The following is a 57671-nucleotide window of genomic DNA, read 5'->3' on the forward strand; positions in this document are numbered from 1 at the left end:
GACGTTCCGCTGGTGTCCCGCTACACCGCCAGTGGCGGCGTGACTTGGAACATCTGGCAAAATTATCTGGTTGCGGACGCCACGGTGCGCGGCTGGAGCGAGCGCTACATGGACAACGACCAGAAAAATACCCAGCGACGCATCCCGGCCGATGCCACCATCGACTTCAAGCTGAGCGGGGCCTATCAGCACTTCTTCTGGTCGGTGAGCGTCAACAACGTGCTCAACGCGCTATACTACGACTATGCGATCGCAAGCTCGTTCACCGACGGCCGCTTCAGCGCCTATCCGCTGCCGGGCCGGACCTACATGGTGAAGGCCGGCGCGACGTTCTGAGCCCGGACGCCGGTCCGGGGCCCGCTCCGGACCGGCTTGTCCTGACCTGACAAGCCAGTATTCTCTTTGGCCCCGAGGGTTAAGGGAATGCTGGTTGATGCCTGATGTTTCCGCCGTCGCGGCGACCGATCTGTTGCAGCGGGAAATCGCCGATCCCGACACGCAATGGAGCCTCGGCACGTTCGGCGCCATCGCCGAATTCGCACGCGACCGCGACGAGCCGGTGCGGTTGACGCAATCGATCGAGGCCGTTGCAGCCGTGACGCCGCGCGGCGGCATTGCGCTGAAACCGGGCGGCAACAGCCGGCCGTTCGCCTCCGAGAGCATCACCAAGTCAGGCTGGAGCCATCGGATCGCGCTGTGCCTGCCGTCAGGCAATTGTGCGATGAACGGCCGCAACGCGCTGACGGAAATCGGCGCCGATCACGAGGCGCTGCGGCCGGAGGACCGAGAGTCCTTCCTGTTCGATCTCGGTCTCGGTGCGCTGCAGGCGGATTTCTGCGTGCGCATCGGTGACCCCAATCTCGCCGCGCGACTGCGCCAACTCTGCGGCCGCGCCATCTTCGAACACGACAATCCCGCGATGGGGATGATTCTTGGCGCGAACCCGCATCGCGTCTTCATCAGCCGGCTCGGCCGCATCGAGGTCTATCAGCCGATCCCGCCGCCCTCGGGCAAGAGCCCGGAAGGGCCCCACACGCACGTGCTGCCAAGACTGCTGAAAAGCGGCCGGACCCATGCAGCCACCGAGCCGGTTCCCGAAGGCTGGATCCCCTGCGCGCACATCTATCCGCCGCATCCGTTGCGTGACGGAATGGGCGAAGCCCGGCCGTTCGACCGGGCACATCACCAGCGTTTTCAACGTATCTTGGCGGCGTGCGGCGATCCCGAAACGCTGGCGATCAAGCTGCGCGTCGTCGATGCGGTGCTGGCGGGGGAACCGCCGGTGGCGATCGCCGGCGACCGTCACGGCCGCGCCGGCATCCGCATCGCGCTGCGCCAGGTCAAAGCCGAAGGTCAGGCGTCAACGACATTGGCAGCCTGGCTGGCCAGTTTCGACCAGAGCGGTCCTGAAGACGGCGATGACCCCACCGCCCTTCACCATCAGGGCTGAATCAACGCGATAACGGGGCGTTTTCGACCCAAATTCGCCCCCTCAGCGGCGCAATCCATGGTATTACCGCCGAAACACCGCCCGACGGCATGCGTCGCGGTTCCAGAGGTATATGATGAACGACGAACCGAAGAGTCCGGCCGAAATGAAAGAGATTCGGCTGCACCGCAAGCGTACCCAGGAGGTCGAGGGCATCAAGGCGATGGCCGAGATCGCGGCCTCCGACATCGCGATTCGCAAGCGGACTGAAAAGCTGCGCGCGCTGCGGCTGGCCAAGGAAGCTGAAGACCTTGCCAATCCGCCCGAACCGAAGGCCAAGCCTAAAGCGAAAGCCAAAGTGGCGAAGAAGGCTAACGTAAAATGACGAAAGATGATCGCGACCGCGCCCAAGCGCGTCTGGATAAAACCACCCGCGCAGCCCAGGACGCGCGGTCCGGCAAGGCCGACCGCGATGCGGCCTCGAGGGCCATGCTCGACAATATGGCGAAGCTGAAGGCGTTGCGGCTAGCCCGCGAGGCCGCCGCACCTCCGGCTCCCGTCAAGGCAAAGAAGGCAGCGGCCAAATCGAAGAAGCCGGGCGAGAAGCGCCCGACCCCCGCGTTGGGCGATTGGCTGGCGAGCCAGCAAAGCGGCGGACGACGGACTTAACATCGAAGACCTTGAGCTGAGCTCCTTGAGCTCAGCTTTGAAGTCCAGTCTTGAAGTTCAGTCTAAAAATTCGGTCTTGCAGCGTTACGCCGGTGGCCAATGGATCATCGAGCGCGTCTTGGTCTCGGCGTCATAGACCTGCACTTGCAGCATCTGGAATTTGTTCTTGAGCGCCGTGCCCGCCTCTTCGGCGGCTTCGACCGTGTCGTGGTGCGATTTGAAGTGACCATCCACGACAAGCGAATATCCATTGGTCGGCGCCTTGTCGGCGCGAATGATCTTGCGCGGCTGCTGTTCTTCGGTCTCGATGCGAGGCTTCTTCATTTTGGCTCCGTGTGATTGCCCCGTTTGAAGCAATATCGGCAAAAAGGGCAAGGAAAATTCGTGTTGCTGCCGCTAGTATAATGCGCAAAGTCGGTCGTATTACGGTGAATGCGTCAATTCGTCCGGATAAAGCCGGTTGAGCCGGCAAGAAGGCGCGATATGGGCGGAAACGGCAAAAAGAGCGAGCCTCCTAGGCAGGACAACGACAAGCCCGTGAAGCCGAAAGGCCTGCCTGTCGAGGACGACGATTACGAGGATGGCGACATCGCCACGCCCAAGCACGACCGCCACGGCACTGACGACGAGCCGTTGTGAATTCCATGTCGTCCCGGCGGGGACCCATACGCCGCGGCCGTTGTGATACGGCAAGCGGCTAGAGACTCCTAAACAACAAACGTCGGTGGGTCCCCCGATGCGCAATTGCGCATCTGAGCTCAAGGCCGGGACGACGCGAGATCTAACCAAACCCATCGCTTTCGATCTTCCGGATACTCCCGACATCGAGCAGATGCGCGCCAAAACCGCCGCGCGCCAGTTTGATCGCTGACGACGGCGAGGCCAGCAGAAATGCAGCGGTCATCGCCAACGGCACGGCGCTGAACCAGTCCAGCCGTACCGGCGTGAGTTCTTCGCGGCTGCCGGCATAGGGGCCGCTGGCGGTAAACACCCGGCCGCATTCCCGGATAATATCGCCCCGCGTGCCGCCGCGCGATGCGCAACCGAGCAGCGCCTGCATCGCCAGATGCGTGAGCACGCCCTCGCGGCTTTCCGGCAGCGGCTCCGGCGTCTCGCCTTGCGAGACACGCAGCAGCAACCCAACGAGATCAATGCCGGCGCGGTAGGCGTTGACCGGCTCGACCAGCCGCGGGTTGCAATCGATCAGGAGCGGCGCCGTACCATCGTCGGGCATGATAAAATCGACCGACAACGCACCGTGCCAGCCGAGTTGCCCGCCGATCGTCTCGAGATAGGCGCGCACTATCGGCCGGCCCACGCTTTGCTTGATCGCCTCGCCGCCACCGACGCCGGCAGCGACTTGCCGATAGGCATGAAAGCCGACCAGCCGTCCCCGGCAAAACACCGACTGCGCCTTCTCGGTGGTGCCCGTGATGAGGTCCTGCGCCAGCACCTCGCCCGCGAACGCATCGCCGGCGTCGAGATCACACAGTGCTATTTCCAGATCATCCGTATTGCGCACGAACCAGACGCCGCGGCTTGCGGTGCCGATCGAGGTCTTGACCACGGCTGGAAAACCGATGGCGTCGCGCAGCGCCCGTGCAGATTTGACGATCCGCGTCGGCGGCTGCGGCAGCTTCCATTGATCGAGCAACCGGCTGAATCCGGCCTTGCTGTGCGCGGTGCGATAGCTCTCGAATGAAGGCAACGCAACACCGGTACGGCCTTCCAATCGCGCGCGCATCCGCGCAAACAGAAAACCCTGCTCATGCGTCGGCAGCAGCACGTCGAAACGTTCGCGCGCCAGCAATTGTTCGACAAACGCCAGAAATCCGGCGGGGTCTGTGCGCAGGCCCGGGCAGCGGTGAAATTTGCGGACGAAGCGTGAGAACCGCGCCAGGCAATGGGCGGAGGGATCGCAAACCTCGACATGATGGCCCGACAGGCCCAGTATCGTGATGGCCTCGCGGGCTGAGGTACTGGAACCTTCTGACACCAGCACCCGGAGCGGCTTCCCCGGATCGATCATGCCGGATCATTGCCGCGCCAGCCGACTTTGTCCCTGAACTTATTGACGCATTTGGCCCCTTCCGCGCCCTGCGGGGGCAGCCATGCAGCGGTATTCATGGACAAATAACGGCTAACCACTATTTTCGGCGGGCATTTTCAAAAGCCAGCCTTTGCCGGGCCGTATATCGAGACGGGGTTTGACGCTGATATGGTCGATGTTCTGACCGCACCGCAGCACGTGAAAGCGGACAGTTCTCTGCGCACGCTGGCGGGAATTTCGGTGGCCCATTGGGTCAGCCATTTCCATATCTTCGTGCTGCCGATGCTGTTTCCTTACCTCAAGGCACAACTCGGCGTCGGCTACATCGAGCTCGGCTTCGCCCTGACCGTGTTCGGGCTGGTGTCTGGTCTCACCCAGGCGCCGATCGGCTATCTCGCCGACCATATCGGCGCGCGCAAGGTGCTGTTGATCGGCCTTTGTGTCGGCGGTCTCGCGCTGATCATGCTCGGCATGCATCTGAGCTACACGTCGCTGATCGTCTGCGCTGCGCTGCTCGGGCTCGCCAACAGCGTCTATCACCCCTGCGACTACGCCATCCTCTCGGCGCATATGGATGTAAGGCGGATGGGTCGCGCGTTTTCGATCCACACTTTTGCGGGCTTCCTCGGCGGCGCGGTGGCGCCCGCGATCATGGCAGCACTGGTGGCGTGGCTTGGCGGCCTCGGCGCGCTGATCGTGGCCGGCGCCGTCGGCCCTGTGGTGGCGCTGCTGTTGATCGTGGTCGGCATTCCCGATGCGAGCTCGGCCGACCGCAAAGTGGATGGCGCGACACCCCACAGGCAAAGCGTCATCACGCCGGCGATCATCATGCTGACGTTCTTCTTCATGCTGCTGGGTCTCTCCAACGCCGGCATCAGCAATTTCGGCGTGGTCGCGCTGATGAGCGGCTATGGCGTGACATTCTCGGCCGCCAATATCGCGCTGACGGCGTTTCTCGGCGCCAGTGCGGCGGGCGTGCTGGCCGGCGGCTATCTCGCCGACCGCACCACGCGCCACGGACAGGTCGCGGCCGGCTGCTTTGGCATCAACGCACTCATCATGCTGGTGATTGCTACGACCACCTTGCCGTCGGTGGTGCTGACCGCGGCGATGGGAATTGCCGGGTTCCTCGGCGGCGTGATCGCGCCCTCCCGCGACATGCTGGTGCGCAACGCCGCCCCTCCGGGTGCGGCCGGCCGTGCGTTCGGCATCGTCTCCACCGGCTTCAACTTCAGCGGCATTCTGAGCCCGCTATTGTTCGGCTGGATCATGGACCAGCACCTGCCGCATTGGGTGTTCGGCGCCTCCGTCGCCTTCATGGTCCTAACGGTACTGCTCGCATTGATCACCGACCGCAAACCGAAAACGCGGTCGGAGGGCCCGGTCACAAGCGTGATGCATTCCTGAACCTCAATCCCGGCGGTTGACTGCATCAGGGGATATCAGATGATGCAGTCAACAAAATTTCAAACCCGGGATGAATCGCCATGACCAGTTCCCATGATCTCGTGATCCGTGGCGGCAATATTGCCGATGGCAAGGGCGGCGACCTCAATGAAGCCGATATCGCCATCTCGGGCGGCCGCATCACCGAGGTCGGCAAGGTTTCCGGGAAAGGCAAGGAAGAGATCGACGCCCGGGGCAAACTGGTCACACCCGGCTTCGTCGACGTCCACACCCATTATGACGGCCAGGTCACCTGGAGCCAGGAGATTACGCCGTCGTCGCAGAACGGCGTCACCACAGCGATCATGGGCAATTGCGGCGTCGGCTTCGCGCCGTGCCGGCCGAGCGACCATGTCCGCCTGATCCAGCTGATGGAAGGCGTCGAGGATATTCCGGAGCCGGTGTTGAGCGCCGGCATTCCCTGGGCCTGGGAAAGCTTTCCGGATTACATGGAGTGGCTGTCGAAAAGGAATTTCGACATGGATGTCGGCGCGCAGCTGCCGCACGCGGCCTTGCGCGTCTATGTGATGGGCGACCGCGGCGCGCGCCGCGATCCCTCCACGCCTGACGACAACAAGGCGATGGCGGCGCTCGCCGCCGACGCCGTGCGCGCGGGCGCACTCGGTTTCTCGACCTCGCGCACCCTCAACCACCGCACATCGACCGGCGACTACACGCCGACCTTGAAGGCCGGCGAGGACGAGCTGACCGCGATTGCCGCCGCGATGCACGGCCAGGGCCGCAGCGTGCTGCAATTCGTGCTCGATCTCTCCACCCTCAACGAAGATCTGCCGATGATGCTGCGGGTGGCCGAGAACACCAAAATCCCGGTGTCGTTCTCGATCACGCAAAACGACAAGGCGCCGCAGCGCTGGCGCCAGACGCTCGACACCATCGCGGAGGCTTCCGCGCGCGGCCTGTCGATCACCGCGCAGATCGCCGCCCGCCCGGTCGGGCTGATGCTGGGCCTCGAATTGTCGCGCAACCCGTTCCAGACCCATCCGAGCTATCAGGCGATCGCGAAACTGCCGTTGAAGGAGCGGCTGGCACGTTTGCACCAGGCGGAAGTGCGCGCCGCGATCCTGAGCGAACACGCGACCGCGACCGATGACCCGCTGTTCTTCCGGCCGAACTACGACAAGATGTATCTGCTCGGCAATCCCCCTGATTACGAACAGCCGCCGGAAAATACGTTGGGCGCGCAGGCCCGCCGCTTGGGCAAGCAGGCGGAAGAGCTGGCCTACGACGCGATGCTCACCGACGACGGCCGCGGCATGCTCTACGTGCCGTTCCTCAATTATGCCGACGGCAATCTCGATGCGACGCGCGAGATGCTGCGCGACCCGAACGCGGTGCCGGGCCTTTCCGACGGCGGCGCGCATTGCGGCATCATCTGCGATGCAAGCTTCCCGACCTACCTTCTGACGCACTGGACCCGCGACCGCAGCCGCGGCGAAAAACTCTCGATCCCGTTCGTGGTCGCGGCGCAGTCGCGCAAGACCGCGCTCTCGGTCGGCCTCTACGATCGCGGCGTGATCGCGCCGGGCTTCAAGGCCGACGTCAACGTGATCGACTACGACAAATTGCATCTGCATCCACCGAAGGTACATTACGATTTGCCGGTCGGCGGCCGCCGGCTGATGCAGCAGGTCGACGGCTATGACGCCACCATCGTCTCCGGCGTGGTGACGCAGCGCGGCGGCAAGGCCACCGGCGCACGCCCCGGCAAACTGGTGCGCGGCGCGCAGGGTATCCAGCCGAAGTTTGGCGCGGCGGCGAGCTGACGCAGGTTCGGCTTAGCCGCAATCGAGGTCGATCGCGTTACCGCGCTTCGACACCCAACGTCGCAACGCTCGTTCCAGCTCGCCGCGGATCAGGCGCCGCCAAACTTGGACGGATCATTGTAGCTCGGGGTCTGGTCCTGCAGCACGGGCGGGAAGCGCGGGTCCACAGGCTGGACGGGACGGACAATGACATGTCGCGGCTTGGCGTGATGCACCTTCTTTGCGGCGCTGGCAGAAGCACTAAAGGCGATCAAAACACCTAGGGCCAACACAAAACGCATCGCAAATATCCTTTAATCAGCTACCCCGTTTGATCAGCTACCCCGCTTCCCATGTGTAGGGCGGAACGCAGCGCCGCAATCTGTGACGGCATCAGGATCGCTCAAATCGGGGTGATCGCAAGGCACAGGCGCACGCCCGGGCAAACCGCTGCGCGGGGGCGCAGGGGTGTCACAACCGAAGTTTGGCGCCTCGGCGCGTCAGGCCTTGGTCGCAGCCTCAGTCACGAACTGATGACCGACCCACCATACGGATTGGCGGGGATTCAATGCCTCATGCAGCATGGCGTATCCGCAGGCCTTGAACACGATTTCGCTCAGCGCCGCCGTGAGAAGCTTGCGGCCGTCCTTGTGCATGTCGATAATTGCTTTCGACGTGGCGTGCATCAATTCCATCTGCTCGGGACCATTGTGCTGCGGCCATTGTTCGAACTTCGTCCAGCGCTGAATAATGTCTGACCGGAAATAATTGTCGGTGAGCTCGATCAGTGCCTCAAGGCTGTGCTCGGGCTTCAGCAGGTCAGAACACTCGGCCAGAAGTTTTTTGGTAACCGGATGATCGGGCGCCTCTTTTTTGAAGGCGGCGAGAAGCGGATAGAGCGCCACTTCAACACCCAGAAATATCGAGCTTGAATTGGTCAGTATCTCCGGCGCATTGAAGACACTCGCTTTCACGCCATCCGCGGTCGCGCGCCGCGCGATATTCTCGAGTTCGATTTTCGCGAAACCCTGCAGGTAGGGTGAGTAGCTCTGCCAGTGATACTCGCCGGCAATAAGGATCTCGGTGCCATGATAGCCGTAGGCCACGTAAGAAACCTGACCGCCGTTCTTGGCGACGCTGTCGCGCAGCCCGGAACTCAGTTCGATCAGATCCGAAAGGCTATTCGCGCTCACATCCATAAAGCTCATTTCGCAGAGCCGGCCGAGGTCGCCTTCCCAAAATTCCTTGGAAGAGGTCGCGGTCCCTTTGAAGACCCGGTTCATCACGGGCATCATGATCTTCGCGCGCGGAACTCCGCCGGCCATGGTGTGAGCGATCAGGACCTTGGCGCCATCGGGAATTTGCTTTTGCAACTCGACCAGATATTGCTGCACGCGCACGCGAAAATTTTCGCGGCCGGCTTTGCGCGACTCTTCCACCTGCGCAAGATCAACCGTGGCCTTGTCCCACTCGCTGAGTTTTAAACCCTTGAGCTGGTCGCATGGGCTGAGACCCTTGCTCGATTTTGCCAGATCGAATCCGCATTCCAAGGGAACGTTGACCAGCGGCTGGTCTTTCTCGGCCAACTCTTCCGCTGTCAAAGGCCGCAGCTGCTCATTTTCATCGCGGCGTCCGACCGTGCCATAGATGACTGTCATCCCGGCCTTCTTGGCTTCATCGATCAGGCCGTTGACGTAACCTCGGGCAAAGACCTCGCCGAAAATGACCAGAACGTCGTTTTTGCCGTAGCCTGACACGGGGTTGACCTGACGAAGCGGCTCGAACTTTTGCACGCGGATATCCTTGGCTGGAGAGGTTCTTCGAATACTAACAAATTGACCGGTACCAAGTACATCGGTTCCATCCTGAACCCAAGCATGAACCCAAGTATCGATACGCTGTCGATACGCGCCGTGCTGGCATTCCCCATACCCGGAGGGTATGATTTGAGGGAATTTGGCGATGGTACGAATGTCGATTTTTACAGGCAGATTAGGTCTCGCGCTCGTCCTGGCGGCGCTCTGTCTGGGCGGGCGGACGGCCCATGCCCAGGCCGCCCCCGTGCCATATTGGAGCCCGAGTTGGCCCCTCGGCTTTGGCGGGACCCTGCCCTCCGACCAGGACTCCCCGACGCGCTACAATTTCCAGAACGGCATGTTTATCAGCGGCACCAGCATTCCTGCGGGAATGAACTGGAACGGCATCAACCAGGCTGGAGCGTTCGGCAATTTCGGCTCGCTCCGTTACGAGGGTATGCAGGCCGGCTACAATTTCGGAAGCCCGGGCGGGTTACCCGTTTCGCTCTATGCCGGGTTCGAAACCTTGAAATACGATAGCGGCATCGGCGGTCCGTTTGCGGCGTTCGACAAGAAGTCCGGCACATTGCCGGGCTATCGCGCGAATGCCGGCATCGAATTTCAGCCGGCGCCGAATCTTAGCCTGTCACTCGGATTCGGCTACACCCAGCGGTCCGGGAGCATCCCCATCGACAGCGAAATCAATTCGCTGCCCGGCGCTTCGATTATCCCCAGCGCTCCCCGCTGACGCAGGGCTTCCGGCCAAGTCCGGTCGTCGCCATCAGAGCGGACCGAGGATGCCCCATCGACGATCGCAATATTCCTTGATGGCCGCGGCGACACCGCTGCTGATGATGTCCCGGCGTTCGGCTGAGTCCATCTGGAGCTCTTCGTCCCGGTTGATGATCGAGCCCGCCTCCAGCAGCACGGCAGCCATCCTGGTCTTTTTCAGCACGATGAGCTTGTCATAGCTGTAGACACCGGTTTCCTTGTTCAGCAGCGGATGCTGGTAGCGGCCCATGATGGGCTGCGAATATTGCTCGGCATATTTCAGGCCCTGGGCCTTCATTTCCTTCGCCAGCAGTTCGGCGATCGAGAGGCTCGCCTTGTATTCCGGGTTGTTGCTGGAAACGAAAACGGAATAGCCGCTGAAGCGGTCGCTGAAACGGCTTTTCCTGCCGCCGAATTCCCAGTCCTCCAGAAATTTCTTGGGCACGGAGTCATGGTGGATCGACAGGAACAGATTCGCGGGCAGATTGTTCGCTGCGGCGACGCGCTTGACCAGGCTGGCCCTCGCCTTGCCTTCGGTCAGCAGTAACTTCGTCTCGGTAAAGCCTTCGGCCTTCAGTTTCTCTTCGATCCGCTGCGTCAGCCGCAGATTGTAGACGAACTCGGAAACGTTGCGGGCGCTGATCGCGCCTTCCGATTGGGCGGTATGCCCCACATCCAGAACGATCCGGAACTTTGACGGTTCGCAGGTGGTTGCGACCGTCTTCGAAACCGACGGCTTGGCCGTCGCCTTTGGGGCAACAGCCTTCGCCGTGCGGTGCTTGGGCGCGGCGGCAGGCTTCGCTACCCTGGCAGGCTTTGCAGCGGCCGGCTTTGGCGCGGCGGCGCGCTTTGGCGATGGACTCTGCTTTGGCGCCTGACGCTTTGGCGATTGAGCCTGCTTTGACGCGCCCTTGAAGACGTCCGACAGCCAGCCGGCATGGCTGACCTCGACCGGCAGAAGCAGCAAGGCGACCATCGCGGCGGCGGTGGTGCGGCGGCGGGGCCAACCGCCAAAGCCTGACTGGTCGAATGTTTTCCCTGACGACGGCAATCCCCACTCTCCCCCAGAGTGACTTCTATGCGCGCTTCATGACCGCATCGGACAGCATCGGCCGGGAGTATGAAGCATGAGTTACCGGTTGCAAGGTTCCACCGGCCGGCTTCAAACCTTTTGCCCCGCCTTGATCTCCTTGAACCTGGCAAGCGCTTGTTCGAATTTGGCATTGAACAGCCACATCGCATCGAGGATTTCGCGCATGGTTGCAGACGTCCGCGCCCTGTCGGCCTGTCCAAAGGTGAAAACGCTGTTGTTCCGCAAGAATCCCATGATGACAGGATCGGAAATCCGGTAGTTGAGTAAATTGCCTGACTTGAGCGCGGACTTGGTCGGCGCGGGAATAATCTGAATCAGCTCGAACAGCTTCATCTGATCGATCGGGTCCGGCAGCGTCTTCACGATCGACGGCACCTGCGGAAAAACCTCCGCATGCGCGTTCATCAGGGCATCCCGCACCGAGGTCCAGTGGTTGAACCGGTGATCCATATTGCCGGCCCGCGCCTCCTCCTTGTCGTCGCGCTGGATCAGCGCAGGATCGAAAGCTGCGATCGACGGCTTGATCGCCGCCCACTTCCGGCGGCCGTTGAGATCTTCCGACGTGCCGGTTTGCAGGCTGCCCTTGTACTTGTTCGACCGCGCATTGCCGATGGTTTGATTGCCATTGGTCTCGGCAAAGAACAGCCCGAGGCTGATCCGGCCCGCCGCCTCGGCATTGACAGCATCGAGGCCCTTGGCGCGCGCGATCGCCGTTCCCAGATCGACGACGTCCTTGAACGGGGTATCTGATTTTTGCGCGCTGGCGGGCGGCGCCTGCATCACATCGAAAAGCTTCCGGTACTCGTCGAGCAGCGGCTCGGTAGCCACGTTGAAATAGGCCGGCGGGATTTCGTATTTGTTGGGCCCACCGATTTTGGACGGCAGCGCGTCGGTGAGATCCTTGTAGGCGCTCAGCATCTTGTTGCGCGCCAGATAGAGCGCCTGTCCCGGCAGGTTCGGCAACGGCTGCTTCGCATCGATCTGCACGCGGCGCTGTCCCAGGATCGCCTCGAAGCTCTTCACCGCATCATTGTACGCATTGAGCGCGTCCGATTGCGTCTTCGTGAGCCCCTGCGCCATCGCGGTGTCTGTCAAACCGATGACCATCGGCAGCGCGAACAACAGCGCGAGCGCAAGCGCCGCCACGGGCGCGCCGCCAAAAATTCTGATCCCCATGGCCGTCTCCCAACGCCCGCTATGCCGGCCGGTTCATCGTCAGCCGCAGATCCGATCCCAGCGGCATCAGCTCGTAGGGCGGCTTCCAGCCCGGCAGCGCCGCAAGGCGTTGGCGCCAGGCATCCAGCGCCGGATAATCCGCTGCGATGTCGAAGCCTGTCTCTTCCGGCGGATAATAGACATACCCGGCCAGCGAGAAATCCACGATGGTCGGCCGGTCGCCCAGCATGAAGGCGCGATCCCTGAGGTGTTTGTCGGCGATTGCAAAACTCGACTCGGTCCGCGCGCGCAGGAACGAAAGGATCGCCGGATGCACCGGCTCCGGCATGAAAGATCGCTGAAACCGGTGCATTGCATGGTTGTTGGTGAACTTGTGATTATCAAACATGATCCAGCGCAAGGCTTCGTATCGCTCGTCGGCGGCGGGCGCGAAATGGCCGGTGGTTTCCGCAAGCCAGACCAGGATCGCACCCGATTGCGACATCAACTGCCCGTCGACTTCGAGCACGGGCACCTCGCCCATCGCATTGGTGCCGGCGCGCCAGTTCGGATCGCGGGTCGCACCGCCCGCGAAATCGACCCCGACCGGCTCCCAGTCGAGGCCGGCGCAGTTCATGTACAGCGCCAGCTTGTAGGAATTGCCCGAGGCGCCGATGCAATGGAGCTTGTAGCGGGCCATTGGCTCACGCGAACTTCGGTTGTGCGGCCTGAGCCAGCAGCCGCGCCCGCTCGCTGTTAGGCCACAGCAGCAGCAGGCCGAGCAGTCCCGACGACACCATAACGACCGCGTTGATGGTGAAGCCGGTCAGATAGCCGTCGAGCGGCGTTGCCGCGTGCTTGATGACGCTTCCCATCACCAGGGGAGCGATAATGCCCGCCAGCGTGTAGATCGCGCCATAGATCGCAATCACGGCGCCGCGCTGCTGCACCGGCGTGAACTCGCCGAGCATCGGCGGACAGACCACATAGATCGAGCCGCTCAACCCGGTACCGACCACGAGCAGCGCAACCATCATTCCGCCCGGCGCGGAATAGGGCATCATCGCGAGAATCAGGCCGCCGATGATCAGCGGCACCGATCCCAGCACGCCGCGCGCGCCGCGGGTGGTAAAGCCCCGCGTCAGCATTACCTGCGAAATCCAGCCGGTGAGCAACACGATCACCGCGCCGAACACCCAGGGCAGCACCGAAACCCAACCCGCATCCTTTTGCGAGAAGCCGAGCCCCTGCACGATGAAGGGCGTGAACCAGGTGAGGCCGAGCGACAGCGCCCAATACGCCCCGAAGGTCGCGGCACAGCAGCCGATGAAGGTGCGCGAGGTCAGGAGCTGGAAATAGGGAACGCGCGGATCGTTGGCGGCCATCGTTACCGTCTGCACCAGCGGGCCTTCCTTGCCCATGATCAGCCACGCCACCACCCACATCAGGCCGACCACGCCGAGCGCGCCGAACGCATAGTGCCAGCTGTGATTGACGATGATCCAGTTCAGCGCGGGCACCGCGAGGATCACGCCGAAGGCGGAACCCTGCGACAGGATCGCGGTCGGCAGGGTGCGCTTCTCGTCCGGAAACCATTTGTAGATCGCATGCACCGCCACCGCGAACGCCGGGCCCTCGCCGGCGCCGAGAATGATGCGGCAGATCAAGAGCGTGGTGAAGCTTACGGTACCGACCATCGGGAATTGCGCCACCGACCAGATCACCGCCATCGCCAACAGAACCCAGCGGGTCTGGACGCTATTGACGATGAAGCCGACGACGATCGCCGAGATCGAAAACAGCAGGAAGAACGAGGATCCGAGTGTGCCGAACTGCTCCGCGTCGAGCTTCAACTCGGTCATGATCGGCACGCCGGCGAGGCCGACCACGATCTTGTCGGCAAAATTGACCAGCATGAACAGAAACAGCAGAAATGTGATTTTCCAGGCGCCCTTGGGCGTCACATGTTCGGTCATGGCTGCTACCCCAAGTTTATCGTTGCCGATTCAGTGACTTCGGCATGCGATGCTAGCCATGGCCTCCCCGGCAAGGCAACTGCGCATTTTGACCGGAAACGTGCCCTGCAACTTTGCGCCGCCTGATGCGCACCGTTACAACCGAATCACGATCCCGTCGCCCCTGATATTGAGGCCGTGAACTGATATCGCGGTCCTGATATGTTGCAGGGCATCACGCCAGGGGAATTTCATGGTCAATTCGATCCATCGCCGCATCGACATTTTGGCCACGCCGGCTTTCCCCACGCGCCGGAAGCTCGCGTGATCAGCGCATGAGCAACGGCGAATCAATCGTGCTCACCGTGAACGGCCTGACCAAGAGCTACCGCGCCGCCGGCGAGGAGGTCGCGGTGCTGCGCGGCGTCAACCTGTCCGTCGCGGCCGGCGAGAGCGTCGCGCTGACAGGTGAATCCGGCAGCGGCAAGAGCACGCTGCTGCACCTGATCGCCGGCCTCGATGCCGCCGATGGCGGCGCGATCAGGCTCGACAACGCGCTGGTCTCCGAACTCTCGGATGCCGGCCGCGCCGAACTGCGCCGCGATCGCCTCGGGCTGGTGTTCCAGCAATTCAACTTGATCCCTAGCCTCACCGTCGAGGACAATCTGGTGTTCCAGTCGCGCATCGCCGGACGCCACGATGATGCCTGGCATCACGAGTTGGTGGAGCGGCTGGGCCTTACGAATCTCCTCAAGCGCTATCCCGAGCAATTGTCCGGCGGTCAGCAGCAGCGGGTCGCGATCGGCCGCGCGCTGGCGACAAAGCCGCTGCTGCTGCTCGCGGATGAGCCGACCGGCAATCTCGATGAAGCCACCGCCGACGAAGTGCTGGCGCTGGCCCGCGACCTCGTGGCGCGCAGCGGCTGCGGCTTCCTGATGGTGACGCACAGCGCGCGGCTCGCCGCCACGCTGGACCGCCAGGTCAATCTGCACGCCGGGGTGATCGCGTGAGGCGCGCGCTCTGGACGCTCGCCGTATTGCTGAGCCATTGGCGGCGCCATCCGATGCAGCTCGCGACCTTGCTGATCGGGTTGATTTCGGCGACCGCGCTATGGAGCGGCGTGCAGGCGCTCAACCAGCAGGCGCGCACGTCCTATGACCGCGCCGCCGCCACATTCGGCGGCACGCGAACGGCGATGTTGGTCGGCCGCGATGCGCCAACCTTCCCGCAACAACTCTTCGTCGACCTGCGCCGCGCCGGCTGGCCGGTGTCGCCGGCACTCGAAGGCCGCATCCAGATCGGCGGACGCTCGTTCCGCCTGCTCGGCATCGAACCCGTGACGTTGCCGCGCGAGGTCGGCAGTGCGCCCGGGGTCGAAACCGCCAATCTGCAAGCCTTCATGACGCCGCCCGGCCAAATGCTGGTGGCGCCGGAAACGCTTTCCGATCTCAAGCTCACCGAGGGCGCTACAGCTGTCACCAATGGCGGCGTGGCATTACCGCCGCTGCGCGTGCAGGCGCAGCTGGTCCCCGGCGTACTGGTGGTCGACATCGGCATCGCGCAGACTCTTTTGAAAACGCCGGATCAATTGTCCCGCCTGCTGATCGGCAAGGCCAGGGGCAAACCTGCGCCGTTGGAAAATGTCGTCGGCGACAAATTGCGCCTGGTTGCGCCGGATGCGGAAAGCGATCTCGAACGGCTCACCGACAGTTTCCATCTCAACCTCACCGCATTCGGACTTCTGTCGTTCTTCGTCGGCCTGTTCATCGTCAACTCTGCAATCGGGCTTGCCTTCGAACAGCGCCTGCCCACCTTGCGCACGCTGCGCGCCTGCGGCGTGTCGGCGCGGATGTTGAACAGCGTGATGGTGATCGAACTGGTGTCGCTGGCACTCTTCGCAGGCCTGATCGGCCTCGTCTGCGGCTACCTGATCGCGGCGACATTGCTGCCCGACGTCGCCGCATCCCTGCGCGGGCTTTACGGCGCGCAGATTCCGGGACAGTTGACGCTGAAGGGCGAATGGTGGCTCGCCGGCATCGCCATCAGCATTCTGGGCGCGCTCGCGGCCGCGGCGACCAGCCTGACCAAGGCGGTTCGTTTGCCGCTGCTCGCCACCGCGCAGCCCTATGCGTGGCAACAGGCGCAGCGCCGCTGGCTGATGTTCCAGAGCGCGGTGGCGCTCAGCGTATTCGCCGCGGCCGGCGCGTTTCTGGTGTTCGGCGATTCCCTGGTGTCGGGCTTTGCCGTGCTCGCGGCCCTGCTGCTCGGCGCGGCGCTGATCCTGCCGATGCTGTTGGAAATCGTGCTCGCGTTCGGCCAGCGGCATGCGCGCGGCCCGCTCAGCACCTGGTTCTGGGCCGACAGCCGCCAGCAGCTCTCGGGATTGTCGCTGGCGCTGATGGCGCTGCTGCTCGCGCTCGCGGTCAATGTCGGCGTCGGCACCATGGTCGGCAGTTTCAACCGCACGTTCCTGGTCTGGCTCGACGGAAGGCTGGCGGCGGATGTCTATGTCAACGCATCAAGCAATGCGCAGGCGACCGAGATCAGGACGTGGCTGCGCGAACGGCCCGAGGTCGAGGCGATCCTGCCGGGCGGCCGCGCCGACACGCAATTGGCAGGCGCGCCACTCGAAGTGCTGGGCCTGCCCGATCACACCACCTATCGCGACAGCTGGCCGCTGCTGGAGTCGGCGCCGAACGCCTGGACCAGACTTCGGCCCGGCACCACCTGCCTCGTCAGCGAACAATTGGCGCGGCGCCTGAAATTGTCGATTGGCGATCGCATCGACATTCCTGCGTCGGGCGGCAACTGGACGCTGGAAATCGTCGGCATCTATGCCGACTACGGCAATCCGAAGAGCCAGATCGCGGTCAACTACGCCGCGCTGACGCGGCGCTTTCCGGAGGTCCCGCTGACGCGGATGGGCCTGCGCGTCGCGCCCGGCCAGATTCCAGCGCTGATCACGGCTTTGCAGGAAAAATTCGGGCTCGACGATCGCAACGTCGCCGATCAGGCGACGATGAAGGCGGAATCGAAACGCATCTTCAACCGCACCTTCTCGGTGACCGCGGCGCTCAACGCCTTCACGCTCGGCGTCGCCGGTATCGCGCTCCTCACCAGCCTGCTGACGCTGAGCAATTCGCGGCTGCCGCAACTGGCCCCGTTATGGGCGATCGGCATCACACGGCGCAGGCTGGCCGCGATCGAGCTTCTCAAGACGATGTCGGTCGCGTTGATCACCGCGCTGTTCGCACTGCCGCTGGGCCTCCTGGTGGCATGGTGCCTGCTCGCGATCGTGAACGTAAAGGCCTTTGGCTGGCGGCTGCCGTTCCACGTCTTCCCGGCGCAATTGCTGTGGCTGGTCGGCGTCGCGATGGCGGCGGCCTTTTGTGCGGCAGCGCTTCCGGTCATGCGACTGGCGCGGATGCAGCCGGCGAGCCTGATCAGGATCTTTGCCAATGAGCGCTAGCGGCCTGATATCCCGCCGCAGTTTTGCCGGCGGCTTGTTGATCGCCTCGCTCGGCAGCAAGGTGTTGGCGCAGGGCTTTGCCGGCTTAGGCGAAAGCGCCAGTGGTTATGCCGCCGTCATCCCCGGCCGGGCATTTTCATTTCCCGCCGATCATGGCCCGCATCCGGAATTTCGGATCGAGTGGTGGTACGTCACGGCGAATCTCGCCGATGCCAACGGTGTCCCTTATGGCGCGCAGTGGACCCTGTTCCGGCAGGCGACAAAGCCGGGCACGCAACAGGAAGGCTGGGCCAATCAGCAGCTCTGGATGGGCCATGCCGCGGTGACGCGCGCCGACACCCATCGCACCAGCGAGACCTTTGCCCGCGGCGGCGTCGGTCAGGCTGGCGCTGACGCCGATCCATTTCTCGCCTGGATCGATTCCTGGGAAATGCGCGGGCTTGGCGCCGTCAATCCGGCAAACATGGCGCCGCTCGAACTCAAAGCCTCAGGCGCCGATTTCAACTATGCGCTGCGCCTCGATGCCGACCGGCCGCTGGTGCTGCAGGGCGAGGCCGGCTACAGCCGCAAATCGCTGCGCGAACAGGCCTCCTATTACTACAGCCAGCCGCACTTCTCGGCGAAAGGCAGCATCACCATCGACGACAAAACTGTCGATGTCACCGGACAGGCCTGGCTCGACCGCGAATGGAGCAGCCAGCCGCTGGCCTCCGACCAGAGCGGCTGGGACTGGCTGTCGCTGCATTTCAAGACCGGCGAAAAGCTGATGCTGTACCGGATGCGCCAGACCGACGGCCAGCATTACGGCTCGGGCAAATGGGTCGCCCGCGACGGCAACACTGAGCCGCTCGCTTCAGCAGATATCAGCTTCACGCCGCAGGCTTACACGGAGATAGCGAACCGCAATATCCCGACCTCATGGCGCATCGCGATTCCCAAACTCGCAATGACGATCGACTGCACGCCGCTGAATGCGAAGAGCTGGATGGGCACGAATTTTCCTTATTGGGAAGGCCCGATCAGCTTTGGCGGGAGTCACACCGGATTAGGCTATCTGGAAATGACGGGGTACTGAAACGTCATTCCGGGGCGATGCGAAGCATCGAACTACGATGTGCTATTGCACATCTGAGAATCTCGAGATTCCCCGGTGCGCAATTGCGCACCTGTGGTCTGGTGCTAACGCACGATCCCGGAATCACGGCCAGGACCGTTCGCAAAGAGGAATCACTCGCCAATGTACCACTTCACCGCTCTCGTCACCTGCCTTGCCATCCTGTTCTACTTCTTCACCTCGATTCAGGTCTCGAAAGCGCGCAGCGCGTTCGGCGTGAAGGTACCGGCGACGTCAGGCCATCCGGATTTCGAGCGCGTGTTTCGCGTGCAGATGAACACACTGGAATGGATGCCGATCTTCCTCCCGTCGCTATGGCTGTTTGCGGTCTATATCAGCGACCCCTTCGCGGCAGGGCTCGGCCTGGTCTGGATCGCCGGCCGCCTCCTCTACATGTTCGGCTATTCGCAGGCCGCCGCCAAGCGCGGCCGCGGCTTTGGCATCCAGGCGTTAGCTGCGATCGTGCTCTGGGTCGGCGCGTCGGGCGCGATAGTGTGGCGGATCGTGCAGGGGTGAGACCGCGCAACTCCCTCCCCACGTCGTCCCGGCGAACGCCGGGACCCATACGCCGTGCAGTCGCGGTAAGGTAAGCTGGCAGACACCTTCTGCAAACAACAGCCGCCGGTGGTTATGGGTCCCGGCGTTCGCCGGGACGACGATGGTGAGAGACGTGCCTCACTTCGTCAGCGGGCAGCCCGAATCCTTGGCGCTCGGAAACGCCTTGTCGCCGGGCACCACGGCGAGCTGCTTGTAATAGTCCCACGGCTTCTTCGACTCCGACGGCTTCTTGACCTCGAACAGATAGAGGTCGTGCACCATGCGGCCGTTCTCGAGCACCTTGCCTTGCGCGAAGAGATCGTCGACCGGAAGCTCCTTCAGTTTCTTGGCGACGGCTTCGGTCTCCTTGGTGCCGGCCGCCTTGACCGCCTTCAGATATTGCAGCGTCGCGGAGTAAGTGCCCGCCTGGATCATGTTCGGCATCCGGCCGGTGCGCTTGAAGAAGCGGTTGGCGAGGTCGCGGCTCTTGTCGTCGCGATCCCAGTAATAGGCTTCCGTCAGCACCAGGCCTTGCGCCGCTTCCAGCCCGAGGCCGTGGACTTCGGCGAGCGTCAGCAGCAGGCCGGCCAGCTTCTGGCCGCCCCTCACGATGCCGAATTCGGCCGCCTGCTTGATCGAGTTGGTGGTGTCGAGACCGGCATTGGCGAGCCCGATGATCTTGGCCTTTGAACTTTGCGCCTGCAGCAGGAACGACGAAAAATCCGACGAGTTCAGGGGAATGCGGACCGCGCCCAGCACCTTGCCGCCCTTTTCCTTGACGAGGTCGCCGGTGTCTTTTTCCAGCGCATGGCCGAACGCGTAGTCGGCGGTCAGGAAGAACCAGCTGTCGCCGCCGGATTGCACCAGCGCCCCGCCGGTGCCGACCGCCAGCGCGTGGGTGTCATAGGCCCAGTGGAACCCGTAGGGTTGGCAGGCGTCGCCGGTGAGCCGCGAGGTGGCCGCGCCGACGACGATATCGATCTTCTTCATCTGCTTCGACAGATCGTGGATCGCGAGAGCGACCGAGGAAGTCGTCAGCTCCGTGATCATGTCGACGTTCTCGACCTCATACCAGCGCCGCGCGATCGCGGTTCCGAGATCGGGCTTGTTCTGGTGGTCGGCGGAGACGATCTCGATCTTGTGGCCGAGCACCTCGCCGCCGAAATCCTCGATCGCCATCTTGGCGGCCTCGAACGACCATTTGCCGCCGTAATCGGCATAGACCCCGGACTGATCGTTCAGAATGCCGATCTTGACGCCCTGCGCCGAGGCCGATCCCGCGAATAAAAGACCGCTCAATGCCGCGGCCGCCAACAAACCCGATTTCATATCTGTCTCCCGGCAGTTCTTGGTTTTGGAAATTTCAGGCCAGTCGTATTCTATAACCCTGCGGTGGCCCAGCTATTCAAGTCAGCCAATAGTCCTGGCTGCGATCCTCCACCTCCGTCATTCCGGGGCGCGCGAAGCGCGAACCCGGAATCCATTCGGCGGCAATTGGCGTAGATGAATGGATTCCCCGATCTGCAATTGCACATCGGGGAATGACCATGGAGCAAAAGACTCACCCGAGATCACGCCGCGACGGCATCCTTCGGCTTCTTCGGATCGGCCAGCCCACGAACGATCATGTAGAAGATGGGCGTGAAGATCAGGCCGAACAGCGTGACGCCGATCATGCCGAAGAACACCGCAACCCCGACCGCCTGGCGCATTTCCGATCCCGAGCCGGACGAAATCACCAGCGGCAGCACGCCGAGGATGAAGGCGAACGACGTCATCAGGATCGGCCGCAGCCGCAACCGGCAGGCTTCGATCACCGCCTCCAGCCGCGGCTTGCCTTCCAGCTCGATGTCGCGCGCGAACTCGACGATCAGGATCGCGTTTTTAGCCGCCAGCCCCACCAGCACCACGAAGCCGATCTGGGTCAGGATGTTGACGTCCTGCCCCATGATCCGCACACCGATGGTCGCAGCCAGGAGGCACATCGGCACGATCAGGATCACCGCGAACGGCAGGCTCCAGCTGCCATATTGCGCCGCCAGCACCAGGAACACGAACAGCACGCAGATCGGGAACACGTAGAGACCCGCATTGCCGCCGGTGACCTGCTGATAGGACAAATCGGTCCATTCATAGTGGAAGCCGCTCGGCAGCGTCTCTTCCGCCAGCTTCTTCATGGTGTCGATGGCGGTCGCCGAACTGGTGCCCGGCAGCGTGTCGCCCTGCAGCTCCGACGCCGGATAGAGATTGTAGCGCGCGACGCGGTCCGGCCCTGAGATGTCCTTGAAATCCACGACGCTGCCGAGCATCACCATGTCGCCGGCCGCATTGCGGGTGCGCAGCCGGGCCAGATCGGAGGTTTCCTTCCGGAACGGCAGATCGGCCTGCGCCGTGACGTGATAGGTGCGGCCGAACAGGTTGAAGTCGTTGACATAGATCGAGCCGAAATAGCTCTGGATGGCTTCGGTGACGCTCGAGATCGGCACGCCGAGTTTCTGCGCCTTGACGCGATCGATGTCGACGAACACTTGCGGCGTGTTGGCGGTGAACGGCGAAAACACCGAGGTCAAGCCGGGCGCCTTGCGCGCCGCGCCAACCAGCTCGTCGGTCGCAGCGGCAAGCATTTCCGGTCCGCGGCCCTGGCGATCCTGAACGCGCATGGCGAAACCACCACCGGTGCCGATGCCCGGCACCGCGGGCGGCGGGATCACGATGATGAAGGCGTCTTCGATCGCAGCTAGCCGCTTTCGTAAATCGTTGGTGATGACAGAAGCGGTCAATCCCTTCTTGATCCGATGTTCCGGATCCTCGAACACCGGGAACAGGGCCGCGGCATTGCCCGCCTGCGTTCGGGTCGCACCCGAGAAGCCGGCGAACGCAGCTACCCTGATGATGCCCGGCGTATCGAGCGCGATCTTTTCGATCTCCCGGACCACTTCGGTGGTACGCGCCAGCGACGCCGCGCCCGGCAATTGCACGGATACGATGATGTAGCCGCGATCCTGCGCCGGAATGAAGCCTTGCGGCGTGGTGTAAAGCAGCCATCCGGCGCTGCCGATCAGCGCGGCATACAGCAGCAGCATGACGGCCGAATGCCGGATCACGAAATTGGCCGCGCTGGCATAACCATGCGCCAGCCGGTCGAAGGTGCGATTGAACACCCCGGTGAAGGCGTCCCAGCCGCGCCCGATGAAATTCCAACTGGCCGGCGGCTTCTTTTCCGCGTGCGGCACCAGGATCAACGAGGCCAGCGCGGGCGACAGTGTCAGCGAGCAAAAACAGGAGATCGCGGTTGCCACCGCGATGGTGACGGCGAATTGCTGGAAGAACTGCCCGGAAATGCCGCCGAGGAACGCGGTCGGCACGAACACCGCGCACAGCACCAGCGCGATCGAGACCAGGGCTGCACCCACCTCTTCCATCGTCTTCAGTGCCGCGTCGCGCCGGCTCATGCCGTGCTCGAGATGCCGCTCGACGTTTTCGACCACGACGATCGCGTCATCGACCACGATGCCGACCGCGAGCACCAGCCCGAACAAAGTGAGGTTGTTGATCGAGAATCCCAGCGCCGCCATCACGGCGAAGGTGCCGACCAGCGACACCGGGATCGCGATGATGGGAATGATCGCCGGACGCCAGCCCTGCAGGAACACCAGCACCACGATGACGACGAGGATCATCGCCTCGTAGATCGTCTTGATCAGCTCGCTGACGGATTGCGCGATGAACTCGGTCGGATTGTAGCCGATATTGTAGTCGAGGCCCTTGGGAAAGTCGGCCTTCAGCTTCGTCATCGTATCGGAGATGTTCTTGGCGGTAGCGAGCGCATTCGAGCCGGGTCGCTGGGTCACCAGCAGTGCGACGGCCGATTTCCGCAGCAGGAAGCTGTTGGTCGTATAGGACAAGGCCCCCAGTTCGACCCTTGCCACGTCGCGCAATCGCACCGTGCGGCCGTCGGAGCCGGATCTGACGACGATGTCCTCGAATTGCTTGATATCCTTCAGCCGGCCGGTGAAGGTGAGATTGGGCTGGAAAGCACGGTCGGCGATCGGCGGCTCCGCGATCTGCCCGCCCGTGATCTGCAGGTTCTGCGCACGGATCGCCGCCAGCACTTCGCCGGCGGTCATGCCGAGCGTGGCGATCCGGTCCGGATCGAGCCACAGCCGCATCGAGTAGTCGCGCGCGCCGAACATCTGGATGTCGCCGATGCCGTCGACGCGAAGCAACTGATCGCGCACCTGCAGCAGCGCATAGTTGCTGATATAGAGCTGGTCGAAGCTGTCGTCGGGCGACAGCATGAACACGACCATCAGGATGTCGGGGCTGTTCTTGCGGGTGACGACGCCGTTGCGCTGCACCTCTTCCGGCAACCGCGGCTGGGCGATGGCGACGCGGTTCTGGACCAGCACCTGCGCCTTGTCCAGATCAGTACCGAGCTTGAACGTCACCGTGATCGTCAACTGCCCGCTCGAGGTAGCCTGGCTGTAGAGATACAGCATGTCCTCGACGCCGTTGATCTCCTGCTCGATGGGGGCTGCGACCGTATCGGAGACGGTCTGCGCGGTCGCGCCGGGATATTGCGTGGTGACCACCACGGTCGGCGGCACCACTTGCGGATATTCCGACACCGGCAGCGTGGTGTAGGCGATCGCGCCGATAATCAGCAGCACGATCGACAGCACCATCGCCAGGATGGGCTGATTGATGGAGAGCCGGCCGAGGTTCATTTCTTGTCACCGGCAGGCGCTGGAGTGGGAGCGGGATTCGGCGTGACTTTCGCGCCGACGCGGGCGCGCTGCAGGCCGGCGACGATCACGCGATCTTCGGCCTTGAGGCCTTCGCGGATTACGCGCAGGCCTTCGTCGAGCGGGCCGAGGGTTACCGGCTTCGCCTCGACGGTATTGTCGTCCTTGACGACGAAAACGATCTTTCGCGATTGATCGGTGGCGATCGCCGTATCGGGCAGCAGCAGCGCTTCATACGGCGCACTGCCGATCAGCCGCACGCGGCCGAACTGCCCGGGCAGGATCGACATGTCCTTGTTCGGAATCACGGCGCGGCTGCGCAACGTACCGGTCGAGACGTCGAGGCGGTTATCGATGAAATCCATCTTGCCGTCATGCGACGGCTTGGTCTCCCCGGTCAGCGTCACCTGCACCGGGTTCGGGGTATCGCGCGAACTCGGCCGCCGGCCCTCAAACCACAGGCGGTTGTTCCTCAAATAGGTCGTCTCGTCCACGTCGAAATAGATGTAGATCGGATCGAGCGAGACGATCGAGGTGAGCAGGGTCGAGGCGCCATCGCTGCCCTGCACCAGATTGCCGGGGGTCACGAGATGACGGCTGACGCGGCCCGCGATCGGCGCCATCACATGGGCGAATTCGATGTTGAGCCTGGCTGCCTTGAGCGCGCCTTCGGCCTGCATCTCGGCCGCACGTGCCGCCTGCAGGGTCTGGCGGCGCTGATCGACGATGGAATCGGAGACCGCTTGGGTCAGGTTCAAGGTCAAGGCGCGATCGAGTTCGCGTTTGGCGAGTTCGCCCTTGGCGCGCGCATCGGAAAGCTGGCCGTCGGCTTGGTCTGCGACCGCTTCAAAGGGGCGGGCATCGATTACATAGAGAAGATCGCCGGCCTTGACGAAGGCGCCGTCGCGGAACTCGACGCTGTTCACGAAGCCGCCTACGCGGGCGCGAACCTGGACTTCCTGGACCGCCTCGAACCGCCCGGTGAATTCGTCCCAATCCGTGACGGTGCGCTTCACCGGCTGCGCGACCGTAACCGGCGGCGCCGCGGCCGCGGCTGGCTGCGGGGGCTTGTCGCCACATCCGGACAGCGCCAGCGCGGACACCAGGATCAGCGGTGAGAGGCTGCGAAGCGAAGGGAAGAAGACGTGACGGCCTTCCGGTTGAACCGGACAATCCCGTTTTTCAGTCGCGCTCAATTCCATCTGCTCCATCTCCCCTGGCACTTCCCGACATCTCGATCGATGGAGGCGGCTGCCGCTCCCCGGCGGAGGTCACAGATGTGACTGGTTCCCAGTCTGTTCAAGAAGGCGATGGGATCAAGCACAATCGTTATGCATGGCGGACGATCACGCCTTGCGCCGGTGCGGGTACTGGGCTGGCACGAATGGGTCAAAAGTGCTGGCCTGAAGGAAAATCGCCGGATTGCGCCATCGCGGCCACCGCGCCGAACATGACGAAAACGTGACATCACACAATTGTCGTCGGCCGCGTCGCCCAAAGTTCCATTTAGGAGAAGCGGACGACCGGCAGCGCCTCCGCGTCGACGTTACGGCCCACGCCCATATGGTTAATAATCCGAGAACGTTGACTCCAGGTTGTGCACTCGGCTACGATCATGGTTGCTAAAGTCTTAATTTTTATCCAGCCGCATTTATTGAACATTGATTACCCCCTTTTCGTTGCGGCGTTAGTGAGTGAGGCATTTCGGAGTGACGAGCGAGATTTCTGTCGCTGGTAACAGGTCTCCCCGAATTGCGTTTGCAGTCCTCCGTTCATCGGGCGGACCGGGCTGCTGCAACATCGCGCACACCATCCATCAAAACATTCGACGTGTTCACGCATCGCGCTAGCCGCGCGATTGGCTGCGTGACGCGGACAAGAAACTTGCGTTGGGAGTACGAATAATGGCGAACGATTTGCCCCCCGGTTCGATGCCGCCGCCCGCGACCGGCGGCACACCTCCCGGCGTGAATCCGCCGCCGCCCGGCCCCGGCACGCCTCCCGGTGGCCCCGGCACGGTCATCGTTGGCCCCGGACCACCGCCGCCGACAGCCAACACGCCGCCATCGACCGCGACAGACGTCAACGCCGCGGCCAACAATGTCGTCGAAGGCGCCGCCGTCAATACGCTGGTCGGCGTGACCGCCCGCTCGACGGACGCCGAAGGTCAGACCATTACCTACACGCTGGCGTCGGACAGTTCCGGCGGCGGCTTCAAGATCGACGCGGCCACCGGCGTGGTGACGGTCGCCAACCCCGCCAAGATCAACTTCGAGACCGCGGCGGGCCACGCCTACACCATCACGGTGAATTCGTTCGACGGTTTCTCCACCTCGTCGCAGAGCTTCACCATCAACGTGTCAGACATCGCGCCCTCGACCCCGGTCGACAGCAATGCCGGCGCCAACACCGTGGCGGAAGGCGCCGCCGCCAACACGCTGGTCGGCATCACCGCCTCCTCTACCGACATCAACGGCCCGGGCGTCACCTACAGCCTGAGTAATAGCGCCAACGGCGCCTTCAAGATCGATGCGGCCACAGGCGTGGTGTCGGTCGCCGATCCCACCAAGATCGATTTCGAAAGCACTGCGCCCGGGCATGTCCTCAACGTCACCGTGGTGGCGAGCGACGGTACGCTGTCGAGTTCGCAGAACTTTGCCATCAACGTGTCAGACATTGCGCTGGCGACGCCGGTCGACGGCAACGGCGCCGCCAACAGCGTCGCGGAGGGCGCCGCCAACGGTTCGACCGTCGGCCTCACCGCGTTCGCTGTTGACCCGAACGGCCCGGCGACGACCTATTCGCTGATCGGCGACACGTCCGGCGGCGGCTTCACCATCGACGCCACGACCGGAATCGTCACCGTCGCCGACGGCACCAAGATCGATTTCGAGACTGCGGCCGGTCACGCCTATTTCGTCGTCGTGCAGGCGTCTAACGGCGCACTGAATATGGCGCAAACCTTCATGATCGGCGTGACGGATGTCGCGCCCGCGGCCCCGACCGACAGCGATGCAGCGGCCAACACGGTGCTGGAGGGTGTCGCGAACGGCACCGTCGTCGGCATCACCGCCGCCTCGAGCGACATCAATGGCGGAGCCGTGACCTATTCGCTGACCGGCGATACGTCCGGCGGCGGCTTCACCATCGACGCCGCGACCGGCATCGTCACCGTCGCCGATTCGAGCAGGATCGATTTTGAAACGTCCGGCGGCAGCTACACCGTCACCGCGCAAGCCAGCGACGGCACCCTCACCAGTTCGCAGACCTTCACCATCGGCGTGACCAATATCGCACCATCGATCCCGGTCGACACCAATGCCGGCGCCAACTCGGTGATCGAAGGCGCTGCCAATGGTTCAACCGTCGGCATCACCGCTTCCTCGACAGATATCAATGGACCCGGCGTAGTTTATAGCCTCGCCGACAGCGCCGGCGGCCGTTTCACCATCGATGCCGCCACCGGCGTCGTCACCGTCGCCAACTCCAGCGCCATCGACTTCGAGAGCGCGCCGGGCAACAGCTATACGATCGTGGCGCGGGCCACCGACAGCGGCGGATTATTCAGCCAGCAGTCCTACACCATCGCCGTCACCGACGCGGCGCCTTCGACGCCCGTCGACGGCGATGCCGCAGCCAACACCGTCGCCGAGGGCGCCGCCAACGGCTCGACCGTCGGCGTCACCGCGTCTTCGACCGACGTCAACGGCCCGGGCGTGACTTACTCGCTGATCGGCGACACCTCGGGCGGCGGCTTCACCATCGACGCCACGACCGGAGTCGTCACCGTCGCCGACGCCACCAAGATCGATTTCGAAACCTCGGGCGCCAGCTATACCGTCGTTGCGCAGGCGAGCGACGGCACGCTGGCCTCTTCGCAAGCCTTCGTCATCGCCGTATCGGACATCGCGCCCTCGACGCCTGTCGACAGCAACGGCGCGGCCAACCAGGTCGTCGTCGGTTCTGCAGCCGGCGCCACGGTCGGCGTCACCGCGTCTTCCACCGACGTCAACGGCCCGGGCGTGACTTACACGCTGATCGGCGATACGTCGGGCGGCGGCTTCACGGTCAATGCCGCGACCGGCGTCGTCACCGTCGCCGATCCAAGCAAGATCCTCCTCGCCGATCCCAGCTATGACATTACCGTCGATTCCAGCGACGGCACGCTGCACAGCCAGCAGACATTCACGGTCAATGTCGTCACCAACCTGGCGCCGGCCATCGACTCCGACGGCGGCGGCGCCGTCTTCGCCAAATCGGTCGCGGAGAACACCACGGCTGTAACCACCGTCCACGCCACCGACCCGGATGCCGGCCCCTCGCCGGTCACCTATTCGATCGTCCCCGGTGACGACGGCGGCAAGTTCGCGATCGATGCGAACACCGGCGTTGTCACTTTCATCACCGCGCCCGATTTCGAGAATCCGACCGATACCGCGACCAGCGGTAACAACACTTATGTTGTCACCGTCCGCGCCTTTGACGGCCTCTCGTCCGACGACCAGACCATCACCGTCACCGTCACCGACGTCAACGACGCACCGGTCATCACCTCGAGCGCTTCGATCAACGTCAACGAGAACCAGACCGCAGTCGCCACGGTCACCTCGTCAGATCAGGACAGTCCGGCGCAGACACTGACCTACTCGCTCGCCGGTGGCGTCGACGCGGGCAAGTTCTCGATCGACCCCGGCACCGGTGTACTCACCTTCCAATCCGCACCGAACTTCGAGGTCCCGACCGACATCGGCACTGACAACAACTATGACGTCATCGTTCGCATCACCGACAACGGCGCGCCGAACCTGCACACCGATCAGGCCGTCACCGTTCACGTCCAGGACGTCAACGAGGCGCCCAATACCAACGCCATCATCGCGACCGGCAACGAAGACCCGGCCGGGCCGGCCTATATTCCGATCACGATCACCGGCACCGACGTGGACTCCGGCGACTCCGTTGCGTCGTTCCACATCAGCGGTTTGCCGGGGGGCGCGCAGGGCACGCTCTACAGCGACGCCGGCCTGACCACGGTCGTGACCGAGGGCGCCGACGTGGCGGCCTCCGGCAACGCCGCGACGCTGTATTTCGTCCCGGCCGCAAATTTCAACGGCGCGGTGACGTTCAACGCGGCTGCGACTGACAGCCATGGCCTCACCGACGCGACCGCGGCGGTCGAGACCATCAACGTAACGGCGGTCAATGACGCGCCGGTCAATACCGGCGTGCCGGGTCCCTTCACGGTGATGTCCGGATCCACCCATACCATCACCGGTCTGTCGGTATCTGATATCGACGCCAATGAGGCCGGCGTTGCCACCGACATCACGACGACGCTGACATCGGCCGGCGGCGGCGCGGTGACGATCGGTGCCGTCGGCGGCGGCGCGGCCATCGGCGGCAACGGCACCGGTACGGTGACGCTGACCGGCTCGATCGCAGAGATCAACGCTTCACTCGCGGGCAGCGTGGTCTACACCGCGGCGGACGGCGCCACCGGTTCATCGCTGACGACGCTGACGATTGCCACCAACGACCATGGCCACACCGGCATCCCCGGCGCCATCACCGACACCGACATCATCCAGGTCGGCGTCACGCCGCAGGTCTGGTTCATCAACGGCGACCAAAGCGCCATCGACGGGGCCGCGCCGCGCGGTTCACAGACCAATCCATTCACCGACGTCACCGAATTCAACGGGTCCAGCGGACCTGGCGTCAACGACTACATCTACGTCAAGGCCGGCACCTATACCGGCCCCGGCATCAACCTGAAGGACGGGCAGACCCTGCTCGGCGACGACCAGCCGCTCTCGCTCACCGATCCGTTCGGCGGCCCGGCCATCGTCATCGAAACCGCCAGCGGCGCGCGGCCGACCATCAATGTCACCAGTGCCGGCGACCAGGGCATCGACCTCGCCCAGAACAACACCATCCACGGCATCAACATCACGACCGCCGCGGGCACCACCGGCCTCGACGACGGCCAGGGCGGCGGCGGCAACGCGGTCGGCAGCCTGACCATCGACCAGATGCAGATTTCGGGCGCCGGCCAGGCGGTCGACATCGACCAGGGCGGCGCGCTCAACGTCACCATCGACACGTTGAGTTCATCCGGCGGCGCCTATGGCGTTCAGCTCGGCGGTGCGCTGACCGGTACCTTCACCGGCACCACTGGCACGCTGTCCGGCCACACCACTGCGGAATTCGACATCAACGGCGGCACCGGCAACATCAGTTATGGCGGTGCGATCGGCAATGGCACCGGCCTGTCAGCTTCGGTCGCCAGCCACACCGGCGGTACGATTGCCTTCTCCGGCGCCGTCACCGACAGCAACGATGCCGGTGGCGGCATCTCGCTCACCAGCAATACCGGCGGCACCATCAATTTCACCGGCGGCATGACGCTGGATACCGGCGCCTCGAACGCCTTCGTGGCGACCGGCGGCGGCACGGTCAACGTGACCGGCACCAACCACCTCGCCAGCAGCACCGGCACCGCGCTCAACATCACCAGCACCACGATCGGCGCAAGCAACGTCACCTTCCAGGACATCTCGTCCAACGGCGCGGTCAACGGCATCGTACTCAACACCACCGGCACCAGCGGACATCTGGTCGTCACCGGCACCGGCACGACGGACGGCACCGGCGGCACCATCCAGAACACTACCGGCCACGCCATCAGCCTGACCAATACGCAGGACGTCACCCTGCGCAACATGAACATCACCGGCGCCGACGGCAACGGCATCAACGGCAACACAATCAACGGCCTGGTGTTGAGCAACCTCAACATTTCCGGCAGCGGCGACTCCACCGCGGGCAATGGCGAAGGCAATATCTATCTGTTCGAACTGACCGGCAACGCCAGCCACGTGACCACCTTCGACGACCTCAACGTCACCAATTCCTATGTCCACAACGTCTTCATCGAGAACACCGGCGGCACGCTCGCGGATCTGGTGGTGACCGATAGCACCTTCTCCAACAACGGCGCCTCGACGTTCGCCGGCAGTCAGTTCGTGGTCAACCTCGCCTCCGGCGGCGTCGCGGGAACGCCAACCGCGACGGTTCACGCCACGCACAATACGTTCAGCGGCAATCTGTCGACGCCGTCGACCTTCACCGCGACCGGCTTCCAGGGCTCGTCCAACGACGGCACGCTCAACGTCCACATCGGCGACGGCACAGCCGGCGGCCTCAACACCTTCAATACCAACAATTCCGGCATCACCCTCAGCAGTGCGCTCGCCGGCAACCTCAATTTCGACGTCAACAACAACACGGTCACGAATAACCGCGCGGTCGGCATTGCCATCAACCATTTTGGCACCGGCACCGTCACCGGCTTCCTGCAAAACACCACGATCGGCACCCAGGGCGTGGCAGGTTCCGGCGCGCAGATCGGCAACGGCCTCGACCTCCACGACGAGGCCGCCAGCGGCACCATGACGCTGAGCGTCACCAACAACATCATTCAGAGCGTCGGCGGCGGCGGCCTGGGGTTCGAGGGCATCGTCGCCCAGGTCGGCGTCGGTGCCCAGAACTCGGCGAGCACCTTCAATCTCACCCTGACCGGCAACACCATCCGCGACATCATCGATGACCGTGGCCTCTTCGTGAATAATTTCAATAACGCCGGCCTCAGCGTGATTAACGCGAATATCAGCGACAACACGTTCTCCAACGCCAACGCCAGCGGCGCCAACACCACCGCGCGCGTCGGCGGCGCGCCCGGAGGGTCCGATCACGTCAACGTCACCCAGGCCAGCGCCGCGGCGCTGGCTGCGGCCAACGGCCTGACCGCAAGCGGCGCACCCGGCAACACGATGCGGGTCGACACCAACGTGTTCTTCAGCCAGCCCGCCCCGCCGTCGCCGCCGGCGACGCCGCAGATGGCGCTGAACGGCCAGGGTCCGGGCAGTTCGGACGTCCTCACGATGGACGCGCTGGCGCCGCTGCTCGCGGTTGCGATTGCGCAATGGGCCGCTGCCGGTGCGTCAGCCGCGCAGATCGAGCAAATGCAGAATGCCCAGATCCGCATCGCGGACTTGCCCAATTCCGGTTTCCTCGCCAACAGCGACGAGCATGGAATCACGATCGACAGCAACGGCGCAGGCTGGGGCTGGTTCGTCGATCCGACGCCGGCCAACAACAGCGAATTCGATACCGTGACTGCGCCGAACCAGCTGACGGCAACCAGCGGCAGCGCCGCCGGTCGTATCGATCTGCTGACGGTGATCCAGCACGAACTCGGTCACGTGATCGGCCTGGAGCATTCGGACATCGCCGGCCTCATGAATGTCGTTCTCGATACCGGCGAACGCAGGTTGCCCGACACGATCGACGTCGCGCTGGCCCCGACCACGACCTTGACGCCGACGATCTCGCTCGGACCTGTGACACCCACCGCGTCTACGGGAGCTGCCGCAAATCCCGGCAACGACACCATCGACGCCGGTACCGGTGGCGGCTTCCTGTTCGGCGGCGGCGGCGCGGACAATTTCGTGTTCGCCAATGTCGACGTCCATGCGGCGACGGCGCCGCCGGTCACGCATGTCGTGGATTACAGCTACGCCGAGGGCGACCGGTTCGACTTCTCCGCGCTGACCTCGCAATTCCACGCGACCGGTTTCAGCGACGGGATGATCGTGCGCGCGGTCGAGGATGGCAGCGGCCAGTTCGCGACACTGCAGGTGAACGCGACGAACCCCTTTGGCCCGCCCGCCGCGCCGCACTGGGTGAGCGTCGCGCAAATCGACGGCGCGCATTCGGGCGATGCCCTGAACGTGCTGATCGACAGTCATTCGGGCGTTCATCTCACCCAAATCCACGTCGGTTTGCTGGTTTAGAGCCAGCAAACGGCGTGTGCCCGTTGACGCCGCAATGGCGTGCTCCGGATCGCGCTGATGCGGCGCCATCCATTACGGATGAATGGCCGCGCCCCTCCCGCGCGTCGCCGCAGATTCATCTCGACGGCGAAGATAAGATAGGTTAATACCTTAGGTAGATTGACTGGAAGCAAGGGGAGAGAGCGTGGGTCAACCTTACCTGGGTGAAATCAAGCTTATTTCCTGGAATTTTGCGCCGAAGAACTGGGCGTTCTGCGACGGGCAGCTTCTGCCGATCAATCAGAATCAGGCGTTGTTTTCGATACTTCAGACATTCTATGGCGGCGATGGGCGGACCACCTTCGCGCTCCCCGATCTGCGCGGACGAACCGGGCTTCATCAGGCCCCGGGCTTTACCATCGGCCAGAAAAGCGGCGAGGAGTTTCACACGCTGATTACCGGTGAAATGGCCGCCCATAATCATGGACTGCTCGCATCCGACACGCAGGGCAACGTCAACACGGTGCAGGGCAACATCCTCGCACGTGAGGTCGGCATCCCCTACGGGGGCCTCACCTCTCCAACGACATTGCATCCCACGACCGTATCGAACGTTGGCGGTGGCCAGGCTCACGAGAACCGGCAGCCATTTCTCGTGGTCAATTTCATCATTTCCCTGACGGGCATCTACCCGTCGCGAAACTAGAGATTTCCCATGAGCAATCCCTATATCGGCGAAATTCGAATGTTCGGCGGCAACTTTGCGCCAGCCGGCTGGGCGTTCTGCGACGGATCGCTGATTGCGATCTCGGAGAACGACGCGCTCTTCACCCTGATCGGCACGACCTATGGCGGAGACGGCCAGTCTACTTTCGCCCTGCCCGATTTGCGGGGCCGCCTCCCGCTCCACCAGGGACAGGGACCCGGTATCGTGCAATCCTACACCATCGGCCAAACTGGCGGCGTCGAGACGGTGACGCTCACGACCCAACAGATTCCGATCCACAATCATGCGTTCATGGCCTCGACCGCGATCGCGACGAACCCAAGCCCGAGCGGCAATGTGCTGGCGACCTCGCCAACCATCAGCCCCTTCGTGATCGATGTGGCGGGCCCTCAATTGGTCGCCACCGCCGTCCAAGGCAACGGCTCCAATCATCCACACGACAACATGATGCCTTTCCTGACCGTCAGCTACATCATTTCGCTGTACGGCATTTTTCCGACGCAAAGTTAGAGGCCATCCATGTCAGACCCGTTCGTTGCGGAGATCAGGATATTCGGCGGCGACTTTGCGCCGACAGGATGGGCGTTGTGCAACGGCCAGCTCATGCCGATCTCGCAGAACACGGCCTTGTTTTCGATACTCGGGACCTATTACGGCGGCGACGGCAAATCGACCTTTGCGCTCCCCAACCTGATGGGCTCAGGCGCCATCAGCCAGGGACAAGGGACCGGACTGAGCGATCGCTATCTCGGCGAACCCGGCGGCGGCCAGACGGTAACCCTGTTGCAGGGGAACTTGCCGCTCCACAACCATTTTATCCAGGGCTCGACCGAGAACGCCACGCTCAAGGAACCCACCCCTACCGAATTCCTCTCGCGATCCAAGGCGGGCACCATCTATCAGTCCAACATCGCCAATCTCGTCCAGATGAATGCGCAGACACTGGCTCTCACCGGCAGCTCGCATCCTCATAACAACATGCAGCCGTATCTGACGCTGACCTACATCATCGCCTTGCAGGGCGTTTTCCCGCCGCGCGGATGAACCTGCGGGCCGCCGACATCTCGCCAGTTTCGTTCGGCTGGTTGCGCGCAGCCGGCGCAGGTCTCGGCTTTCGCCGCATCGCCGACACCGATCTGGCGTTCCTCGCCCGGCTGTATGCCTCGACCCGCACCAGCGAACTCGCGGCTTTTCCGTGGAGCGAGGCCGAAAAGGCGGCGTTCCTCGACATGCAGTTCCGTGCGCAGCACACGCATTACCAGAGTCAGCATCCCCAAGCCGACCGGCTGGTGGCGATGCGAGCCGGAGAAGCCATCGGCCGTCTCTACATCGAACGCTGGCCGAGCCAGCATTGCATCATCGACATTGCGTTCCTCCCCGAACATCGCGGCAAAGGGCTAGGCGAAGCCCTGCTGCGCGACCTGCTGGACGAGGCCGCCGCCGCCGGCAAGGACGTGTCGATCCATGTCGAGAAGTTCAATCCGGCGATGCGGCTTTACCGGCGTCTCGGCTTTGTGACCGAGGAGGACAAGGGCGTCTACGACTTGATGCGGTGGCGGGCGGAGACTGCGGCGGTGCGTACTGCGTAGGGTGGGTTAGCGAAGCGTAACCCACCATCTTCGTTCTCACGTCCGCGGTGGGTTATGCCTTCGGCTAACCCACCCTACGAATCCCCGCCTCACGAAAATATCGCCTGATAACCGCTGCCGCCTTGCAGCGGACCGATCGGCACCAGAAATATTTCCATCACCCCAAGCACAGGATGCGTCACCGGATAGATCGCCTGCGACAGCGATGTGCCGGCGGGTGCTGCGAACAGCAGCGAGAACGCCGCGCCTTCCCTTCCGCCCGCGCCAGTCGGATCGGCCTTCACCAGCTTCAGCGGCAACACGCCGCCGGTCGTCTGCATCTCGAAGTCAGCATCGAGATGGGATGCGAAGTCGTCGAGCTTGAGCGTCGCAAGGTCCGGCGATGAAGCCATCAAAATATCCCCTTCGGTTGTGCCAAGCCTCTAACATATCGCAGCACGACGCGTCCGTATTTTTTGCGCGTGGGTAAAGCGTCATTCCGGGGCGCGCGCAGCGCGAACCCGGAATCTCGAGATTCCCCGGTGAGCAATCGCGCACCAGAGGTCTGGTTCTTCGGACCATCCCGGAATGACCGCTTGATTTAGACGCCGTCCTCTCCCCGTCATTGCGAGCGCAGCGAAGCAATCCATACTGCGCCAGACCGAGGCGCGGATTGCTTCGCGGAACCTGTCATCGGGCGCGCATTCGCGCGACCCGGTGGCTCGCAATGACGGCTAGGTGCGACATAGTAGCCCGACGGGCAAATCAGTTCTGATATTCGGAAATCATGTCAAGTCCGATATTTCCGAAAATCAAAAATATTTCCCTTTCTTTCGACCCAAATCACCGGCACATTCTCACCCATCCCGTCCCACTCAGAGGGGCGTCGGCCGTCGTCATGACGAGGGGCGGGGATGCGGTGGACGTTGACGTTGCGATTGACGGTCGCGGCTGATGCGTACGGCGAAGGCGTGTGGTCCTGGCGCCCGTAACGGCGTCAAGCTCTGAAGAAGCTAACGCTTCCGAGGGGTGACGGTGGCAATAGAGGCCGCCTCACCGGGGAGAGCGCGTTATAAGCCGTAAAGCCACTGCGCAGGGAATGTCGGATGTTCTCCGCTGCCCTGTATGCTCGTGTGCAGCTTTCTTTGCACTATTCGCACACGAGACCGCGGGTGCAGCGCGCATCCGGCATTCCCTGCGCCCTTTGAATTTTGGGGGCGAAGAATTCCAGCACAACTCGGGCGCATCGCGCCGCGAGAATGCGAAGGTGCGTTTGCTTACCCTCCCCTGGAGGGGTCCGAGACAAGCGAAGCTTGCTCGTGGGTCGACGCGAAGCGGCGGGGTGGGGTGACGGTCTATCCCCTCGGACAGTCCCGGTGTTGAGAGATCACCCCACCCCGTCTCACATTTCGCTACGCTCAATGCGAGCCGACCCTCCCCCTCCAGGGGAGGGTGAAAGCAACGCATGCGCCGGTATGAAGACTTGGTACTGCCGGGATGCACCCCCGCTCCCCCCGCATCATCTTCGGGCATGACGGCCGGAATTTCCTCCGCTAACCTCCCTGCCAACAAGACCAAAATGTCCGGGGAGGACAAGCGTGCATAGAGGGCGTGTGGTATTCGGCGCCATGGATGAGGTCGTGTTCGGACGGCCTGCATCCGAGGTGATCGTCGAGCAGATGGACCGGCTCGGCGCTGTCAGAGCGTTCCTGATGGTCAGCGGCACGCTCAACCGCGAGACTGACGTGATCAGGAACATTCGCGACGTGCTGGGGCCGCGCTGCGTCGCGACGTTCGACGCGATGCCCGCCCACACGCCGCGCGCGGCCGTGGTCTCAGCGACCGAACAGGCCCGATCAGCCAAAGCCGATCTCATCGTCACCGTCGGCGGCGGCTCGATCACCGACGGCGCCAAGGCGGTGCAGCTCTGCCTCGCCAATGACATTACGACCGTCGAAGGCATCGACAAAATAAGGGCCGTTGCCGGCGCGCCGCCGCCGATGAACCCGCCGGCGGTGCGGCAGATCAGCGCGCCGACGACGATCGCCGGCGGCGAATTCACCGCCAACGCAGGCGTTACCAACGAGCGGACCAAGGTCAAGGAAGCGCTGCGCCATCGGCTGGTGATGCCGCGCGCCGTGATCCTCGACCCCGCGATCGGCCTGCACACGCCGGAATGGCTGTGGCTGTCGACCGGCATCCGCGCCGTCGACCATTGCGTTGAGGGCATTTGTGCGCGCGAGGCGCATCCCTATGCCGACGCCCAGGCGCTGAAGGGGCTTGCGCTGCTGGCGCAGGCGCTGCCGCGGGTGAAGGCCGATGGCGCCGATCTCGACGCGCGGATGGATTGCCAGATCGGCACCTGGCTTTCGACCGGGCCGCTAGCCGCGGGCGTGCCGATGGGCGCCAGCCACGGCATCGGCTACGTGCTCGGCGCCGAGTTCGGCGTGCCGCACGGCCACACCTCCTGCGTGATGCTCCCCTTCGTGATGCGCTGGAACAAGCCTGTGAATGCCGAGCGCCAGGCGCTGGTATCAGCCGCGATGGGGCATCCGGGCAAGGATGCCGGCGACGTGCTCGATAATTTCATTCGCGGCCTCGGCATGCCGCGCAGCCTGCGCGAGGTCAAAGTCGGGCCTGAGCATTTCGACCGCATCGCGCAGCAGGCGATGGCGACGCCGTGGGTGCCGCGCAACCCACGCAAGATCGAGGGACCTGCACAGGTGCGCGAGATTCTCGAACTGGCGGCCTAGAGCATGATCCGGAAAAGTGGGCGCCGGTTTTCCGAGAAGATCATGCTCAAAACAAAGGGATAGACGGAAAGTAAATGTACACCGGCAAGCATGTAAAACTTCGTCCGCTGCAGCCCGCCTTCATCATGGCGGGAACCGGCGAGACCGTCACCTATCGCGAACTCGACGCGCGCTCCAACCGGCTGGCGCATCTGTTCCGCCAACGCGGCCTGAAGCGGCTCGACCATTATTCGATCTTCATGGAGAACAACAGCCGCTATCTCGAAGCCTGCGGCGCCGGCGAACGCTCGGGCCTCTATTACACCTGCGTGAACTCGTACCTCACCGCGAGCGAACTCGCCTACATCCTGACCAACAGCCAGTCGCGCATCCTGATCACCTCTCGGGAAAAACTCGATGTCGCACGCGAGGCGTTGCAGGAATGCCCGCAGGTGGAGCTTTGCATCGTCGCCGATGGCCAAGGAGAAAGTTGGCCCGAAAGCGATCACATCGTTGGCCTGCAAGCAGCGACGGCGGATATGCCGCACACGCCGATAGCAGATGAATGCGTTGGCACCGCGATGCTGTATTCCTCCGGCACCACCGGCCGGCCGAAGGGTATTCTGCGCCCGCTGCCGGAACTGCCGGCCGACCAGAATTTGCCGCTGTTCGATTTCCTGGTGAAGATCTGGCAGTACCGCGAGGGCATGATCTATCTATCGCCGGCGCCGCTCTACCATTCGGCGCCGCAGGCCGCCGTCAACCTCACCATCAAGATGGGCGGCACCGCCATCATCATGGAAAAGTTCGATCCCGAACATTATCTCTCGCTGGTTCCGAAATGGGGCATCACGCACACCCAGCTGGTGCCGACGATGTTCTCGCGCATGCTCAAGCTGCCGGAGGAGGCGCGCACGCGATACGATCTCTCCTCGCTCGAGATCGCGATCCATGCCGCCGCGCCCTGCCCCGCGGCGGTCAAGGACGACATCATCAAATGGTGGGGACCGATCATCCACGAATATTACGGCGCCACCGAAGGGCTCGGCTTCACCTCCTGCAACAGCCAGGAGTGGCTTGCCCATCGCGGCACCGTGGGCCGGGTGCTGCTCGGCGATCTGCATATTCTCGACGAGAACATGCAGGCCGTTCCCGTCGGCACGCCGGGCACGGTGTGGTTCAAGACCGCGACGCCGTTCGAGTATTTCGGCGACCCGGCCAAGACGAAGGAGGCGCGCTCGGCGGACGGCAGCATGAGCACGGTGGGCGATGTCGGCTATGTCGACAATGACGGCTTCCTCTATCTCACCGACCGCGCGACGTTCATGATCATCTCCGGCGGTGTCAACATCTACCCGCAGGAATGCGAGAACTTGCTGATCACCCATCCCAAAATCGCCGATGCCGCGGTGTTCGGCGTGCCCAATCCGGATCTGGGCGAGGAAGTGAAGGCGGTGGTGCAGCCAATGCCCGGCGTTTCGCCAGGAGCGGATCTCGCGGAGGAATTGATCGCGTTCTGCAGCCAGTCGCTGTCGCGCCAGAAAGTGCCGCGCTCGATCGATTTCGAGAAGGAGCTGCCGCGGCTGCCCACCGGCAAACTCTACAAGCGCCTGCTGCGCGACCGCTATTGGGGCAACAAGACCTCGCGGATCGTGTGAGGGGCTCAGGATTGGCAAACGCGCGACCGCGTTGATGCGAAATATGCCGGAATGTGACGGCGTGAGCGCTCGGGTGAGGCATTATGGCGCGATCATCTTGTGTGCGTCGCAACGACGGCGCCAATTGCTCAGCCATATCCGTGCAAACGGCCGCAAAAGTCAGGCCAGTTCCGCCATACGGAGTTTCATTCGTCCGAATTGCCAACCTCCGCACGGCCTTGGCCGGTTGCCCGGCAGGATGGTCATGCTATCGTCGGCGGCAATCGGCCATTTGAGACCGAACATTCTCGGGAGGGGACACCATGCGGAGCGTGCGAACGCTTGCCGTCGCGGCGTTGTTATTGCTGCCGGCCTACCATGTTGCATCGGCGGGCGAGCCCAAGCAGGGCGGCATCCTCAAGGTCTATCACCGCGACAGCCCGGCCAGCGCCTCGATCCACGAGGAGGCGACCTATTCGGTCAACATTCCCTTCATGCCTGTTTTCAACAACCTCGTGATCTACAAGCAGGACGTCCCGCAGAACTCCATGGAGTCGATCGTCCCGGATCTTGCGGAGAGCTGGGCCTGGAGCGACGACAAGAAGAAGCTCACCTTCAAGCTGCGGCAGGGCGTCAAATGGCACGACGGCAAGCCGTTCACCTCCGCCGACGTCAAATGCACCTTCGACATGCTGATGGGCAAGTCGCAGCAAAAGTTCCGCAAGAACCCGCGCAAGTCCTGGTACGACGAGGTCGTCGACGTCACCACGTCAGGCGATTTCGAGGCGTCGTTCAATCTGAAGCGGCCACAGCCCGCGCTGCTGGCGCTGCTCGCCTCCGGCTATACGCCGGTCTATCCCTGCCACGTCTCGCCCGGCGACATGCGCACCAAGCCGACCGGCACCGGCCCGTTCAAATTCGTCGAGTTCAAGGCCAACGAATCGATCAAGCTGACGCGCAACCCGGATTACTGGAAGAAGGGCCTGCCGTATCTCGACGGCATGGAATTCACCATCATCACCAACCGGTCGACGGCCATTCTCGGCTTCATCTCCGGCCAGTTCGACATGACCTTCCCCACCGAAGTGTCGATCCCGCTGCTCAAGGACGTCAAGAAGCAGTCGCCGAACGCCGTGTGCGTCGTCGAGCCGATCAACGTCTCGACCAATATCATCGTCAACTCGTCCTCGCCGCCGTTTGACAGCCTGGATATCCGCCGCGCGATGGCGCTGGCGATCGACCGCAAGGCGTTCATCTCGATCCTGTTCGAAGGACAGGCGGATATCGGCGGCACCATGCTTCCCGCCCCGGGCGGGTTGTGGGCGATGCCGAAGGAGATGCTCGAGACGATCCCGGGCTACGGCCCCGACATCAACGCCAACCGGGAAGAAGCGCGCAAGCTGATGCAGAAGGCGGGCTTTGGGCCCGACAAGCGGCTCGCGGTCAAGGTCGCAACGCGCAACATTCCGATCTATCGCGACCCCGCCATCATCCTGATCGATCAGCTCAAGAGCATCTATATCGACGGCGAGCTTGACGTGGTCGAGACGGCGAACTGGTTCTCGAAAGTCGCGCGCAAGGATTATGCGCTCGGCCTCAATCTGACCGGCAATGCGGTCGACGATCCCGACCAGTCGTTCTACGAGAACTATTCCTGCGGCTCGGAGCGCAACTACACCAACTACTGCAACAAGGATATCGAAAAGCTGTTCAGCGAGCAGTCCCAGGAAACCGACGTCGCCAAGCGCAAGAAAATCGTCTGGGAAATCGACAAGAAGCTGCAGGAGGACGTCGCCCGCCCGATCATCTACCACGGCCGCTCGGGTTCGTGCTGGCAGCCCTACGTCAAGGGCATCACCATCATGGTGAACAGCTCCTATAACGGCTATCGTTACGAGGATGTATGGATGGACAAGTAACGTCCGCCATTACGTCGGCCGGCCAGGGAGAATAGCCAGGTGTTTGCTTATATCGTGCGACGCCTCGCCTTGATGTTCGTGACCCTGATCGGGATCTCGATCATCATCTTCGTGCTGCTGCGCGTCGTTCCCGGCAATATCGTCGACATCCTGTTCGACGCGGCCGGCTTCGTCGATCCCGCCGACAAGGCCAATCTGGAAAAGGAACTCGGTCTCAGCGACCCGATCGTGGTGCAGTATTTCCGCTGGATCGGCGGGTTGCTGCACGGCGATCTCGGCTATTCCTATGTGTCGGAAAAGCCGGCGCTGCAGGAGATCCTGCCGCGAATTCCGATCACCGCAAAGCTGGCGGGGCTGGCGCTCCTGTTCTCCGCGTCGATCGGCATTCCCCTCGGCGTCATCAGCGCCGTTCACCAGGGCACAAGGCTCGATTACGCCTTGCGTATCGTCAGCCTGAGCGGGCTGTCGCTGCCCTCGTTCTGGCTCGGACTGCTGATCCTGATGGCGTCGGTTTCGATGTTCGGAACCATGCCGATCTTCAACCCCAATCCGAAAACCTGGACCGAAGCGATCGCCATCTACTGCGTGCCGGCAATGGCGGTCGGCTTTCGCAGCGCTGCCCTGACGATGCGCATCACGCGCTCCTCGATGCTGGAAATCCTGCGCCAGGATTTCATCCGCACCGCGCGCGCCAAGGGCGCCTCGGAAAATTCGGTCAATTATCGCCATGCGCTGAAAAACGCCATCCTGCCCGTCATCACCGTGATCGGCATCGAGGCCGCTTTCCTGATCGGCGGGCTGATCGTCACCGAAACCGTGTTCAATATCCCGGGCATCGCCCGCTTCCTGGTCGAGGCGCTGCGCTGGCGCGACTACCCGATCGTGCAGAACCTCGTGATGCTGATCGCGGTCGTCGTGGTGTTCGCCAATTTTACCGTCGACCTGCTGTATGCCGCGATCGATCCGCGCATCCGCTACGGGGATTAGGAGTTATCAGCTTGGCCGTGGTCAATTACGATAGCGAACTGAAACGCGCCGGCGCCCATTCGACGCATGGCTGGCGCCGGCTGGCGTTCCTCGCGCAGCGCTACATGCTCGGCACCATCGGCCTTTTCATCATGGTGATGTTCGTCTGGGTGGCGATATCGGCCGATTTGATCTGCCGCTTCAGTCCGCTCAGCGTCGATTCTACGCACCGGCTGGCGGCGCCCGACGCCGTGCACTGGCTGGGTACCGATTCATTCGGCCGCGATGTCTGGAGCCGGATCGTCCATGGCGCCCGGATATCGCTGGCCGTCGGCATCGGCGCCACGCTGCTGGGCTCGACGCTCGGCGTCATCGTCGGCCTCGTCTCCGGCTATCTGTCGGGCTGGGTCGATCTGCTGTTCCAGCGCGTCACCGACATTTTGCAGGCCCTGCCGCTGCTGGTGCTGGCGCTGGTCATGACGGCGGCGTTGGGCCCGTCGCTGCCGAACGTCATCATCGCGATCGCAATCCCGCTGATCCCGACGGTGGCCCGCGTGATCCGTGCCAATACGCTGGCCTTGCGCGAACTGCCATTCGTCGAAGCCGCCAAGTCGATCGGCATGAGCGAAACGCGCATCGCGATCCGCCACGTGCTGCCGAACACGCTGGCGCCGCTGATCGTGCTGGCGACCGCGCAGCTCGGCTCCACCATCCTCACCGAAGCCTCGCTGTCGTTTCTCGGCCTCGGCATTCCCGAACCCTATCCGTCATGGGGCCGCATGCTGTCGGAATCGGCGGCGGAGTATGTCCGCACCGCGCCCTGGCTGGTGATCTTCCCCGGCGTCGCGATCAGCCTTGCGGTGTTCGGCACCAATCTGTTCGGCGACGCGTTGCGCGACATCCTCGACCCGAGGCAGCGCGGCTGATGAGCGGGATCGGAGCGGAAGAGACAGTTCTCGATGTGAAGAACCTGCAGACGGTGTTCTTCACCAATTCGGGCCTGTTCCGGGCGGTCGACGATGTCTCGTTCCACGTCCGCCGCGGCGAGACGCTGGCGATCGTCGGCGAATCCGGCTGCGGCAAGAGCGTCAGCGCACTGTCGATCATGCGGCTGGTGCCGGATCCGCCGGGCCGGATCGTCGGCGGCTCGGTGACACTCGAAGGCACCGACCTGCTCGGCATCAACGAAGCCGCGATGCGCCAGATCCGCGGCAACCGGATGTCGATGATCTTCCAGGAGCCGATGACCTCGCTCAACCCGGTGATGCGGATCGGCGACCAGATTACCGAGGTAGTGCGCCTGCACCAGGACATGACGGCGAAGGAAGCGTGGGCGAAAGCGGTTGAGATGCTGCGCCTCGTCCGGATTCCCGAGCCGGAGCGGCGGGCGCATGAATATCCGCACCAGCTTTCCGGCGGCATGCGGCAGCGCGCGATGATCGCGATGGCGCTGGCGTGCCGCCCGGCGCTGCTGATCGCGGACGAGCCGACCACCGCGCTCGACGTCACGATCCAGGCGCAGATATTGGCGCTGATCGTCGACCTGCAAAAGACGCTCGGCACCGGACTGATCCTGATCACGCATGATCTTGGGGTGGTCGCGCAGACGGCGCAGCGCGTCATCGTGATGTATGCCGGCAAGAAGGTCGAGGAGGCCACCGTCGAGGCGCTGTTCGAGAATCCACGGCATCCCTACACCCGCGGTCTGATGGCCTCGATGCCGGCGGTGATTTCGCTCGGCGCGAAAGAGGATGTCAGGTTGAACGAAATTCCCGGCATGGTGCCGTCGTTGACCAATCTGCCGCCGGGCTGCGCCTTTGCACCGCGTTGTCCGTTCGCAATCGACCGCTGCCGCGCCGAGTATCCGCCGCTGATGGATTTCGGCGACAATCATTTTGCGGCGTGCTGGCGCGCGGCGGAAATGGTGGCCGCGCCATGACCGACGCAACTCCCCTGCTCGAGGTCACCGACCTCGTCAAACATTACCCGGTGCGCGGCGGCATCCTTCGCCGGCGCATCGGCACCGTGCATTCGGTCGACGGCGTCAGCTTCTCGGTGGGTAAGGGCGAGACACTGGGGTTGGTCGGCGAATCCGGCTGCGGCAAGTCCACGGTCGCGCGCAGCGTGCTCCGACTGGTGGAGCCGACCAGCGGTGCCATCAAGCTTAATGGTATCGACATCACCAACCTCAGCAAGACCGATTTGCGCCCGCATCGGCGCTCGATGCAGATCGTGTTCCAGGATCCGTTCGCCTCGCTCAATCCGCGCATGACCGCGGGCGATATCGTCGGCGAGCCCCTCGGCGTCCACGGCCTCGCCACGGGCGTCAAGCAGCAGGAACGGGTCGCGGAATTGTTCGCACAGGTCGGCCTGCGCGCGGACCAAATGAAGAACTATCCGCATCAGTTCTCCGGCGGACAGCGGCAGCGCATCTGCATCGCGCGAGCGTTATCATTGGGACCGAGCCTGATCGTGTGCGACGAACCGGTATCGGCGCTCGACGTCTCGATCCAGGCCCAGGTGATCAATCTGTTGATCGACCTGCAGCGCAAGAACAATTTTTCATATCTGTTCATCGCCCATGACCTCGCGGTGGTCGCCCATATCAGCCACCGCGTCGCCGTGATGTATCTCGGACGCATCGTCGAGATCGCCGACAAGACCGAACTGTTCGCCAACCCGCGCCATCCCTATACCCAGGCGCTGCTGGCCTCGGTGCCGGTCGCCAATCCCAAAGCGAAGAAGCTCGCGCCCATGATCGACGGCGACGTGCCAAGCCCGATCAACCCGCCCTCGGGCTGCGCCTTCCACACCCGCTGCCGCTACGTGATGGACCGCTGCAAGGTGGAACGGCCGGTGCTGCTTGATGCCGGCGCGCGGCATCAGGTCGCGTGTTGGCTCAATGAGGGGACGGGGCGGGCGGAGTAAACTACACCGTCGTCCCGGCGAACGCGGGTGGAGTAAACTCTATCGTCGTCCCGGCGAAGGCCGGGACCCATAACCCCGGTCATCTGTTGTTGGAAGAAGCCGTCGACCATTGTGCTCAACAATAACTGCCGCGGCGTATGGGTCCCGGATCGCGCTTCGCTTGTCCGGGACGACATATGGTTTGCTGCTATACCGCCGCCTCGATCTCGACCACGATCTTCCCCGTCGTCACCTGCTCGCCCTCGGCCACATCGATCGCCGCGACCTTGCCCGCAACACCCGCCGTATGCACGTGCTCCATCTTCATCGCTTCCAGCGTCATGACAGGCTGGCCGGCGCTGACCTGATCGCCCGGTTTGACCAACACGGCGACGACACGGCCGTTCATCGCTGCCCGCACCTTGCCGTCGCCGCCGCTGGCCGCAGCCGACACGGGCGCTGCCAGCGTCAGATCGCGAACCGCAATCGTGGTGCCGCGGTGCAGGAAATACAGCCGATCCCGGTCACGGAGGAATTTGACGGGCTCCGAAAGACCGTCGCGGTTGAAGCGGATGGTATCGCCGTCGACGGCATGCACTTCGATCCGGTAGAGCACATTGTTGAGCCCGCGATAGCTGCCGTCACGCTCGCGCACGATCTCGATCTCATGGACTGCACCGCCGATCTCGACACGAACCGGAACCGGGAAAGCTGCTGCTAGCGAACGTCCGGGCTTCCACTTCGGCGCAGAGGGATCGGTGACATAGAGCAGCAACGCCGCAAGCTCAGCATCCGAAGCTGCATCCTTGAGCGGCGCCAGCAATTCGTCGCGATGGGTGCCGATGAAGGCGGTGGTGGCCTCACCCGCGGCAAAACCGGGATGGCGCAGGCATGAAATCAGAAAGCCCTGATTGGTGGTGACGCCGAACGCGGCTAGCTGCTCCAGACCAACGATCAGCTTGCCCCGCGCCTCATCGCGGGTCGCGCCATGGCTGATGATCTTGGCGATCATCGAATCATAGAACGGCGGAATCTCCGAGCCGGATTGCAGCGCATGTTCGACACGGATGCCGTCCGGCATCTGCCACAATGCTATCGTGCCGGATTGCGGCATGAAGTCGTGGCCGGCATCCTCCGAACACAGCCGCACCTCGATGGCATGGCCGGAAAATTTGATGTCTTCCTGCACCAGCCCAAGCGGCTCGCCGCTGGCGACGCGCAGTTGCAGCTCGACCAGGTCGAGGCCCGTGATCGCCTCGGTGACGGGATGCTCGACCTGCAGCCGCGTGTTCATTTCCATGAAGTAGAACTCGCCGCTGCTATCGAGCAGGAATTCCAGCGTGCCGGCGCCCTCATAACCGATCGATTTCACCGCTGACACCGCAACCGCGCCCATCCGCGCCCGCAGTCTCGGCGACACCGCCGGCGACGGCGCCTCCTCGATCAGCTTCTGGTGCCGCCGCTGCACCGAGCAATCGCGCTCACCGAGATGAACCGCGTTGCGGTAACGATCGCCGAACACCTGGATCTCGATGTGGCGGGGATTAACGATGGCGCGCTCGAGGATCACGGTGGGATCGCCGAACGCGCCCTGCGCTTCCGACCGCGCGCTCCGCAAGGCATCCGGAAATGCCGCGGCGTCCGCGACCAGCCGCATGCCGCGACCGCCGCCACCGGCGACCGCCTTGATCATCACGGGAAAGCCGATCTTTTTGGCTTCCGCCAGCATAACAGCGTCGCTCTGATCCGCGCCCTGATAGCCGGGCACGCAGGGCACGCCAGCCTTTTCCATGATCTCCTTGGCGCCGGCCTTGTTGCCCATCGCGCGGATTGCCGCCGGCGACGGTCCGATGAAGACCAGACCCGCGTCACGGCAGGCCTGAGCAAAATCTTCGTTCTCGGCGAGGAAGCCGTAGCCGGGATGGACCGCCGTCGCGCCGCTGGCTTTGGCCGCCGCAATGATCGCCTCGATCCGCAAATAGGATTGCGCCGGCAGCGCCTCGCCGATCCGCACCGCCTGGTCGGCTTCGCGGACATGCAGCGCGTCGCGGTCGGCATCGGAATAGACCGCGACCACGCCATAGCCGAGACGGCGCGCGGTGCGCATGATGCGCAGCGCGATCTCGCCGCGGTTGGCGATCAATATCTTGAAGAACGGCGTCGACTTCATCATCGTCATGGCCGCGCGACCGAGAATTGCATGGGCTGCGGCGTCCGTGCCTCGGCCTCGCGGCAGATTGCCAGCACCTCGGATAGTACGCTGCGGGTATCGCGCGGATCGATCACGCCGTCATCGAGCACACGTGCCGAGGTCGAGAACACGTCCATCTGGCCGTCGAACACGCCTGTTATCTGCGCCTTCATCGCGTCAAGCTTTTCCTTCTCGATCGGTTTGCCACGCCGCGCAGCCGCCGCTTCGGTGACGATCGCCATGGTCTCGGCCGCCTGCTCGCCGCCCATCACCGCCGTCTTGGCGTTGGGCCATGAGAAGCAGAAGCGCGGATGGAAGCCGCGCCCGCACATGCCGTAATTGCCGGCGCCGAACGATGCGCCGCAATAGATGGTGATCTGCGGCACGGTCGCCGAGGTCACCGCCTGAATCATCTTGGAGCCGTGCTTGATCATGCCGGCTTCTTCGTAAGCCTTGCCGACCATGTAGCCGGTCGTGTTGTTCATATACAAAAGCGGCGTGCGCGACTGGCAACAGGCCTGGATGAAGTGCGTCGCCTTGTTGGCGCCGGGCACATCGAGCGGACCGTTGTTGGTGATGATACCGATCGCCTGTCCCTCGATGCGGGCGTGGCCGCAGATGGTGGCGGGGCCGTAATTGCTGCCGAATTCGGTAAAATCGGAATCGTCGATAAAGCGCGCGATGGCCTGCCGCATGTCGACCGGACGCTTGTGGTCCATCGGCATGATGCCAAGCAGTTCCTCCGCGTCATAGCGCGGCGGCCGATACGAGGTTTCGGCCGGTTTTGGCCGGTCCCACTGCATATTGGTCATGATGTCGCGCGCGATCCGCAGCCCGTCGCGGTCGTCTTCGGCAAGATAATCGCCGAGGCCGGAGATCGAGGTGTGCATCTCGGCGCCGCCGAGTTCCTCTTCGGTCGCGATCTCGCCTGTTGCCGCCTTAAGCAGCGGCGGCCCCGCGAGGAAGGCGCGAGTGCGGCCGCGCACCATCACGATGTAGTCGGAGAGCCCGGTCTGGTAAGCGCCGCCCGCGGTCGATGAACCGTGCGTCACGGTGACAACAGGCAGTCCCGCCGCCGACAGCCTGGCCAGGTTACGAAAGATATTGCCGCCGCGAATAAAATCCTCGACGCGGTAGCGCAGCAGATTGGCGCCGGCGCTTTCGACCAGTTGCACGTAGGGCAGCTTGTTCTCCAGCGCCAGTTCCTGCACGCGCAAGGTCTTGTCGAGGCCGTAAGGCTGCAACGCGCCGGCGTCGATGCCGGAATCATTGGCGCTGATCATGCAACGGATGCCGGAGACGAACCCGATGCCGGCGATCGCCCCGCCGCCCGGGATGCTCTTGTCGGCATCCGGCACGTCGAACATGTAGCCCGCCAGCGTCATCAATTCGATGAAGGGCGAGCCGGGATCGAGCACCAGTGCAACGCGCTCGCGCGGCAATAATTGGCCGCGCTTGTGAAAGCGGTCCTTGGCTGCGGCGGAGGCGGTGCGCGTCCGCTCCTCAAGCCCGCGCATGCGCGCGATCAGCGCCAGCATGCCGTCGCGGTTGGCTCTGTAGCCGGCGCTGCTTGGGGCGATGGTGGATTCGATGATGGCCATGAATTAGTTTACTCCGTCGTTCCGGGGCGCGCAGCGAACCCGGAACCTCGAGATTCCGGGTTCGCGCCGCGCGCGCCCCGGAATGACAACTTAATGCCTCGTCCCAAATATCTGCCTTGCCTCGGCGGGGCCGGCGATCTCTCTGCCAGCACGGCGGGCGCAGGCGGCCATCGCTTCGATCAATTGGCCATTGGAGGTCACCTTGGTGCCGTCGGCGAGATAGAACGTATCTTCCAGCCCGGTGCGCAAATGACCGCCGAGGTCGGCGCAGCGCTGGTGCAGCGGCCAGATTTCGGCGCGGCCGATCGCGGTGACCTGCCAGTGCGCTTCGGGCAATTTGAGCTTGAGCAGGATCGGCAGCAGATCCGGATCCGCCGGCATGCCGGATGCAACGCCCATCACGAAATTATACTCCAGCGGCCCTGAATACATGCCAGTCTGCCGGTACATGCCGACGCAGCGCACGATGCCGACATCGAAGCATTCGAACTCCGGAATCGTGCCCGCCACTTTCATCACGTCGAGATAGTCCTGCACCTTCTCGACCGCGTTATCGAACATCATCGGCGGCCAGGCCCAGGTGTTGTCGGATTTCACCTTGAGGTAATTCAGCGAGCCGGCGTTGCAGGCCGCGATTTCGGGTTTTGTTTCGCGCACGCAATCGAGCGCGCCGCTATAATTGGGACCCGAGGTGCCGGTGGTGTGGTTGATGATGACGCCGGGGCAGGCCTCGCGCACCGCCTGCTGAATCTCTTTGCTGACGCTGACTTCCCAGGACGGCAGATGGCCTTTGTTCGGCTCCTGCTGGCGCAGATGGATGTGCATGATGCTGGCGCCGGCGTTGAAGGCGGCCTTGGCCTCGCGCGCCATCTGTTCGGGCGTCACAGGTACGTTGTGCTGTTTCGGGTCGGTCAGCACGCCGTTCAGCGCGCAGGTAATGACGGCCTTGTCGCTCATGGATCAGCCTTCGAAAATGGACGGAAATCGCCCTTGTTTTGCGCATGATCCGTTCGGAAAACCGCTTCACACTTTTCCGGATCATGCGCTGGCGATCATGCGTCCCGCATCAGCCCGCTTCTTGCGTCCACCCGCTATTGGCGCCGCCGGTGCGATTGCTGCGGTAGATCGCCAGATCGCGCGAGCCGGAAAAGATCGCGCGCGGCTTCAAGCCGTAGAAGCGGCGGATCGAGTGGCTGAAATGCGTGGAGTCGGGATAACCGATGTCCTGCGCGAGATGCGCAAGGTTGATGTCCTGGTTGGCGAAATGTAAGAGGTGCCGTGCCCGCTTCCAGGCGCGGAACGAGCGGAACGAGATTCCGGTCTCTTCCTTGAACAAATGCAGGAAGCGCGACGGCGAGAGGCCTGCTTCCGCGGCGCAGCTTGCGGCCGTCACCGGTTCGCCGCAGAATCGTCCGATCTGCAGTATCGCGCGCGCCACACGTGGATCGAGCACGCGTTGCGGGAGGGCTTCGCCAAGGCACAGAAAGTCGAATTCGGCGCTGGAGAAATCGTCGCCCGCATGGTGCTCGCGCAAGGCGAGATAGGCGGCGCGGATGCGGTCTGCAAAAGCGGCGCCTTCAGGTCCCGACAACCGCGCGGCGAGGTCTTCGAGCACGCCGGGACAAACGCTTTCCGGCTCGATCACGACGCTCAGCACCGAACGATAGTCGCTGGCGATGGTATGCCCAGTGTTCGGCAGCACAGCGAACATTTCGGCATGGCTGTTCCGGCCATCGGCTGTAAGCCGCAACCCGCCTTCGATCGCGACATAGATGTTGAACGCACCCGAGCAGCGTTCCCGCGGCCGGCCGAGCAGGCCCGCGTAGAACACGCGTTCCGGAGTGATCAGCATCAGATGGCCCGATTTCCGGCCCATGTCGTCCAAGGCGTCGTCCATGGTGCATCCTCCTCGCGCGGCTCTCTGGCCGCTGCGATAAGGGCAACCATAGCGGAAAATGGGGGTCTGTCACCGACAGAACCGCTGTCATTCCGGAGCGCGAAGCGCCCCGGAATGACAGGAGCGTCAGCCCCGAACCCGCGGCGCCACGTTCTGCTCGGCGCCGGCCTTCCGTTCCGCCGCCACCGCCCGCTTATAACCGTCACGCGCCTGCAACCGCGCCCAATAGGCTGCGACATTGGGCCCGAAATCCTTGGCCAGGCCGATATTTCCGGCCAGCCGCAGCGCATAGCCGTTGGCGATATCGGCGGCGGTAAAGCGGTCCGCGCACAGCGTTTCCGCCGTTGCGGTGGCGGCTTCCACGGCCCGCAGCCGGCCCAGGAACCATTTGGCATAGTCGCCGGCGACCTGCGGATTGCGGCGCTCCTCGGGCTCGAGCTGGCTGTATCTCAGCACCAGCGTTTGCGGAAAGGTCAGCGTGGCGTCGGAAAAGTACATCCAGTTCAGGAATGCGCCGTAGGCCGGCTCGTCGGGCCCGACCACCAGCGGCGTCGGGCCATATTTGGTGCCGATGTAGTGGCAGATGCCGGACGATTCCGTCATCTTGGTCTGGCCATCGACCATGAAGGGAATGGTGCCGAGCGGATTGATCGCGAGGTATTCCTTGGCGAACACCCGCGGCGGAAACGGCAGCATCTTGAGCTCATAGGGCAGCCCGAGCTCTTCCAGCATCCAGAGCGGACGGAACGAACGTGCCCCGTCGCAGTGATATAGCGTGATCATCAGGCGTTCCCTTTGGTTCCCGGCAGCGTGCCCATCATCTTGCACAATACCGTCAGCATCACCTCATCGGCGCCGCCGCCGATCGAGGTCAAGCGGCTGTCGCGATAGGCGCGGCTGACGTGTGTCTCGTTCATAAAGCCCATGCCGCCCCAGAATTGCAAACAGGCATCGGTGAGTTCGCGTCCCAGCCGTCCGGCCTTGAGCTTTGCCATGGTCGCAAGACGCGTGACGTCCTCGCCCGCGATCAGCGCCTCGGCGGCGCGGTAGATCAGCGCGCGAAGCATCTCGACTTCGGTCTGCATCTCCGCGAGCTTGAAATGGACGATCTGATTATCGAGGATGGTCTTGCCGAACGCTTTTCGGTTGCGCGTGTATTCGATGGTCTCGGCGATGATGTACTCGTGCGCCTTCAGGCACGCCGCGGCGCCCCACAGCCGCTCCTCCTGGAACTGCACCATCTGATACGTAAAACCCATGCCCTCCTCGCCGATGCGATTGCGCTTCGGCACCCGCACATTGTCGAAGAAAATCTGCGCGGTGTCGGAGGAGCGCATGCCCATCTTGTCGAGTTTTCGCGCGACCTCGACGCCCTTGCTCTTCATCGGCACGCAGATCAGCGACTTGTTGCGATGCACCTGCCCGTCGCTGGTATTGGCGAGCAGGCAGATCCAGTCCGCCTTTACGCCATTGGTGATCCACATCTTACCGCCATTGATGACGTAATCGTCACCGTCGCTGCGCGCATTGGTCTTGATCGAGGCGACGTCGGAGCCGGCGCCCGGTTCGGACACACCGATGCAGGCCACCGCATCGCCCGCGATCGCGGGCGCCAGAAATTCGCGGCGCACTTCATCGGAGCCGAACCGCGCCAGCGCCGGGGTGGCCATATCGGTCTGCACCCCGATTGCCATCGGCACGCCGCCGCAATGGATAGCGCCGAGCTCTTCGGCCATCATCAGCGCGTAACTGTAGTCAAGCCCCTGCCCGCCGAATTCGACGGGCTTGTTGAGACCGAGAAAGCCGAGATCGCCGAGCTTCTTGAACAGCGCGTGCGAGGGAAACTGCTCCGCCTTCTCCCATTCGTCGACGAAGGGGTTGATTTCGGCGGCGATGAATTTTTGCAGGATACGGCGCGGTTCGTCGTGGTCGGCGGTGAAGAGCATGATTTGTAGTCCGGTTTGAATTTCGAAAGTGGGTGGCCCTTCTCTTACCCTCCCCTGGAGGGGGAGGGTCGGCTCACATAGAGCGCAGCGATATGTGAGACGGGGTGGGGTGATCTCTCAACACGGGCACTGTTCGAGTGGAGAGACCGTCACCCCACCCCGCCGCTTCGCGTCGACCCTCCCCCTCCAGGGGAGGGTAAGGGCGAACGTCACAACCCCATCTGCCTACTCGCCAGATCCTTCATGATCTCCTCCGTGCCGCCGCCGATCGCGTTGACCTTTACCTCGCGGTAGATGCGCTCGACCTTGATGCCGCGCATGAAGCCGGCGCCGCCGAAGATCTGCACCGCTTCGCTAGCGCAGAACGCCATGGTCTGCGTCGCCTGGTTTTTCATCATGCAGATTTCGGCGACCGGGCTTTCGCCCTGGCCGAGCCGCCATGCCAGCATTTCCAGCATAGCCTGCGAGGCCGCGACCTTTTGCGCCATGTCGACCAGCTTGTGACGGATCACCTGGTGCTGCGCGATCGGTTTGCCAAAGGTCTGGCGCTCCTTGGCGTAAGCGATCGCGTCCTCGACGCAGACGCGCGCGTAAGCCGTGCAGCTCGCCGCCATGCCCATCCGCTCGCTGTTGAAGTTGTGCATGATCAGCTTGAACCCCTGGCCTTCCTCGCCGAGCAGGTTTTCGACCGGAACACGGCATTCGTCGAAATGCAGCGTTGCGGTATCCGACGCCCACCAGCCCATCTTCTTGAGTTTGGTGCGGGAAAGCCCCGGCGTATCGCCCTCGATCAGGAGCAAGCTGACGCCGCCGGCGCCCTCACCGCCGGTGCGCACGGCGACCGTGAGATAATCGGCGCGCATGCCCGAGGTGATGAACGTCTTTTCGCCGCTGACGACATAATGATCGCCGTCACGGCGCGCCTTGGTGCGGAGATTGGCGACATCGGAGCCGCCGCTCGGTTCGGTGATCGCCAGCGCCGAAATTTTCTTGCCCGACAGCACCTCGGGCAGCACCCGCGCTCTTATCTCGGGGCGGGCGGCGCGCGCGATCGGCGGCGAGCCGATGGTGTGGCTCATCAGGCTGGAGCTGACACCGCCGGCGCCGGCACGCGCGAGTTCCTGCGAGGCCACGATTTTCATGAACTGGTCGGCAGCGACGCCGCCATATTCCTCGGGGAAACCGAGCCCCAGCAAGCCGATCTCGGCGGCCTTGGCGTACAGCGTGCGCGGAAACTCGCCGGCTTCGTCCCATTCATGGGCATAGGGCTCGATCTCGCGCGTCACAAAGCGCCGCATCACGTCGCGAAACGCTTCGTGATCCGCGTTGTAAAACGGGCTGTTCGCCTTTGTCCGCTCCAGCATGCTGTCCTCCCGACGGAATCACGATGCCCTGAATCGGCCGGCCTAAACTTGCGTTGAGCGGCTGACGGGCCCCCTCGCCAGCAACTCAACGCAAGACCGGTTCCCCGGCCATGCCCTAACCTTCTGCAAAAAAGCAATAACACAAAATCGGCAAAACGCCGGGGAGATGAAGCATGATCCGTTGGAGCCAATCTGTCCCGGCCATTTTCCTCGCGCTGTCCCTGGCCGCATCGTCAGCTGCCTTCGCGGAACACCCCGGCATCACGCCTGCCGAAATAAAGTTCGGCAACATCATGCCGTATAGCGGCCCGGCCTCGGCGCTCAGCGTCGTCGGCAAGGCCTTTGCCGGCTATTTCGACTTGATCAACGAAAAGGGCGGCGTCAACGGGCGCAAGCTCAACATGGTCTCGCTTGACGACGGCTTCTCGCCGCCGAAGACGGTCGAGGCGACGCGGCGGCTGGTCGAAAGCGACAACGTCGCCTTCATGTTCGGCACCATGGGCACCGCGCCGAGTTCGGCGACCGCGAAATACCTCAACAGCGCCAAGGTGCCGCATCTGTTCCTGATCTCGTCCGCGTCGAAATGGAACGATCCGGTCAACCAGCCCTGGCTGATGGCGCTGCCCTGGGCGCCGAATTATGTCGAAGAAGCCGGCATCGACGTGCGCTATGCGCGCGCCAAAAATCCCAACGCACGCTTTGCGATCCTTTACCAGAACGACGACGCCGGGAAGGATTACCTGCGCGGCGTGAAAGAGGCGCTTGGGGCCGACGCCGACAAGGCGATCGCGCTGGCATCGAGCTTCGAAGTCGCCGATCCCAGTGTGGATTCGCAGATCCTGACGTTTGCCAATACCAAGGCCGACGTTTTCCTGATTTACAGCGTGACGCCGCGCGCCTGCGCGCAGGCGATCCGCAAGGCCTATGAGACCGGCTGGCGGCCGATCCGATTCATCTCCTCGGGCTGCGCCAACAAGGAGACGGTCATGGTGCCGGCGGGCTTAGAGGCCGCGAGCGGCATCATGTCGGTCGGATCGCTGAAGCCCTATTCGGCCGACTCCAAAGATCCTGACCTGGTCGCCTACCGCGAATTCATGAAGGCGCGGGTGCCGAATGTCGATCCGGCGAATTTCGCCGCCGGCTATGGCTACATGGTCGCCCAGGCGCTGGTGGTGGTGCTGGAGCAGTGCAAGAACGATCTGAGCCGCGAGAACATCATGGCGCAGGCCGCCAACCTCAGGGATGTGCAACTTCCGCTGCTGATGCCGGGCGTCAAGCTCAACACCTCACCGAAAGACTATCGGCCCATCAAGGACGGCTACATGGTCGAGTTTCGCGACGGCCAATTCAATGTGATCAGCGAACTGCTGCGGGGTTCGTGAGTTCGAGACGCGGACCAAATGTGTGGCGACCCGAACGGCGACAGCCGTCAGATCTCCTGGAGGGTAACGGGCCAGGGCCGAACGCCTCTACCTTGTCAGGCGGTCTTTGATCATGCGAAGCGTGACGATGACGCCCTCCGCACTCCAATCGCACGAAATCGAGCCGCCAAGCTGGATCGTCATGCTGCGATTGAGCAGCTTGCTTCCATACCCGCTTTCACCAGTCGGCGCCGCGACCGGCGGGCCACCGCGCTCAGTCCATACGACGACCACTTCCGTATCGTGGGTGGCGCAGGATATATCCAGCGTACCGGTTGGGGAGGATAACGCGCCATACTTGAGTGAATTGGTGGCTAGTTCATGGACAACGAGCGCTAGCGTTGTAGCTGCTTGCTCGCCGACGCCCATGCGGGGGACTGAGACGCGGACGCGACCGCTAAATGCTCCCAGATCATCATAAGGCGCCAGCAGTACTGTCAAAAGGTCACCTAAGAGCGCGGCTTTTCCACCCTGCCCCGGAAGCGGACGGACAAGATCATGGGCGCGACCTAGCGCCGCCAGCCGAAGCGTAAGTTCCTTCGCCATGTCGGCAGTCGTCTTGGCGGACCGCGAGGTGATGGCTGTGAGACCGGATGCAATCGCTAACAGGTTCTTCACCCGGTGGCTCATTTCGCCCGCCAGCAACTCATGGCCTTCCTCGGCTTGCTTGCGTCCCGTCACGTCGATGAAAATTCCGTGCATGATGCGACCAACAATGCCCTCATCATTTCCTTGGCCGCGGGCCGAAACCCACCTGACCTCCTCGCCAACCATTATGCGGAAATCAATTTCATACGGACCGATGATCGCACGCGTGGCGGCAAACGCAGCTTTTACGCGATCACGGTCGGCCGGATGGATGTGTGACGACAGATCATCGAACGACACGTATTCATTCAGCGGCACGCCCCAAAGATCGAAAGCTCTCTCGTCCATCGTAAATCGATTGGTGTCGACGTTCCACGACCAGAGCGCGACCCCCGCCGCCGAAATAGCCAGACGCAGCTGTTCCGCATCCCAAACTGGCGGGCCCGCCTTCTCTGCCGGGTCTGCGGAAAGCTTCGGGACGGGCACCGATTCAGCGACGCCAACACCTTGCGCTTCCATGTTTTTCCTCAGCATTGGTGAACCTTATCTGGCGCAGTCGATTAGATCAGCAACAACGCCAGGCAGAACATGCCGTAAGAAACCTTGGGTGGAGACCTGCGAATTGCAGCTATGGATACCAACTCCATGGGCCATGAAAGGTTCAAGTCGGTTCCTGACCATAAAAGGGCTTGCGACGCCAAATACTCAGTTAGTTGAAAAGATTGACCGATGATTTCAGTAACGAAACGAGCGGTCATCCTTGTTGTTGAAGATGACGTGTTGATCCGGATGGACGCGGCTGAAATGATTGCGGCAGGCGAGTTCGATGTGATCGAAGCAGCGAATGCGGATGAAGCCATTGATATTCTCGAAACCCGGTTAGACATCACTGTCGTCTTTACCGACATTCAAATGCCCGGCAGTATGGACGGTCTAAGACTGGCTGCCGCGGTCAGAAATCGCTGGCCTCCGATCAAGATCGTTGCCACTTCCGGCCAGGTCACAATCGGTCGTGACGATCTGCCCGACGGCGGGTGCTTTTTGCCGAAGCCCTACAGCCCTGCTCAAATCCTGAAAACACTTCGTGAATTGACGGCGCCCTGACTCGGCGCCGACGCGGAGAGAGCTAAGGGCGTCATCCCGCTTGGTTGTCCAATGCATCATGAGTCCCAGCCGGCGCCCACGTTGGCTTGTATTCTGATTTTCAGAATTCTCGCTCTGGTCCCGTCCCGGCACGAGGGGCGTTTCGCGATCGTCATAAGCGCGGGATGGGATGCGGTGGACGCCGATGTTGCGACTGACGATCGTGACGGAAGCGTACGGCGAAATCGTGTGGTCCTGACGCCCCGTATGCTGGCGTCAAGCTCCCGAGGGGCGAACG

General features: G+C 63.1%; 45 protein-coding genes (1 of these 45 running past the window's edge). 25 read left to right on the forward strand and 20 right to left on the reverse strand.

The annotated features are described in order from the left end of the window. From JQ600_RS24850 to JQ600_RS24865, 4 genes are all read left to right on the forward strand, one after another. Positions 1–336: the 3' portion of a TonB-dependent receptor gene (locus tag JQ600_RS24850; RefSeq protein WP_212390812.1), read on the forward strand. Its footprint begins 1944 nt before the window's first position; the window shows 336 of its 2280 coding nt (coding positions 1945–2280); its start codon lies off the left edge, out of view; the stop codon is at positions 334–336. A gap of 97 nt (positions 337–433) precedes the next feature. Continuing rightward, positions 434–1450 (forward strand): DUF6925 family protein, encoded by a 1017-nt coding sequence (locus JQ600_RS24855; RefSeq protein WP_212390811.1) that lies wholly within the window; start codon positions 434–436, stop codon positions 1448–1450. A gap of 115 nt (positions 1451–1565) precedes the next feature. Continuing rightward, positions 1566–1814 carry a transcriptional regulator gene (locus JQ600_RS24860; RefSeq protein WP_249132835.1) on the forward strand — a complete coding sequence of 83 codons (249 nt, stop codon included), beginning with the start codon at positions 1566–1568 and terminating at the stop codon, positions 1812–1814. Next, complete coding sequence (locus JQ600_RS24865; protein WP_249132834.1) at positions 1811–2098, forward strand: hypothetical protein; 288 nt, start codon at positions 1811–1813, stop codon at positions 2096–2098. Before JQ600_RS24860 ends, JQ600_RS24865 begins: the two co-directional genes overlap by 4 nt. Before the next feature lie 84 nt (positions 2099–2182). Here JQ600_RS24865 and JQ600_RS24870 read toward each other — a convergent pair whose 3' ends face one another. Beyond that, on the reverse strand, positions 2183–2422 hold the full coding sequence (locus JQ600_RS24870; protein ID WP_212267341.1) for a hypothetical protein: 240 nt from the start codon (positions 2420–2422) through the stop codon (positions 2183–2185). 457 nt (positions 2423–2879) lie between these two features. Beyond that, positions 2880–4127, reverse strand: coding sequence for a hypothetical protein (locus JQ600_RS24875; RefSeq protein WP_212390810.1), 1248 nt, complete (start codon positions 4125–4127; stop codon positions 2880–2882). Between the two features lie 189 nt (positions 4128–4316). On the opposite strand from JQ600_RS24875, the gene JQ600_RS24880 reads away from it, so the two are divergent. Continuing rightward, positions 4317–5555: an MFS transporter gene (locus JQ600_RS24880; protein WP_212390809.1), complete on the forward strand. Its 1239-nt coding sequence runs from the start codon at positions 4317–4319 to the stop codon at positions 5553–5555. 80 nt (positions 5556–5635) lie between these two features. Then, positions 5636–7378: an amidohydrolase family protein gene (locus JQ600_RS24885; RefSeq protein ID WP_212390808.1), complete on the forward strand. Its 1743-nt coding sequence runs from the start codon at positions 5636–5638 to the stop codon at positions 7376–7378. A gap of 89 nt (positions 7379–7467) precedes the next feature. Here JQ600_RS24885 and JQ600_RS24890 read toward each other — a convergent pair whose 3' ends face one another. Together JQ600_RS24890 and JQ600_RS24895 are read right to left on the reverse strand one after the other, a co-directional pair. After that, positions 7468–7659, reverse strand: coding sequence for a hypothetical protein (locus JQ600_RS24890; protein ID WP_212267333.1), 192 nt, complete (start codon positions 7657–7659; stop codon positions 7468–7470). A 198-nt stretch (positions 7660–7857) separates the two neighbouring features. After that, positions 7858–9150, reverse strand: a complete 1293-nt coding sequence (locus JQ600_RS24895; protein WP_212267331.1) for an enoyl-acyl carrier protein reductase FabMG — start codon at positions 9148–9150, stop codon at positions 7858–7860. Between the two features lie 178 nt (positions 9151–9328). Between JQ600_RS24895 and JQ600_RS24900 the strand changes: the two genes are divergently transcribed. Continuing rightward, positions 9329–9901, forward strand: a complete 573-nt coding sequence (locus JQ600_RS24900; protein WP_212267329.1) for an outer membrane protein — start codon at positions 9329–9331, stop codon at positions 9899–9901. Between the two features lie 33 nt (positions 9902–9934). On the opposite strand, the gene JQ600_RS37445 is transcribed toward JQ600_RS24900, so the two are convergent. The 4 genes from JQ600_RS37445 to JQ600_RS24920 all read right to left on the reverse strand — a co-directional run bounded on the left by JQ600_RS37445 (position 9935) and on the right by JQ600_RS24920 (position 14148). After that, positions 9935–10975, reverse strand: coding sequence for an N-acetylmuramoyl-L-alanine amidase (locus tag JQ600_RS37445; RefSeq protein ID WP_312011079.1), 1041 nt, complete (start codon positions 10973–10975; stop codon positions 9935–9937). 111 nt (positions 10976–11086) lie between these two features. Beyond that, positions 11087–12193 (reverse strand): hypothetical protein, encoded by a 1107-nt coding sequence (locus JQ600_RS24910; RefSeq protein WP_212390807.1) that lies wholly within the window; start codon positions 12191–12193, stop codon positions 11087–11089. Between the two features lie 19 nt (positions 12194–12212). Further along, entirely contained in the window at positions 12213–12872 is a 660-nt protein-coding gene (locus tag JQ600_RS24915) for a glutathione S-transferase family protein (protein WP_212390806.1), read from the reverse strand. A 4-nt stretch (positions 12873–12876) separates the two neighbouring features. Further along, positions 12877–14148, reverse strand: coding sequence for an MFS transporter (locus JQ600_RS24920; protein WP_212267323.1), 1272 nt, complete (start codon positions 14146–14148; stop codon positions 12877–12879). Between the two features lie 314 nt (positions 14149–14462). On the opposite strand from JQ600_RS24920, the gene JQ600_RS24925 reads away from it, so the two are divergent. From JQ600_RS24925 to JQ600_RS24940, 4 genes are all read left to right on the forward strand, one after another. Further along, positions 14463–15137, forward strand: coding sequence for an ABC transporter ATP-binding protein (locus JQ600_RS24925; protein WP_212390805.1), 675 nt, complete (start codon positions 14463–14465; stop codon positions 15135–15137). Then, positions 15134–17596, forward strand: a complete 2463-nt coding sequence (locus tag JQ600_RS24930) for an ABC transporter permease (protein WP_212390804.1) — start codon at positions 15134–15136, stop codon at positions 17594–17596. Before JQ600_RS24925 ends, JQ600_RS24930 begins: the two co-directional genes overlap by 4 nt. Then, positions 17586–18671, forward strand: coding sequence for a lipocalin-like domain-containing protein (locus JQ600_RS24935; RefSeq protein WP_212390803.1), 1086 nt, complete (start codon positions 17586–17588; stop codon positions 18669–18671). The genes JQ600_RS24930 and JQ600_RS24935 overlap by 11 nt, the downstream gene beginning before the upstream one ends. Before the next feature lie 162 nt (positions 18672–18833). Then, a complete protein-coding gene (locus tag JQ600_RS24940) occupies positions 18834–19226 on the forward strand; it encodes an MAPEG family protein (protein WP_212390802.1) in 393 nt (130 codons plus the stop codon). 159 nt (positions 19227–19385) lie between these two features. Here JQ600_RS24940 and JQ600_RS24945 read toward each other — a convergent pair whose 3' ends face one another. The 3 genes from JQ600_RS24945 to JQ600_RS24955 form a co-directional block, all read right to left on the reverse strand. After that, a complete protein-coding gene (locus JQ600_RS24945; protein WP_212390801.1) occupies positions 19386–20576 on the reverse strand; it encodes an ABC transporter substrate-binding protein in 1191 nt (396 codons plus the stop codon). 242 nt (positions 20577–20818) lie between these two features. Further along, the gene (locus JQ600_RS24950; RefSeq protein WP_212390800.1) at positions 20819–23974 is read right to left on the reverse strand and encodes an efflux RND transporter permease subunit; all 3156 of its coding nucleotides are present in this window, start codon (positions 23972–23974) and stop codon (positions 20819–20821) included. Continuing rightward, complete coding sequence (locus JQ600_RS24955; protein ID WP_212267306.1) at positions 23971–25194, reverse strand: efflux RND transporter periplasmic adaptor subunit; 1224 nt, start codon at positions 25192–25194, stop codon at positions 23971–23973. The genes JQ600_RS24950 and JQ600_RS24955 overlap by 4 nt, the downstream gene beginning before the upstream one ends. Positions 25195–25896: 702 nt before the next feature. On the opposite strand from JQ600_RS24955, the gene JQ600_RS24960 reads away from it, so the two are divergent. The 5 genes from JQ600_RS24960 to JQ600_RS24980 all read left to right on the forward strand — a co-directional run bounded on the left by JQ600_RS24960 (position 25897) and on the right by JQ600_RS24980 (position 35142). Beyond that, positions 25897–32847, forward strand: coding sequence for a cadherin repeat domain-containing protein (locus JQ600_RS24960; RefSeq protein ID WP_212490132.1), 6951 nt, complete (start codon positions 25897–25899; stop codon positions 32845–32847). 184 nt (positions 32848–33031) lie between these two features. After that, the gene (locus JQ600_RS24965; protein ID WP_212390798.1) at positions 33032–33532 is read left to right on the forward strand and encodes a tail fiber protein; all 501 of its coding nucleotides are present in this window, start codon (positions 33032–33034) and stop codon (positions 33530–33532) included. 9 nt (positions 33533–33541) lie between these two features. Next, positions 33542–34063 carry a phage tail protein gene (locus JQ600_RS24970; RefSeq protein ID WP_212390797.1) on the forward strand — a complete coding sequence of 174 codons (522 nt, stop codon included), beginning with the start codon at positions 33542–33544 and terminating at the stop codon, positions 34061–34063. A 9-nt stretch (positions 34064–34072) separates the two neighbouring features. Next, the gene (locus JQ600_RS24975; protein WP_212000834.1) at positions 34073–34597 is read left to right on the forward strand and encodes a phage tail protein; all 525 of its coding nucleotides are present in this window, start codon (positions 34073–34075) and stop codon (positions 34595–34597) included. Continuing rightward, positions 34594–35142 (forward strand): GNAT family N-acetyltransferase, encoded by a 549-nt coding sequence (locus tag JQ600_RS24980; protein WP_212390796.1) that lies wholly within the window; start codon positions 34594–34596, stop codon positions 35140–35142. The genes JQ600_RS24975 and JQ600_RS24980 overlap by 4 nt, the downstream gene beginning before the upstream one ends. An 89-nt stretch (positions 35143–35231) precedes the next feature. Here JQ600_RS24980 and JQ600_RS24985 read toward each other — a convergent pair whose 3' ends face one another. Beyond that, complete coding sequence (locus JQ600_RS24985; RefSeq protein ID WP_249136072.1) at positions 35232–35534, reverse strand: DUF6916 family protein; 303 nt, start codon at positions 35532–35534, stop codon at positions 35232–35234. Between the two features lie 1185 nt (positions 35535–36719). On the opposite strand from JQ600_RS24985, the gene JQ600_RS24990 reads away from it, so the two are divergent. From JQ600_RS24990 to JQ600_RS25020, 7 genes are all read left to right on the forward strand, one after another. Then, positions 36720–37874: an iron-containing alcohol dehydrogenase gene (locus tag JQ600_RS24990; protein WP_212392047.1), complete on the forward strand. Its 1155-nt coding sequence runs from the start codon at positions 36720–36722 to the stop codon at positions 37872–37874. 74 nt (positions 37875–37948) lie between these two features. After that, positions 37949–39511 (forward strand): AMP-binding protein, encoded by a 1563-nt coding sequence (locus JQ600_RS24995; protein ID WP_212392048.1) that lies wholly within the window; start codon positions 37949–37951, stop codon positions 39509–39511. A 302-nt stretch (positions 39512–39813) separates the two neighbouring features. Then, positions 39814–41409, forward strand: a complete 1596-nt coding sequence (locus JQ600_RS25000) for an ABC transporter substrate-binding protein (RefSeq protein ID WP_212490133.1) — start codon at positions 39814–39816, stop codon at positions 41407–41409. A 39-nt stretch (positions 41410–41448) separates the two neighbouring features. After that, complete coding sequence (locus JQ600_RS25005; protein ID WP_192735579.1) at positions 41449–42396, forward strand: ABC transporter permease; 948 nt, start codon at positions 41449–41451, stop codon at positions 42394–42396. A gap of 11 nt (positions 42397–42407) precedes the next feature. After that, complete coding sequence (locus JQ600_RS25010) at positions 42408–43301, forward strand: ABC transporter permease (RefSeq protein ID WP_212392050.1); 894 nt, start codon at positions 42408–42410, stop codon at positions 43299–43301. Continuing rightward, positions 43301–44314 (forward strand): ABC transporter ATP-binding protein, encoded by a 1014-nt coding sequence (locus JQ600_RS25015; protein ID WP_212392051.1) that lies wholly within the window; start codon positions 43301–43303, stop codon positions 44312–44314. The genes JQ600_RS25010 and JQ600_RS25015 overlap by 1 nt, the downstream gene beginning before the upstream one ends. Then, a complete protein-coding gene (locus JQ600_RS25020) occupies positions 44311–45303 on the forward strand; it encodes an ABC transporter ATP-binding protein (protein WP_212392052.1) in 993 nt (330 codons plus the stop codon). The genes JQ600_RS25015 and JQ600_RS25020 overlap by 4 nt, the downstream gene beginning before the upstream one ends. 187 nt (positions 45304–45490) lie before the next feature. Here JQ600_RS25020 and JQ600_RS25025 read toward each other — a convergent pair whose 3' ends face one another. The 7 genes from JQ600_RS25025 to JQ600_RS25055 form a co-directional block, all read right to left on the reverse strand. Then, positions 45491–47452, reverse strand: coding sequence for an acetyl-CoA carboxylase biotin carboxylase subunit (locus JQ600_RS25025; RefSeq protein ID WP_212490142.1), 1962 nt, complete (start codon positions 47450–47452; stop codon positions 45491–45493). 5 nt (positions 47453–47457) lie between these two features. Continuing rightward, positions 47458–49074 (reverse strand): acyl-CoA carboxylase subunit beta, encoded by a 1617-nt coding sequence (locus tag JQ600_RS25030; protein WP_212269399.1) that lies wholly within the window; start codon positions 49072–49074, stop codon positions 47458–47460. A gap of 90 nt (positions 49075–49164) precedes the next feature. Beyond that, positions 49165–50031 (reverse strand): 3-keto-5-aminohexanoate cleavage protein, encoded by an 867-nt coding sequence (locus tag JQ600_RS25035; RefSeq protein WP_212392053.1) that lies wholly within the window; start codon positions 50029–50031, stop codon positions 49165–49167. Positions 50032–50140: 109 nt separating this feature from the next. Then, positions 50141–50959: a helix-turn-helix domain-containing protein gene (locus tag JQ600_RS25040; protein WP_212269408.1), complete on the reverse strand. Its 819-nt coding sequence runs from the start codon at positions 50957–50959 to the stop codon at positions 50141–50143. 138 nt (positions 50960–51097) lie between these two features. Then, complete coding sequence (locus tag JQ600_RS25045) at positions 51098–51754, reverse strand: glutathione S-transferase family protein (protein ID WP_212392054.1); 657 nt, start codon at positions 51752–51754, stop codon at positions 51098–51100. Further along, a complete protein-coding gene (locus JQ600_RS25050) occupies positions 51754–52917 on the reverse strand; it encodes an acyl-CoA dehydrogenase family protein (protein ID WP_212392055.1) in 1164 nt (387 codons plus the stop codon). Before JQ600_RS25050 ends, JQ600_RS25045 begins: the two co-directional genes overlap by 1 nt. A gap of 209 nt (positions 52918–53126) precedes the next feature. Then, entirely contained in the window at positions 53127–54281 is a 1155-nt protein-coding gene (locus JQ600_RS25055; protein WP_212392056.1) for an acyl-CoA dehydrogenase family protein, read from the reverse strand. 173 nt (positions 54282–54454) lie between these two features. On the opposite strand from JQ600_RS25055, the gene JQ600_RS25060 reads away from it, so the two are divergent. Beyond that, on the forward strand, positions 54455–55663 hold the full coding sequence (locus tag JQ600_RS25060) for an ABC transporter substrate-binding protein (RefSeq protein WP_212392057.1): 1209 nt from the start codon (positions 54455–54457) through the stop codon (positions 55661–55663). 87 nt (positions 55664–55750) lie between these two features. Here JQ600_RS25060 and JQ600_RS25065 read toward each other — a convergent pair whose 3' ends face one another. Beyond that, positions 55751–56824, reverse strand: coding sequence for a sensor histidine kinase (locus tag JQ600_RS25065; protein ID WP_249136073.1), 1074 nt, complete (start codon positions 56822–56824; stop codon positions 55751–55753). 195 nt (positions 56825–57019) lie between these two features. Between JQ600_RS25065 and JQ600_RS25070 the strand changes: the two genes are divergently transcribed. Then, complete coding sequence (locus tag JQ600_RS25070; protein WP_212392058.1) at positions 57020–57394, forward strand: response regulator; 375 nt, start codon at positions 57020–57022, stop codon at positions 57392–57394. Positions 57395–57671 lie beyond the last annotated feature (277 nt).

The sequence above is a fragment of the Bradyrhizobium sp. AUGA SZCCT0176 genome (assembly GCF_018130145.1).
Classification (GTDB): Bacteria; Pseudomonadota; Alphaproteobacteria; order Rhizobiales; family Xanthobacteraceae; genus Bradyrhizobium.

Excerpts from the sequence above, each read along its gene's own strand:
- JQ600_RS24855 (WP_212390811.1), top strand. The coding sequence starts at position 434 with ATGCCTGATGTTTCCGCCGTCGCGGCGACCGATCTGTTGCAGCGGGAA.
- JQ600_RS24860 (WP_249132835.1), top strand. The coding sequence starts at position 1,566 with ATGAACGACGAACCGAAGAGTCCGGCCGAAATGAAAGAGATTCGGCTG.
- JQ600_RS24865 (WP_249132834.1), top strand. The coding sequence starts at position 1,811 with ATGACGAAAGATGATCGCGACCGCGCCCAAGCGCGTCTGGATAAAACC.
- JQ600_RS24870 (WP_212267341.1), bottom strand. The coding sequence starts at position 2,422 with ATGAAGAAGCCTCGCATCGAGACCGAAGAACAGCAGCCGCGCAAGATC.
- JQ600_RS24875 (WP_212390810.1), bottom strand. The coding sequence starts at position 4,127 with ATGATCGATCCGGGGAAGCCGCTCCGGGTGCTGGTGTCAGAAGGTTCC.
- JQ600_RS24880 (WP_212390809.1), top strand. The coding sequence starts at position 4,317 with ATGGTCGATGTTCTGACCGCACCGCAGCACGTGAAAGCGGACAGTTCT.
- JQ600_RS24885 (WP_212390808.1), top strand. The coding sequence starts at position 5,636 with ATGACCAGTTCCCATGATCTCGTGATCCGTGGCGGCAATATTGCCGAT.
- JQ600_RS24890 (WP_212267333.1), bottom strand. The coding sequence starts at position 7,659 with ATGCGTTTTGTGTTGGCCCTAGGTGTTTTGATCGCCTTTAGTGCTTCT.
- JQ600_RS24900 (WP_212267329.1), top strand. The coding sequence starts at position 9,329 with ATGTCGATTTTTACAGGCAGATTAGGTCTCGCGCTCGTCCTGGCGGCG.
- JQ600_RS24910 (WP_212390807.1), bottom strand. The coding sequence starts at position 12,193 with ATGGGGATCAGAATTTTTGGCGGCGCGCCCGTGGCGGCGCTTGCGCTC.
- JQ600_RS24915 (WP_212390806.1), bottom strand. The coding sequence starts at position 12,872 with ATGGCCCGCTACAAGCTCCATTGCATCGGCGCCTCGGGCAATTCCTAC.
- JQ600_RS24920 (WP_212267323.1), bottom strand. The coding sequence starts at position 14,148 with ATGACCGAACATGTGACGCCCAAGGGCGCCTGGAAAATCACATTTCTG.
- JQ600_RS24925 (WP_212390805.1), top strand. The coding sequence starts at position 14,463 with ATGAGCAACGGCGAATCAATCGTGCTCACCGTGAACGGCCTGACCAAG.
- JQ600_RS24935 (WP_212390803.1), top strand. The coding sequence starts at position 17,586 with ATGAGCGCTAGCGGCCTGATATCCCGCCGCAGTTTTGCCGGCGGCTTG.
- JQ600_RS24940 (WP_212390802.1), top strand. The coding sequence starts at position 18,834 with ATGTACCACTTCACCGCTCTCGTCACCTGCCTTGCCATCCTGTTCTAC.
- JQ600_RS24945 (WP_212390801.1), bottom strand. The coding sequence starts at position 20,576 with ATGAAATCGGGTTTGTTGGCGGCCGCGGCATTGAGCGGTCTTTTATTC.
- JQ600_RS24950 (WP_212390800.1), bottom strand. The coding sequence starts at position 23,974 with ATGAACCTCGGCCGGCTCTCCATCAATCAGCCCATCCTGGCGATGGTG.
- JQ600_RS24955 (WP_212267306.1), bottom strand. The coding sequence starts at position 25,194 with ATGGAATTGAGCGCGACTGAAAAACGGGATTGTCCGGTTCAACCGGAA.
- JQ600_RS24960 (WP_212490132.1), top strand. The coding sequence starts at position 25,897 with ATGGCGAACGATTTGCCCCCCGGTTCGATGCCGCCGCCCGCGACCGGC.
- JQ600_RS24970 (WP_212390797.1), top strand. The coding sequence starts at position 33,542 with ATGAGCAATCCCTATATCGGCGAAATTCGAATGTTCGGCGGCAACTTT.
- JQ600_RS24975 (WP_212000834.1), top strand. The coding sequence starts at position 34,073 with ATGTCAGACCCGTTCGTTGCGGAGATCAGGATATTCGGCGGCGACTTT.
- JQ600_RS24980 (WP_212390796.1), top strand. The coding sequence starts at position 34,594 with ATGAACCTGCGGGCCGCCGACATCTCGCCAGTTTCGTTCGGCTGGTTG.
- JQ600_RS24985 (WP_249136072.1), bottom strand. The coding sequence starts at position 35,534 with ATGGCTTCATCGCCGGACCTTGCGACGCTCAAGCTCGACGACTTCGCA.
- JQ600_RS24995 (WP_212392048.1), top strand. The coding sequence starts at position 37,949 with ATGTACACCGGCAAGCATGTAAAACTTCGTCCGCTGCAGCCCGCCTTC.
- JQ600_RS25000 (WP_212490133.1), top strand. The coding sequence starts at position 39,814 with ATGCGGAGCGTGCGAACGCTTGCCGTCGCGGCGTTGTTATTGCTGCCG.
- JQ600_RS25015 (WP_212392051.1), top strand. The coding sequence starts at position 43,301 with ATGAGCGGGATCGGAGCGGAAGAGACAGTTCTCGATGTGAAGAACCTG.
- JQ600_RS25020 (WP_212392052.1), top strand. The coding sequence starts at position 44,311 with ATGACCGACGCAACTCCCCTGCTCGAGGTCACCGACCTCGTCAAACAT.
- JQ600_RS25025 (WP_212490142.1), bottom strand. The coding sequence starts at position 47,452 with ATGAAGTCGACGCCGTTCTTCAAGATATTGATCGCCAACCGCGGCGAG.
- JQ600_RS25030 (WP_212269399.1), bottom strand. The coding sequence starts at position 49,074 with ATGGCCATCATCGAATCCACCATCGCCCCAAGCAGCGCCGGCTACAGA.
- JQ600_RS25035 (WP_212392053.1), bottom strand. The coding sequence starts at position 50,031 with ATGAGCGACAAGGCCGTCATTACCTGCGCGCTGAACGGCGTGCTGACC.
- JQ600_RS25045 (WP_212392054.1), bottom strand. The coding sequence starts at position 51,754 with ATGATCACGCTATATCACTGCGACGGGGCACGTTCGTTCCGTCCGCTC.
- JQ600_RS25050 (WP_212392055.1), bottom strand. The coding sequence starts at position 52,917 with ATGCTCTTCACCGCCGACCACGACGAACCGCGCCGTATCCTGCAAAAA.
- JQ600_RS25055 (WP_212392056.1), bottom strand. The coding sequence starts at position 54,281 with ATGCTGGAGCGGACAAAGGCGAACAGCCCGTTTTACAACGCGGATCAC.
- JQ600_RS25060 (WP_212392057.1), top strand. The coding sequence starts at position 54,455 with ATGATCCGTTGGAGCCAATCTGTCCCGGCCATTTTCCTCGCGCTGTCC.
- JQ600_RS25065 (WP_249136073.1), bottom strand. The coding sequence starts at position 56,824 with ATGCTGAGGAAAAACATGGAAGCGCAAGGTGTTGGCGTCGCTGAATCG.
- JQ600_RS25070 (WP_212392058.1), top strand. The coding sequence starts at position 57,020 with ATGATTTCAGTAACGAAACGAGCGGTCATCCTTGTTGTTGAAGATGAC.